Source organism: Saccharothrix ecbatanensis (assembly GCF_014205015.1).
Lineage (GTDB): Bacteria > Actinomycetota > Actinomycetes > Mycobacteriales > Pseudonocardiaceae > Actinosynnema > Actinosynnema ecbatanense.
Genome location: NZ_JACHMO010000001.1, coordinates 402,298 through 457,319 on the forward strand (window position 1 = coordinate 402,298; position 55,022 = coordinate 457,319).

Here is a 55,022-nt window from a genome sequence, read left to right on the forward strand (position 1 = left end):
CGGCATCCACTACCCGACCCCGGTCCACCTGACAGGTGCCTACACCCACCTCGGTCACGCACCGGGCGACTTCCCGGTAAGTGAGGCGGTCGCGGGCGAGATCCTCTCGCTGCCGCTGTTCCCGGAGATCACGGTGGCGCAGCAGGAACGCGTGGTGGCGGCTTTGGCGGAGGCCGTTCTGGTCGAGGCTGTGCGATGAGCGAGGTCTACGTCCACCCCAAGGGTTTGTGCGAGAGCTCCGAGGTGGGCTCGGGCACGCGCGTGTGGGCTTTCGCGCACGTGCTGCCCGGGGCGCGGATCGGCCGCGACTGCAACATCTGCGACGGCGCGTTCGTGGAGGGCAAGGCGGTCCTGGGTGATCGGGTGACGGTGAAGAACGGCACGCTGGTCTTCGATGGAGTGGTCTGCGAAGACGAGGTCTTCCTCGGCCCGAACGTCCTGTTCACCAACGACCTGCGCCCAAGAGCAGCCATCCGCCGAACCGGCGACGCTCTGCTGTCCACCACAGTGCGTCGCGGCGCAACCCTGGGCGCAGGCGCGGTCGTGGTCTGCGGCATCGAGATCGGCGAGCACGCCTTCGCCGCCGCAGGCTCGGTAATCACCAAGGACGTCCCCGCGCACGCGTTCATCGCGGGCAACCCGGCAACCCACAAGGGCTGGGTGTGCTCCTGTGGCCAACGCCTGGACGCCGGCCTAGTCTGCCGAGACTGCGACAACCGCTACGTCGAGGGCGACAAGGGCCTGACCCCAGCTCCGTGAGGGGGGCCGGCCCAACATCACCCGGACGTGTTTGGCGCCCAGGGGCACTTTCGGCAGAATGATTTCGTTGCCGGAATACAAGGAGGCGGCGCGGCGGCCCCAACGCACAGCCAGACGTATCCACTGCACAGCCAGACGCCCAGCACACTCAGACGTCCAGCGCCTCGCCCAGCGCCCCACGGTCCACAGGCGGACGGGGCCACAGACGGACGCCAACACCGCTCCCGTCCCCTGGGGCCTCGGTCCCCTCGGACCTCGGGTCACTCGTGGACGTTGCCAGGGCGACCGGACGTCCGCGTGGTGCGCGTCGGGCTCTGGGTCGCCCTAGACCGACTCGGTCTCGGTGGTCTGGCGGTACAGCAGCTCGTACAGGTGTCCGCCCTTGATGAGGACCGATGCTTCGACGGGGCGTTCGTTGTCGCTGTAGACGACACGCAGCTGCCGGATCACCGGCGTCCCGTCAGGAAGGTCCAAGGTCTCGGCTTCCTCCACCGTCGGCGGCCGTGCCGAAATCCGGTCGACGAAGGCCCGCTGAGGAAACCCGAGGTCGGCGAGCGCCTGAGGTGCGCCTCCGCGGATCTTCGCTGCCTTCGCCAGACTGCTGTCGGCGGCGATCTCGGCGGGGTAGTACGACGCGGACAACTCCACGGGCTGCCCGTCGTGGAAGAGGACTCTCGTGCGGACGATCGCGGTGGCACCGGGCGCCAGCTGCAATCCGTCGGTGATGTCGGCAGGTGGAACGACGTTGCGGACGTTGAGCAACTGGTAGCGGAACCGGCCGGGCTCAGGCGTGATGTAGGTGGAGGCGTCGATGATGAACGGCTGCCGATCACGGACGTAGACACCTTTGCCCGCACGGCTGTCGAGGAAGCCTTCGTCCTTCAACGCCCGTAGCGCGTGCTGGATGGTGGCGTTCGCCGCACCGTACTTCGCGACAAGTTGCGCGGTGGACGGCAGTTGCGCACCCGGACCCAGCTCGCCACGCATGATGAGATCACGCAGTTCCGCCGCGATCTGCTGATGCCGGGGCCGGATGTCACGTGTGCGAGGCAAAACCGACTCCTGAAGACGTCATCGGGGTGGTCATGGCGTCAGCTCGTAGCGCAGCCGTCGTCCGTCGGCGACCATCGTCATCAGGCTGGCCTCGACGGGCAGATCGCCGTCGGTGACGAGAGCGCGGGCGAGCAGCAGCACACAGGACGGGTCGGCCAGCTCCAACGCGGCCCGTTCGCGTGGTGTGGCCAAGCGCGCGCTGACGTCTTCACGGACGCGGCGAGGCGGATGGCCGAGGTCGGCCAGGAGGGCGACGGCCCCGCCGGGGATCTTGCGAGCCGCTGCCAGCGCGGTGCCCTGGGCAATGCTCGCGGGGTAGTAGGACTCGACGAGCTCGACCGGGTGGTCGTTGAACAGCATGAGGCGGCGGCGCACGACCACCGGCTCGCCCTGGCTCAGTCCGAGCATGTCGGCGACCGTCGTGGAGGCGGCGACCTCGTCAACGCCCAGCAGCTTCTGAGTCCCCGTGCCACCGTGCGCTGCCGCCTCGGAGCCCCAGACGTCGCCGCGCCGGCCGCTCACATATGGCATCGACACGCTCGTCCACGAGCCGGCGCTACTCATCGCTCGCCTTCCTTTGTGCGGCACGGTGGGGTGCTCCCAGCCGTGACTTTAGTCGTAAGGCGGCAAGGCTACCCATGGTGTCCGCACGTTGTTGCTGCTGTTCGGATATTGCAGTAAGGTTCATGCGTGAATCCCACGTGCGGACGCTGCGCGACCAGGCCACGGCGGCACTGGGTGACATGGAGCTGATCGAGGCCGCCGAGACGGTGCTGAAGGACGCCTACCACGCGGCAGCGCAGGCGCGGACAGCCGCGGCGCTGGCCCGGGAGTACGCCGACGCGGCGAAACAGGCCGGAGCCTACGACCCGGCTGCGGTGGCATACGTCGCCGCGCAGCACGCGTTCGACGCCGCGGAATGTGCCCAGGTCGCCGTGCAAACGGCGTCGGAGGCGACGGTCGCGGCCGACGAGGCTGCGGAAACTGCCCGGACGACAGCGGTTCGCGCTGCCCAGGCGGCAGGCCTGCGTCCACCCGGGACCAACTCCGGACGCCCGCTGCATTTGGTGTGAGGGGCACAGCGATGTCGTTTACCGTCAGACTCCGAGGTGACGCGTTCGCCAAGATCGTCCGTCTGGCTGGGTTTCCGTCCGTTCAGTGCTCTTGGACCTCTGGCTCGGCTCGCGTTGTCCGCTCCGCGCGGGCGACGCGGAGTAGGGCGCCGGTCATGCCGATCAACGTGAACACGAGGCCGGTGGCCACGCCGAAGCCCAGCAGGTCGAACGTGGCCGAGCCGATGCCGCCCGCCAGCACGCCTGCCAGCAGGGCGCTCGCCAGGCTCCGCACGTGCTCGTCCCGGCTGATCATCCGCACCCGGATCGCCGCGAACGCCGCCGCCAGGAACATGCCGACCAGCGCGAACAGCCCGAAGTACCCGTTCTCGATCAACGTCAGCAGGAACTGGTTGTCCAGGATCGTGTACTTCGTCGGCAGGTAAGTCCCGAAACCGCGCCCGAGCAGCGGGTTCTCGCTGATCTGTTCCCCCGCCGCCTCGTAGTCCGCCGTACGCGCCTTCACGCTCGGGTCGTCCTCGATGTTGGCGAACATCCCCCGAATGGTCCCGAAGAGGCCCGGCACGACCAGGCTCGCGCCCAGGAGGAACCCGCCGCCCACCACCAGAGTGGTGATCTTGCGCTGCTTCGGCAGGGTCAGGACCATGATCACCCCGGCCACCGCCATGCCGACGATCGCCGTCCGCGACAGCGACGTCATCGCGCCCAGACCCACCAGCGCCAGGCACACCAGCCACCGCACGTGCGGTGTGCCGTCGTCCCGGGCCTGGAACACGTAGTGCGCGCCCAGCGGCACCGCCATCGCGCACACCAGGCCGTACTCGATCGGGTGGTTCGTGGTCCCGGTCGGCCGGCGGAAGATCGACCGGGACTCCATCGCCGAGTAGCCGTTCTCCTGGGTGCGGAGCCCCGGCAGCGACACGTACCCGGCCAGGTCGATGCCGAGCCCGAACTGCACCAGACCGACGAACGCGATCACCGCCGCACAGCCCAGCACCAGCCGGAGCACCCGGTCCAGCCGCTCCTTCGTGCGGATCGCGTCGCACACGAACACCGCGACCGCGATCATCGACATGATCCGGATGATGCTGCTGTCCGCCACCGTCAACTCGTCGGTCGGCAACCACCGCCGCGTCGCCACGCCATAGGTCGCCAGCTGCGACGCCAGGTACAGCGCCACCGCCGTGCGCACGACGTTGCGCCCCTTGCTCATGCCGACCGTGTCCACCATCTGCCCGGACAACCACAGCACCCCGAGCAACAACGCCACCAACAGCGCCGGCGGCAGCGTCATGGGCACGAACGACAGCACCAGCCGTGCCGGGATGATCAGCAACGCCAGCAGGAACAGGCACACCAGGGTGGCGCCGTCCACGCCCTGACGCCCGAGGCGACCTTCCCGCACGGACGGCTCCGACGACTGCCCCGAGGACTGCCCGGACGACTGCTCGGACACGGTCAGGGTTTGTCTTCGCTGCTCGGCCACGCGGGCGCGCCGGGCACACCGGGTGCGGCGATCTTCACCGTCCGCTCGCTGGCCGTCGGCTGCGGGCGGCGGGTCGGCGGGCCGGGCGGACGGCGGGTCACGCCATTGGAAGGCGGCGGCGGAGGGGGAGGCGAGGAAGCACCCTCACGACCCTCACGCCGACGCCGCAGTTGGTTCAGCACGCTGTCACCGCCGAACGTCGCCGCCGTCGTCAACAGCATCAGCAACACGAACGCCGCCCCCGCGTAGCGGACCTTCCCACCGATCTGCGCCTCGGCCGCCGTCGCGTTCACGAGCACCTGCGACTTGATGAACGTCGACTCCGGCGCCTTCAACGCCGTCTGCTGCTTGTCCAACTCCTTCGCCGCGAAATCCATCACCGTGGTGATCATCGCCTCCGCCCCCTCCGGCGAGCCGCTGTCCGCCGTCACGAACAGGAACGGGCCGTTCGGACCGGCGGACGCCACGAAGGTGTCGGTCGAGTCCTCGTCGATGCCCAGCGAATCCTTGCGCGTCTTGGGGTCGGCCAAGAGCTGCGCCAGGATCTGCGAAGTCGTGATCAGGCTCCCGTCGAACGACAGCAACGGGTTGACCCGCACCACGTCGTCCGGCGACGTGTTCTCCGAGAACGTGCCGCCGGTGGCGGGCGAGGTGAGGAGCATGACGCCCGTGGACTGGTAGCGCGTGGGGATGGACAGGAACACGCCGAGCGCCACGGCGACGGCAGTGACCGCCGCGGGCAGGGCGATGTACCACCGCCTGCGCAACGTTCGCACGGCGCCCCAGAAGTCCATCCGCTCCCCGATCCACGTTTACCCTGCGTAGGTGCGCGCAGGGTCTTGTTACTCTGAAATCGGTCGACTCGCGCCTAGTCGTTACAGGTGGTGATGGACTTGGGCTCCCGGCGCGTGGTGCTCGCGGTCGTGGCCATCGTACTGGTCGTCGCGGCCGGAGTGGTGTATGTGGCGTCGGTCGCGCGCGAGACCTCACCCGTGCCGGTGGCTTCGGCCGACGGCGATCTCATGTTCGTTGCCCTGGCGGACGGTCGCAGCCGGGTCGAGCAGGTGCGGCTGGCCGATCCCGCCGCCCGCGGCGCCACCGGGATGACGTGCCAGCGCGTGTACCGGGCCGGCGGGACGACGGTGTGCCTGCGACTGGCCGGGCCGGGCCCGACGTACGCCGCCGAGGTGTCGAAGGACGGCGCCGTGGTCAAGACCGTGCCCCTGCCGGGCGTGCCGAGCCGGGCGAAGGTGTCGGCCTCCGGCCAGGTCGTCACGTGGACGTCGTTCGTGACCGGTGACTCCTACGCCGTGCCCGGCGGTTTCTCCACCCGCACGGGGTTCCTCGACCTGCGGACCGGTGAGGCCGTGGAGTCCCTGGAGGGCTTCACCGCGCTCGTCGACGGCCAACTCCACACCGCGCAGGACGTCAACTACTGGGGCCTCACCGTGGCCCAGGACGACCGCACGTTCTACGCGACCCTCGCCTCGGGCGGCTACACGTGGCTGGTGAAGGGCGACCTGGTGGAGCGTCGCCTGGAGTCGCTGCGCCGTGACGCCGAGTGCCCGTCCCTCTCGCCCGACGGCACGAAGGTCGCCTACAAGAAGCGCATCGGTCGCCTCGGCCCGTGGGAGCTGGCCGTCCTGGACCTGAAGACCGGCGAGGAACGACGACTGCCCGGCACGGCGGGCGTGGACGACCAGGCCACCTGGTTGGGCGACAACCGGCTGGCCTTCGCCGCCGTGCCCAGGGACGCCAAGCTCGCCTCGATCCACGTGGTGCCGGCGGACGGCTCGGCCGCCGCCGTGGTCCTGATCCCCGACGCCGCCTCGCCGTCCCCGGTCTAGAACCCCGTCCAGATCAAGTCAGGCTCGCAGCTCCCGCCGGAGCACCTTCTCCAGCTCGTGCCCCGCCGCGTCCCAAGACCGGCTGGACACGCTGGCAGCCGCCGCCGCGGCGATCGTGCCGAAGTTCGCCGAAGTGACCACATCGGACAGCGCTCGGGCAAGGTCGTGCGGCGTCGCCGGTGCGTACCGGACGTGCTCGTTGTCCAGCACGACCCGGTTGTGCACGGCGTCGTTCACCACCGGAAGGCACCCGGCGGCCAGCATCTCGTGCGGCACCAGGGACACGTTCGTCATCGACAGCGTGAGCCCGGCGTAGCACCGGTTGTAGATGTCGTTCAACCGGTCGGGGGAGACCAGCCCGTGGTCGACGTGCCGCGGCCCCAGCTTGCCGATCTTCTCGCCGTACGTGTGGATCGCGATGTCCGGGTGCCGCTCGGCGAAGATCTCCAACGCCAGCAGCCCGATCTCGATCGCCCGCCGCGGCGCCAGCCGTCGCGCGTAGAACACCACGCCGTCCCGGGCGACGCCGGGTTGCAGGTGGTACCGGTCGGCGTCGCAGCCGAAGTCGAAGAAGTCGGCCGCCATCCCAGCCTCGGCCCGCACCTTCTCCGCCAGGAAACGGCCCGCGGTGAAGCCGTGGAACCCCATCCGGTACGTGTTCTCGGCCAACGCGGACAGCCCGCCCACCGGGAAGAACCACGGCTCGTAGTCCTGCACCAGGTAGAACCGCTTGCCCGCGCACGGGTCGTTGAACGCCGGGTACGCCGTCATCCAAGCGGTGGCGAACACCGCGTGCGCGTCGGCCATGCCGTCCAGCACGTCGTGCACCGGCCCGCGGAATCCGGGGAACGCCGACCGGATCACCGGCTCGTGGTCCGCCGCACGGCTCCCGTACACGTCGTACAGGTACAGCCGGCACTTGTGCCCCAACGACTCCAGGTGCTCGATCAGCCGGAACATCGTGGTGTGCCCGCCGGACCCGGGCGACGGCGGCGTGCTCACCCAGTTCACCGTCATCCGCCCGTCGGCGGGAAGCTCGGGCACGACAACGGGCCGCTGAACGCCGATGTCGGCCGCGCGCACGTCCTCCAGCCGCACCGGGAACACCTCGGCGTCCGCCCCGAACCGCCGCGCCGCACGGCCGAGCGCACGTGCCCCGAGCTGCCGCACACCGCCCGACCGCACGATGCGGGAAACCTGGTGCGCGCGTCGCTGCAACTGCCGGACGACCTTCACGCGCTGCCCTCTGTTTGATTAATCGGCTTCGCCGACTGCCGACGCAACAGACCCAGCACCTCGTGGCGCAAGGGGAACACGACGGCCGCATAAGCCAGTGACGCCAACGCGCCACCCACCAACAGCCGCCACAAGGCGTCCTGGATGACCCACTGCACGCCCAACGCCACCGCGACCATCACGACGCCACCCAGCACGGGCCGCGCGACGGCAGCGCCCAACACGCGCGCCCGCAGCCCATAAGGACGGAAAGTCACCAGATAGGCGGGCACGACGACCAGGAGCACCACGACGCTCTGCGCCGCCGCCACGCCTTGGATCCCGCCGAAGTGCGCCCCGACGGCCAACAGCGGCACGAGAACACCCAGCCACACCAGGTGGATCACCAGGATCGCCCCCGACCGCCCCGCGCTGGCCAGGTAGTCGTACCCCAGCTCCAACGCCACCCGCAGCGCGCCGAGCAGCACCAGCAACGCCAACGCCTGCGCCGCCGGAGCCCACCGCTCGCCGTAGACCGTCCGCACCAGCGGATCCGCCAACGCCGCCAGCAGCACGCAAGCCGGCACCGTCACCAGCGCCAGCAGCCGCAACGCGCGGGCGAACGTCCGCGCGAACAGCTCCGGATCATCCCTGACCTGCGAAAACGCCGCCAGTGACACACTGCGCACCGGCTGCGAGAAAGCACCCACCGGCCAGTTCGCCAGGTTGAACGCCAGCAGGTAGAAGCCCAGCGGCACGGTGCCCAGCACGCTGCCGACAATGATGTAGTCGACGTTCATCACGCCGAACACCAGCAGGCTCGAACCCGCCAACGGCAGCCCGAACGAGAGCAACCCCCGCGCCTGGACCACATCGAACCCAGGCCGGTAACGCTTAGGCGTGTAGGCGAACATCACCACGGCGGCCACCAGGTTGGTGGCGATCCGCGACCACGCCAGGCTCCACGCGCCGAACCCCATCAGCGCCAACACCACGACGATCGCCGTGCCGACAACGAACGCCGACGTGTCCGCGACGAACTTGTGGTCCTGCCGGAACTCGCGCTGCAACAACGCGCCCGGCACCGCCGACGCCCCAGCGATCACGAGCGACAGCGACATCAGCTGGATCACGCCCGTCGCCTGCGGCGTGTCCATCGCCGACGCGAACCACGGCGCACCAAGGATGCACAACGCCGCCAGCACACACCCGGACGCGATCGACAGCGTCGTCACGGTCGGCGCGAGCTCCGAAACGGGCTTCTCCGTGCGCACCAACGCGACGCTGACGCCCATCTCGCTGACGCTCATCACGATGTTGAGCACCACCAGCGCGACCGCGAACACGCCGAACTGCTCGGGCGCGATGAGCCGGGCGAGCAGGATGCCCACACCCACCTGGCTCAGCCGCTGCACCAGGCTGTTGACGGCGCTCCACCGGATGGCCGAGGTGACCCTGCGCTCCAGACCCGCGGGTGCGGTCACTGGCCGCGCCACTTCCAGACCTGCTTGGACACCAGGCCGGCCCCGCGTTTGGCCAGGTGGCTGCCGACGAACACCTGCGTCCGGCTGCACCACCGCGGCCCCAACGCGCGCCGCCGCCGCAACGCCCGGTACTCGGCCAGTCGCTCCGTGTCGGAGCACACCCGCCGCGCGAACGCCACCAGGTCGTCCACCGGGATCTCGTCCAGCTTGTCCCGGTCGTAGGCGCGCACCGCCCGCCACAACGCGTCCTTGGCGATCGACCGGTTGGCGAGCGCCCGCAGCCGTGCGGGAAGGTCCGGGTGTTCGGCGAAGAACCGTTCGAACACGGCCTGCCGCTGGTCCAGATCGGCGAACAGCGACGAGAACTGCGTGCGCATCATGCTCTGCTGGTGCACGCGGTAGTACGCGGCGGGCTTGCCGCGCACGTACCCGATGTCGGACACCGCGGCGATGCGCATCCACATCTCCAGGTCGCCCGCGTGCGGCAGGTCCGGCCGGTAGCCGCCGACCTTCTGCTGCACGGACGTGCGCACCACAGCTTCCGGCGACGACAGCACGTTCTGCCCGGTGCGGCAGCGCGCCTCGATCCAGTCCACACCGGACCACACCGTGCGGCCCGAAGGCGGCGTCATCACGGACGGCAGGTCGTCGTGGTCGGAGTAATAAACGACACGTCCGTACACCATGCCGACGTTCGGGTGAGCCTCGAACACCTCGGCGGCACGGGCCAGCGAACCCGGCGCCAACAGGTCGTCAGCGGACAGCAGCACCGTGTAGTCGGCCTTGGCCCACTCCAGCAGGCCCTCGTTGTACGTGGCGATGTGGCCTTGGTTGACCTCGTGCCGGCGGCCCTCGACCCGCGGGTCCTGCACCAGCTCGGCCATCACCTCGGGCGTCTCGTCGCTCGACGTGTCGTCGATGATCAGCACTCGCACGTCGACGCCGGGCTGGTCGAGCACGCTCCGGACGCACGCGCGGAGGAACCGTGCGTAGTTGTAGCAGGGGATGACGACGTCGACCGTCGGTCGTGCCGCAGGATCAGTCACGCCCTACACATCGTGCAGGACCGCGGATCGTTAACGGCGAGCCCCCGATCCCGATGTACGGGACATACCGGAAGGGGCTACATGGACCACGTCGTGCTGACGCGCTTCAACCTGCCGTCCGTTGGCGCGGAAAGCGTCGTGCGGGCGCGTGACGGCTGGCTGACCGAGCGCGTCGGGCTGTTCGAGCGGTACTGCCTGCCCTCGGTGGGGGCGCAGACCACCTCGAACTTCCGGTGGCTCATCTACTTCGACCCCGAGAGCCCGCAGTGGCTCAAGGACCGCATCGAGGCGCACGGCGACGCGTACACCCCGGTGTTCCGCACGCAGGTCAGCCGTGAGGAGCTGGTCGAGGACATCTCGAAGCTGTTCCCGACCAAGGGCGACGAGCTGGTCACCACCAACCTCGACAACGACGACGGCCTGGCGGCGGACTTCATCGCCCGGCTCCAGTCGGAGCGCCCCACCGGCAGGCGGACTGCCCTCTACCTGGCGAACGGGCTGGTCAAGAGCCCGGAAGGGCTGTTCGCCCACCACGACCGGGACAACGCGTTCGCGTCGATGCGGGAGAGTTGGGACGCGCCGGTGACGTGCTGGGCGGACTGGCACAACCGGCTGCACCGGCACGCCGAGGTGGTGTCGCTCGGCGGCTCGCCCGGCTGGCTCCAGGTCGTGCACGGCGGGAACGTGAGCAACCGCACGCGCGGTCGTTTGGTCGCCCCCGCGCCGTACCGGCCGCTGTTCGGCGCCGCGCTGGACGACGTGCCGCGGCCCGCCGGCGGCGTGCTCGCCCGGGACCGGTTCGTCGGCCACCCGCTGCGGGTGGCGAGGGACGGCGCCAGGTTCCTGGCCAAGACGACGGCGCAGCGGCTGCTCGGCCCGAGCGGCTTCGAAAAGGCGAAACAGGTGCTGGCCGCGCGTGGGCGCGACCGGTCGCCGAGGTGAACAGGAGCAAGACCATGGCCCGTGCACGCGTGGTCCTCGCAGTACTGGGGCTCGTCGCCGCGACCGCGTGCACGGCCGAGGCGGTGCAGCCGGAACCGAAGCCGCGGGAGGTGGCCGTCGGGCCGTCCGTCGACTACTACAAGAAGTGGGTCAACGGCCCCAACCCCACCGGCGACCCGAACGTGTTCCCGATCACCGTCTGGATGCAGGACCCGTCCGGGATCGAGAACGGCGAGAAGCTCGGCAAGGCCTACCCGAAGATCGGCATCGACACCGGCATCGGGCTGTGGGAGGACGAGTGGTGGTACCTCCGCCAGGAAGGCCTCTACGAGACCGACTGGCACGTGTACGTGGACGGGACGCGCGTCGACACGGTCCTCGCGGACACCGCGCACGCCCGCAACTACGTGGGCTACCTGATCGCCGACGAGCCGGACATGAACAAGGTCTACGGCGACGTGTTCAACCCCGACATGCAGCCGTCGGCGATCCTGAAGGCGTCCGACGCGGTGCGCGCCAAGGACCCGTCCCGGCCGACGTACATCAACTTCAGCCCGTGGATGGGCACGCCGACCGGCGAGATCGGGTACGGCTACATCGAGAAGTCCTACGAAGAGGACATGCGGACGTACTGCTCGGCGGCGGACATCGCGTCGGCCGACTACTACGGCTGGACCCACCCCGACCGCAACCACACGGTCGGCGCGTACAGCTACGGACAGGTCATCGACACCATGCGCAAGTGGTGCGGGCCGGACAAGCCGTTGTACGGGTTCGTGGAGACCGGTCACCCGCACGACCGCGGCGAGATCATCGACCCCGACCAGCTCGAATCGGCGGTGTGGAACACGATCCTGCACGGCGCCACCGGCATCAACTACTTCGCGCACAGCTTCTACACCGACGGCACGGGCGAGTACTCCAGCGTGCTGACGCGTCCTGAGATCACCGCCCGAGTCACCGCGGTCAACGCGCGGTTGAAGTCGCTCGCGCCCGTGCTCAACGCGCCCAACGTGCTCGGCATGACGGCGAAGAGCGACAACGGGATCCCGGTGTCGGTGTTGCACAAGCAGGTCGGTGACGCGAGGTGGGTGTTGGCGCAGACCGACGGCACCAAGGAGCACCGGCTCAGCCTCGCGGCCCGGGTGACGGTGGACGTGCCGGTGTCCTCGGGCACGGCGACCGTGGTGGACGAGAACCGGACCGTGCCGATCGTGGACGGGAAGATCGTCGACGACTTCGGGCCGTACCAGGTCCACGTGTACCGCTTCTGAACGGCTAACGCCTTTGCCCTGTACTGCGATTGGCGCAGTGCGGGACCATCCAGTGACGGAGGCCGACAGTGCTCAGACAGATCCGCAAGGTGACCGCGGTGTGCGGCGCGGCAGTGGTGGGGGCGGCGCTGTTGCTCGTGCCGTCCGGAACGGCGATCGCCCAGGGCCCGGTTCGGGTGCTCGGCTACATCGCGAACAACGGTGGTGGTGTGTCGGTGCTCGACACCGCCACGAACACGGTGACGAGCACACTCGTGGACTCGAACGGCGACTCGCCGTACGGCGTCGGTGTCGCGTTCGACGGCGCGCGGGGCTACGTCACGAACGTCCGTGACGACACGCTGACGGTCATCGACACGCCGACCAACACCATCGACGCGGCGGTGCCGGTCGGTGACGGGCCGGCCGGAGTCGTCGTCTCGCCGTCCGGTGGGCACGTGTACGTGTCGAACTACCTGGCGGGCACGGTGTCCGTGGTGGACGCTGCGACGTTGACCACGACCGAGACGATCCCGGTAGGTGCGAACGCGGACGGCATCGCGATCACCCCGAACGGCAAGCGCCTGTACGTGGCGCACGACGTGGTGGGCGCGGGCACGGTGTCCGTGGTCGACACGGCGACGAACACCGAGATCGCCGACATCCCCACCGGCAACACGCCGACCGCCGTGGCGGTGACGCCGGACGGCGCGAAGCTCGTGGTGGTGAACAAGTTCTCCAACGACGTGGCCGTGGTCGACACCGCGTCCAACGCCGTGATCGGCAAGGTCGCGGTGAGCTTCATCCCGCACGGTGTGGCGATTTCACCGGATGGCGCGCGTGCCTACGTCACCAACAGCGAGGGCCACAGCCTGTCCGTGGTGGACATCGCCGCGTTGACGACGGTGGCGCAGATTCCGGTGGGCAGCAGGCCGATCAGCGTGGCGCTCACCCCGGACGGCTCGACGGCGTACGTGACGAACTTCAACAGCGGCACACTGTCTATTGTAGACACTGCGACGCTGGCCGTGGTCGGCTCGGCGCCGGTGGGTGTGAACCCGGTGGGCATCGCGATCCACAGCGTCCCGCCCGCGCCCACCAAGCTGGCCGCCGGTCACGCGCAGCTCCAGTTGCGCCTGCTGGGCTTCACCGTGCGGAGCCTGGACGCCACCTTGACCGAGTCGCACACCGGACGTCCGGTGACGGGCAAGCTGATCGCGTTCCGCACCGTCAAGGGGCATCCGCTCTGCACCGCGACCACGAACTCCGTGGGCAAGGCGCAGTGCGACGCGAACGTCCCGCTGTTGGTGGGCCTCGCAACGCTCTTGCAGGGCTACACGGCGAGCTACGCGGGCGACCTCACACACGGCCGTTCCGTGGCGCACGGTCGGATCGCTCTGCTCTGACGATTGCCCGACGATGTCGCTCTTGCGAGGGATGACGTCCGAACAAGAGTCCTAATATCATTAAGTCATGGAACCTTCGCCCCAGCCGCTGACCGAGGATGGCGTCTTCGCCGCCGCGGCGGCGGTTGAGGCGTCGGCGCGGGCGTTGCACCGGCAGCGGTTGGAGTTGTTGGCCGAGGTGCTGCGGTGCGGGTACGACCTGGACTCGTACCGGCGGTTGCTGCGCGTGGATCCGGCTGAGCTGAAGCGGTGGATGGCGCAAGTGGCGTTGTTCCTGCCGTCGACCGGGTTGACCGGGCAGCCGGTGGAGCCGGTCCACCCGGTGACGGGCGCGGCGTTGGCGGAGCACGAGCTGTCCGAGGGGCATCTCCGGGAGCTGACGCGCGCGATCTCGCTGCGGCTGCCGGAGGGCTCGGAGGAGATCCTGGTCGAGGCCGCCCGGTCGGTGGAGCCGAAGGCCATCCGGCAGCTCACCGACCGGATCCGGGACCGGGCCGAGCAGGACGCGCTCGACGAGTTGGACGAGGCCGCCGCCGAACCCGCCGATGTGTTGCACACCCGGGACTTGCCGGGTGGGCGGCTGGAGTTCTGGGGCGAGTTGTCGGCCGAGGCCGGCGCCCGGTTCACCGCGATGCTGGAGCCGCTGTCCGCGCCGCGTCCGGACGGTCCGCGGGATCTGGCGCACCGGCTGGGCGAGGCGTTCGGGGATCTGGTCGCGTTGGCCTCACGGTCCGGCGATCTGCCGTCGGAGGCCGGGGAACGGCCGCACATCAGCGTGACGCTGGACTTCGAGACGTTGCGGCGGGGTGTGGGGCACGCGGTGTTGGACGGCGGGCGGTATCTGAGCGCGGCTCAAGCCCGCCGCATCGCGTGTGACGCGAAGGTGATCCCGGCGGTGATGGGCGCCGACTCCGAGGTCATGGACCTGGGGCGGACGAAGCGGACGGTGAGCGTGGCGCAGCGCAAGGCGTTGCACGCCCGCGATCGGGGCTGCGCCTTCCCGGGGTGTCACCGGCCGCCGAAGTGGTGCGACGCGCACCATGTGCGGCACTGGTCCGAAGGCGGTGACACCGACCTCGGAAACCTGGTGCTGCTGTGCCGCAGGCACCACAGCCTGGTGCACCACTCGCGGTGGATGATCACGATGGCCGGTGGGGTGCCGGCGTTCATCCCGCCGCGCTACCTCGACCCCAATGCCGCTTAGTTAGTGGCCTTGGTGTGCGGGTTGAGGCGAGTGGATTGGTTGGCAGTACTGTTGATCAGTGCCGTCTGCTCGCCGTTTCACCGATGGGATCAGCATCGGTGTGCTGGCCCGTGTGTTCGACCGGGATCTGGTGGACGAGGTGCTCGCGGAAACGGGGCGTCGGGAGAGGCGGTCGCGTCTGCTGCCCGCGCGGGTGGTCGTCTACTACGTGCTGGCGCTGTGCCTGTTCTTCGATGACGGTTACGAAGAGGTGATGCGCAAGCTGGTCGACGGTCTGCGGTTTCTGGGCACGTGGCGGCAGGGGTGGACGGTGCCCACGACGGGGGCGATCTCCCAGGCGCGGGGGCGGTTGGGCGAGGCGCCGCTGCGGGTGCTGTTCGACCGGGTGGCGGTGCCGATGGCCCATGCCGGAACGCGGGGGGCGTGGTTTCACGGGTGGCGGGTGATGGCGGTCGACGGTGTCGTGCTGGACTTGCCCGACACGGCGGCCAACGTGGCCGAGTTCGGCAAGAAGCCGCACAAGGGCGGGCAGAGCCCGTTTCCGCAGGTGCGGATCATGGGGCTGGGCGAGTGCGGCACGCATGCGATCGTGGCGGCGGAGTTGGATTCCTGGCGGGTGCAGGAACGCGGCTTGTGCGAGCGGTTGGTGGCGGCGTTCGAGCCGGACATGCTGGTGCTGGCCGATCGCGGTGTGTTCTCCTACGACTTGTGGCAGCGGGCGCGCCGGAGCGGGGCGCAATTGGTGTGGCGGGTCCGTGACGATGTGGACCTGCCGGTGTTGGGGTGGCTTCCCGACGGGTCCTACCGCAGTGAGCTGCTGCCCTCGAAGGTCAAGGCGGACCTGAAGCGGGGCAAGCGGTCGCGGGCGCCGGAGGGGTCGCGGTTGCCGGTGCGGGTGGTGGAGTACTCGGTGACCGACCGCGGCGGGCAGCCCGAGATGATCCGCCTGGTGGTGTCGATCATGGATCGCGAGGTGGCGCCGGCGGTGGAGTTGGCGGTGCTGTATCGGCAGCGGTGGGAGTTCGAGCTGACCCTGGACGAGATCGAGACCCATCAGATGCCGCATGGCAGGGTGCTGCGGTCGAAGTCCCCGGAGTTGGTCCGGCAGGAGATCTGGGCGTTGCTGCTGACCCACTACGCGGTGCGGGCGTTGATGTTGGAGGCCGCCGAGGGCCTCGGTCCGGACGACGGGCCCGACGTCGACGGGTTGTCCTTCGTCCGAAGTCTCAACGCTGTGCGCCGCCAGGTCACCAACCAGGCGGGTTTTTCCCCCTCACCGCCTGAAGAACGCGATCATCGAGACGCTTGAGGAGATCCGACACCGACGCGCCCGGGGCCGCCGCCACCGCTCCTACCCACGCGTGGTCAAACGCAGCAACGTCGGCAGCAAGCTGATCAAACGCGCGCACCACACAGGCACCCGCTACGACCGGCCACCTGGCATCCACCTCTTCGGCAAGATCACTAACTAAGCGGCATTGACCTCGACCCGGCGCAGCGGCCCCGGCAGAACCTGCTGCACCGACCACCCGCCGGCTCCGTCGCGGCCTGAGCGCCCGCTAGGCGTTGAGCCGCCAGGCGATCACGACCGCTGCCACCAGCGCGCCGATCGCCGCGTACACGGCCGTGCCGAAAGCGGCGAACTGGAGCAGGAAGCCGAACGCCACGGACGACACGAGCCGGGCCAACGCCTGCCCGGTCTGCACCACCGCGAGCCCGGACGCGCGTAGCGACTCCGGCACCAGCGCGCTCACCCGAGCGGACAGGACACCGTCCGTCGCGGCGTAGAAGAGGCCGTGCAGCACCAGGGCCGCGCCAACGCCCACGTACCCGGTGCCGGACACGAGCAGCAGCACGTACACGGCCAGCAGCAGCACGTGCCCGCCGAGGAACACCGGCCACCGGCCGATCCGGTCCGCGAGCCGTCCCATCGGGGTGGCCGCCAGCAGGAAGACCAGCGCCGTGCCCAACGGAAGCAACGGCAGCAGGTGCAGCGGCGCGTCGGTCGCCTTCTGCACCAGGATGAACACGAACGCGTCCGACAGCGTCGCCAACCCCAACAACGCCGCCGCCACGGCCACCCGCCGGTACCCGACGTCCCGCAGCAAGGCGAACCCCGCGCGGAGGGACGGACGTGGCCCGGCCAGAACCGGCCGGGGGTTCTCCCGCACGAACGCCACCAGCACGATCAGCCCCACCACCGCGAAGCACGCGCTGACCACGAACACCGGACCGGCGACCGTGCCGACCACGTACAGCAACAGGAACGTCACCAGCGGCCCGAGCAGCGCGCCCACCGTGTCCATGGTCCGGTGCAAGCCGAACGCCGCGCCCAGCCGGTCCGGCGGCGTCGCCAAGGAGATCAACGCGTCACGTGGCGCGGTCCGCAGGCCCTTGCCCGCGCGGTCCACGGCGAGGGTCGCGCCGATGCCGAACGCGGACGCCCCCACCACCGGGAAGATGAGCTTGGTCACCGCCGACAGCCCGTAACCGACCGCGGCGACCGCCTTGTGCCGGCGCGTCCGGTCGGAGACGTGCCCGCCGACGAGTCGGAGCACCGCCGTGGCGCCCGTGTACAGACCGTCCAGCACGCCGAACTGGGCGTAACCCATGTTGAGCGTGAACAGCAGGTAGAACGGCATGAACGCGGTGATCATCTCGGCCGAGACGTCGGTCAGCAGGCTCACCGCGCCCAGCGCGACCACGGTGCCGGGAACCCTGCCCTTGACCCGCTCACCGGGCCGGACGGACGCGACGTACATGCTCCCGATATCGGTCACGTGGGGTAACCGTTACCGCTGCCGGGCAAGGTCGTAACGGGGACGATCCCGAACCCGATGACGCGGGTATGCCGGACATCTCGCAGGCCCGCGTCCGCGTGGGCGCCCTCGACGTGTGGGCCGTCAGCGAATCCGGCGTCGCCGACCACGTCACCGAAGCGTGGCGGCGGTCGGAGGGCGGCGCGATCGTCACGGCCAATGTGGACATCGTGCGCGCCGCGACCCGTCGTCCCGAACTGGCCGCGCTGGTCGCCGAGTCCGAGATGGTGGTGGCCGACGGGATGCCCGTGGTGTGGGCGGGGCGGCTCGCGGGCGTTCGGGTGCCGGAACGGGTCACCGGCGCGTCGCTGGTGTTCACGCTGGCCGAGGCCGCCGCGCGCGAGGACCGTTCGATCTACCTGCTCGGCGGTGAGCCCGGCGTGCCGGAGAAGGCCGCCGACGTGCTGAGCTCCAAGTACCCGGGGCTGCGGGTGGCGGGCACGGATTCGCCGCCGTTCGGGTTCGACACGTCCCCGGACGACACCGCGGCGGCTGTTGCCAAGGCGGTGGAGGCCAAACCGGACCTGGTGCTGGTCGGCCTCGGCTTCCCGAAGCAGGAACGCCTGATTCGGCTGCTGAGAGCGGAACTGCCGCAGGCCTGGTTCCTCGGTTGTGGCGCGGGCATCCCGATGGCCGCGGGCGAGTTCCGGCGCGCGCCGGGAGTGGTGCAGAACCTGGGCGCGGAGTGGCTGCACCGACTCGCGCTCGAACCGCGCCGGTTGGCCAAGCGCTACCTGCGCGACGACCTGCCGTTCGCGTTCCGCCTGCTCGGGAGCGCGCTGCGCACCCGGTTCGGCAATCGGACCGGGGAGTAGAAGTGCCGCTAGCCGTGGTCGTCGTGACCTATCACAGCGCCGAGGTCGTCGAGGACTGCCTGAAGTCGGTGGCCGTCGCGCTGCGGTCCAGTCCGGACAGTCGGATCGTGGTGGTGGACAACGCTTCCGCCGACGACACGCTCGACATCGTCGCCCGGGTCGCGCCGGACGCCCAGATCGTGGCGCGCGCCACGAACGACGGTTTCGCGGCGGGGGTCAACGCGGGGTTCGCCGCCGCGCCGGACTGCGACGTGCTGGTGCTCAACCCGGACGTCCGGCTCCACCCGGAGGCGATCACGTTGCTGCGCGCGGCGTTGGTGATGCCCGGCACGGGTATCGCGGTGCCGCGCCTGGCCGGTCTCGACGGCGCGCCGCAGCCGTCGTTGCGGCGTGCGCCGAACCCGTTGCGCGCGTTGGGCGAAGCGCTGATCGGCGGCACGCGGGCCGGTCGGTTCGAGGCGTTGGGCGAGTTGGTGGTCGACCCCGTCCGGTACGAGACGGCGGGGACGGCGGCGTGGGCGACCGGCGCGGCGTGGCTGATCTCGCGTGCGGCGCGTGAGGCGACCGGCGTGCTGGAGGAGCGGTACTTCCTGTACTCGGAGGAGACCGAGTACATGCTGCGCGCGGGTAAGCGCGGGTACACCGTCCGCTACGAGCCGCGGGCGCGCGCCGTGCACTTCGGCGGCGAGCAGTCGACGTCGCCGGTGCTGTGGTCGATGGCCACCACGAACCGGGTGCGGATGGTCCGTGAGCACAAGGGTCGACCGGCCGCGTTCCTGATGTGGCTGGCCGTGCTCCTCAACGAGCTGCTGCGCGCGCCGCTCGGCGTCAAGCACCGCAAGGCCGTCGGCGACCTGGTGCGCTGGCGTCGTTGGCCCGCCCGTCCGGGGGAGGAGCCCGAGCCGGGCTGGGTGTGCTTCTCCGCGCAGGACTGGTGGTACCACAACCGGGCGCACTCGGACTTCCAGCTGATGCGGTCGATGGCGGCGCACCGCAAGGTGCTGGTGGTCAACAGCATCGGCATGCGGATGCCCACCCGCGGCAACAGCACGCACGTGGCCCGGAGGATCCTGCGCAAGCTGCGCAGCGTGGCGAAGTTCGTGCGCAAGCCGATGCCGAACTTCTACGTGATGTCGCCGCTGCCGCTGCCGTTCTACGGCTCGCCGTTCCTGCGCAAGGTCAACGCGGTGCTGGTCCGCGGCCAGGTGCGGCTGGTGGCGCGGTTCCTCGGCCTCCGCAACCCGGTGATCATGGTGACGATCCCGACCGCCTGGGACGTGGTGGCCCCGATGCGCCGGCACCGCCTGGTGTTCAACCGCTCGGACCGGCACTCCGACTTCCCCGAGGCGGACCGCGCGTCGATCGAGGCGCTGGAGAACCAGCTGCTGGCCCACGCGGACCACGTCGTGTACGTCAGCCACGCGTTGATGGACGAGGAGCTGCCCCGCACCGGCGCGCGCGCCCACTTCCTGGACCACGGCGTCGACATCGACCACTTCGTCGCGCGGCCGGCGGACCGGTGGCCGGACGACGTGCGGTCGATCCCCGGCCCCCGGATCGGCTTCTTCGGCGCCTTGGACGACTTCGTGGTGGACTTCGACCTGCTGGAACGCGTCGCCGCCGAGCTGCCGCACGCCTCGCTGGTGCTGATCGGCGACGCCACGCACCCGATGGAGCGCTTCGCCAAGTACCCGAACGTGCACTGGCTGGGCTTCCGCCCCTACAGCCTGATCCCGGCCTACGGGTCGGCGTTCGACGTGGCGATCATGCCGTGGCAGGACAACGACTGGATCAAGCGGTCCAACCCGATCAAGCTGAAGGAGTACCTGGCGCTGGGCCTACCGGTCGTCAGCACCGACTTCGCCGAGCTGGCCGGCTACACCGACCGGGTCCGCGCCGCCCGCACGCCGACCGCGTTCGTCGAGGCCCTCCGTGAGACGCTCGCCACCGGCCCGCTGCTCCCCGCCGCCACTCTCCGCACGTCCGTCGCGGCCCACTCGTGGGCAGCACGGAGCCAGGACCTGCTCGGTCTCACGAACCTCACCGTCTTGGCCGAACCGGACCGCCGACGCATCTAGGGTGGGTGGTGTGCAGCCACTGCCCCCGAACGCTCCGTCGCGGATCGGCGACTACATGCTGCTCGCCGCGCTCGGACGCGGCGCGATGGGCTCGGTCTACCTGGCCCGGTCGCGCGGCGGCCGGCCGATCGCGGTCAAGGTCGCGCGGCCCGAGCTGGCGGACAACCCGGAGTTCCGCGAGCGCTTCCGCCGCGAGGTCGAGATGGCGCGCGCGGTCGGCGGGTTCTGGACCGCCACCGTGGTCGACGCCGACCCGGACGCCGAACGCCCCTGGATGGCCACCGAGTACATCGCCGGCCTGAGCCTGCACCAGGCCGTTCTCGACCACGGTCCGCTGCCGGAACGCGCCGTGCGCCGCCTTGCCGCCGGTCTGGCCGAAGCGCTGGTGGCGATCCACGGCGCGGGCCTGGTGCACCGCGACCTCAAGCCGTCCAACGTGCTGCTGGCCGACGACGGCCCGCGCGTCATCGACTTCGGCATCGCCCGCGCCCTGGAGCACTCCGCGCTCACCGAGGCGGGCATCGTCTTCGGCACCCCCGGCTACCTGTCGCCGGAACAGGTCGTCGGCCAGAAGATCACCACCCAGAGCGACGTGTTCGCGCTCGGCTCGGTCCTGGTCTACGCCGCGACTGCCGGCGGGCCGTTCGGCGAGGGCGCCACGTCCGCGCTGGTCTACCGCGTGGTGCACCAGGAGCCGGACCTGTCCAAGGTGCCGCCGGGCCTGGTCCCGCTGATCGTGCCGTGCCTGGTCCGCGACCCGGCGCACCGCCCGACGCCCGCCCGGCTGCTGGAGCTGATCGGCCCGCCGTCGGCCGAACCGTCCTGGCTGCCCCCACGCATCCGCACCGTGGTCGAACAGCGGCACACCGAGCTGGGCAACCTGCCCGGCAAGCCGCCGACCAGGGTCATGGTGGAGGAGCCGCCGCCCAAGCCGCCGACGCTCGTCACGCCGGTGCCCGCGCCCGTCCGGATCGACCCGGACCGCAAGGAGATCCGGCCCACCGGGGTCCGGTTCAAGACCTCCCGCGCGGTGGGTGCGAGCTGGGCCGGCGCGAACCTGATGGCCGCGCTCGTCACCGCCGCCATCGCCAACCCGGACGCCGCCGCGCCGAACCCGGTGCGACTGGCCGCGTTCCTCGGGTTCCTGCTGTTCGCGTTCGCCGCGGTCCGGCTGCTGGTCGGCGTGGCCAGCGCGCCGCTCACCGTGGACGTCGGCCCGGACGGCATCACGCTGTCCAACGGCAGCGAGTCGCGCCGCCTGCCGTGGTACGCGATCTCCCGCGTCAAGGTGGAGGCGCACCACGCCCGCCCGTGGCTGGTGGTCTGGCTGGTCAGCGCCGCCAAGACGCCGGAATCACTGGGCCGCGGCAGCTTCACCACGCACAAGGGCGGCCTGCGCGTCTACCCGATCTCGCACGAGCGCTACCGCAAGCGCCGCGACCGCGACGTGGTCGAACTGCGCTCGGCCCTGGCCTGGTACGGCTCGACCGTCTACGACCCGCGCTAACGGCCGCCGAACGTCGCCTTGCCCGGCCCGTCGGCGAGGAACGACCGCACCGCGCCGCGCAGGTCCTCCGTGTCGAACAGCTCGGCCGCGATCGCCGTGACGTGCTCGTTCGCCTCGGCCACGCCGCCGTTCTCGAAGTGCGCCAACACCCGCTTGGTCGCCGCGTGCGCCCGCGTCGGCCCGGTCGCCAGCGCGAGCGTGAACTCCAGCGCCGCGTCGTCGAAACCCTCGTCCGGCAGCACCCGGTTGACCGCGCCCCAGCGCTCCAGCGTGGCCGCGTCGTAGAGGTCGCCGGTCATCACGAACTCCTTGGCCCGGCCCACGCCCGCCCGCGCGGCCAGCCGCTGCGTGCCGCCCATGGTCGGCGTCAGCCCGACGACCTTCTCCACCAGGCCGAACTTCGCCCGTTCGGCGGCCAGCACGATGTCGCACGCCATCGCCAGCTCGAACGCCCACGTCAGGCACAGCCCGTGCGCGGCGAACACGGTCGGGAACGGCAGCTCGGCCACCCGGTCCGGCAGCTCCAGCATCTGGTCGAACAGCGCCTTCGCCCGCGCGGACGTCCGCTGCTCGGCGAAGAGCCGCACGTCGACACCGCCGCTGACGACCTTGCCCTCGAAGCGGATCAGCAACGCCCGCGCGGGACGTGCCTCCAGGTCCTCGACCGCCGCCTCCAGCAGGTCCTGCAACTCGGCGGTGTAGAGGTTCAGCGGGGGAGCGTCGACGGTGAGCACGGCCGGCCCGACCGCGTCCCGCTCCACGCGGACCAGTTGCGCTGCCACGGAACGTGACTTTACACGCGTCCGTAATGCGGAAAACCATGTGTCCGAATGGCCCAGCGTGGGTGAAAATCCGCCCGTGACTTCTTGGACCGTTCAGCCGGAGCCGGTTGACAGCCCCCTCGCCGTAGCGGTGATCCGAACCTACCTGGCGGACATCATCGAGCGGTACTACGGCCGTCCGGCCACGTCGGACGAGGTGGACCAGGCGATCGCCGACGACCCGACGGATGATCTAGCCGTCTTCCTGGTGGCCCGCCGCGACGGCGTCGTGCGAGGATGCGTCGGGTTCCGGATGGTCGGTCCCGAAAGTGCGGAACTGAAGAGAATGTTCGTCGACCCGACCGTCCGCGGCACGGGCGGGGGAGCGACGTTGCTCTCTGCGGCGGAACGTGCCGCTGTCTCATTTGGGGCTACCGTGATCCGCCTGGACACCCGCTCTGACCTGGTGGAAGCCCGCGCGTTGTACGCCCGGCACGGCTACCGCGAGGTGGCTCCGTTCAATGACGACCGCTATGCGGAGCACGGGTTTGAAAAGCGGCTATAGGGGTCATTGGATTCCCATATCACGGTTGTGAGTCCGCCCACTTGACAGTGTATAAACGCCCCAGTTGAGTATGCGGCGAAAGTCGGCCGCGGAATGAAATGGGGATCAGTCCAGTGGCTTTCGCCGTTGAGTTGACATTTCGTGATGCGCGCCAGGTGCGGAGATCCATTCATCTCGCGCACCGGGAATATTGGCGTCCGCTCGCCGAGCAGGGTGTGCTAGTCGGAACCGGCCCCTGGGCCGACGGTTCCGGCGTGTTGCTCATCGTGCAAGTGCCGGACGACGCCGCTGCCCGGGACCTGGTGCGCGGTGACCCGTACGTGCGATCGCAATCGATCGCCGAGGTGCGGATCCGTCAGTGGCACGTGTTACTCGGTGTGCCCGAAGGTGAGCGTGTGCCGGGCATCGTCCGGCCGCGCGACGGGCAGACCGCGGAAGCGCGTTCGCGTGAGCCGCTGACGCCGCACGAGCACCGGATCGCGCTGATGATGTTGGAGGGCATGACGAACCGGCAGATAGCCGAGCACTTCTCGGTTTCCACCCGGGCCGTCGAACTCCACATCACCCGCATCTACCGGAAGCTCGACATCGGCAGGCGTGCGCAGCTCGCCGCGGCGATGCCGTGGGGACAGCGCTCCTACCTGTAGGTGTGCGTGCCGGTCAGGCGTGGTGCCGCGAGGATCGACGGGAACTTCCTAGCTCCTCGCGGCTTTCACGGTGAACGGCGGGTACGGATCCACGCCCCAAAAGTTCACCGACCGTGCGGTATGTCACATCGCCAGGCGTTTCGGGCTACTTCTGTCAATACTCCGTACCCATCGGTAACGTGAGTGGCAGGAGTCCCGTCGTGCGCAACCTCGTCGTCGGCTGTGCCGTGCTCGCCTTGGTCGGCGTGTCCGGCTGCGCCGCCGAGGATGAGAAGCCGGTCAAGACCGGTCCGGGCGTCACCGCGGACACCATCTCGCTCGGCGTGCTGACCGACATGACCGGCCCTTTCTCGCCCACGTCCCTCATCCGGATCAAGGGCTACGAGCTGTTCCTGGGCGAGCTCAACGCACGCGGCGGCATCTGCGGGCGCAAGGTCGAGCTGAAGCAGGCCGACCACGGCTACGACGTCGACCGGGCGCTGGAGAAGTACTTCGAGCTGGAGCCCGAGGTGCTCGGGTTCATGGACATCACCGGCGCGCCGATGACCGAGGCCATCGAGCCGGACCTGATGCAGACCCGGGCCATCGCCGCGCCCGCGTCCTGGTCGGCGACCCTGCTGGGCAACCCGCACATGGTCATCGTCGGCACGACCTACGACCTCGACGTGATCAACGGCCTGGACCACTTCAAGCGCACCGGGCTGATCAACGACGGCGACACCGTCGGGCACGTCCACCTCGACAGCGACTACGGCGTCAACGCCCTCGAAGGCAGCACGTTCGTCGCCGAGCAGTGGGGCCTGAGGCTCATCGGGAAGGCCGTGGCGGAGACCGCCGACGTGTCGGCCCAGATCGCCGAGCTCCGGGCGACCGGCGCGAAGGCCGTGGTCCTCAGCACGTCGCCGCAGCAGACGGCGATCGCCGTGGCGACCGCCGAACGGCTCGGCTGGGACGTGCCGTTCCTGGTCAGCGTGCCCGGCTACGACCCGCAGATCCTCGCGACGCCCGCGGCGGGCGCCGTGGTCCAGCGGGTGCAGGTGGTGTCGCCGATCGCGCCGTTCTGGACCGACCTGCCGGGGCCGCGCGCGGTCGCGGAGGCGTTCACCCGCAAGCACCCCGACCTGACGCCGACCGGCTCCGTGGACCACGGCTACGTGGTGGGCATGGCGTTCGCCGCGATCCTGGAGAAGGCGTGCGAGGCGCGGGAGCTGACCCGTGACGGCGTGCTGCGCGCGTTCCAGGACACCAACGAGGTGGCGACGAACGACCTCACCGGTGACCTGCGGTTCTCGTTGGTCGGGCGGCCGTCCACGACCAAGTCCTACATCTCCCGGCCGGACCCGGCGACACCCGGCGGCCTGGCCGTGGTCGCCAACCTGTTCGAATCCGATCTGGTGAAGCTCAAGGGCACCCGCGCCAAGTAGTTTCCGCGTGCCGGCCGGGGGAATCCGGGTGGGCATGATCGAGGTGCGCTTGACGGTGCCGGCGTCCGTGGAACGGGTGTTCGCGGTGCTGGCCGACGGGTGGTCCTACGCGGGCTGGGTGGTGGGCGCGGCGCACATCCGCGAGGTCGACGCCGGGTGGCCCGGCACCGGCACCCGGATCCACCACAGCGTCGGCGGGTGGCCGCTGGCCGTGCAGGACGTGACCACGGTGCTGGACGTGGACCCGCCCCGGATGCTGGAACTGGAGGCGCGCGTGTGGCCGCTCGGCGCCGCCCGCATCCGGCTGGAACTCGCCGAACGCCACGACGGCGCCGAGATCACCATGCGGGAGGAGGCCGTGAAGGGCCCGCCCGCGCTCCTCCCCCAGCAGGTCCAGTCCCTCTACCTGAGCCCGCGCAACCGCGAATCCCTGCGCCGCCTGGCCGACCTGGCCGTCCGCAAGGGCCCGCGCTAGTGGAACGTGCGTGACAGCGAGCGGATGAGGAGGCGGTAGGCGTCACCGGCCAGTCCGTTGCGGGCCAGCGCGGCACGGGCCGCGTTCGCGCCGGGTGCGCCGTGGACGCCGCCGCCGGGGTGCGCGGACGCGCTGGCGAGGAACAGGCGGTCCACCGGGGTGTCGCCACGGCCGAGGCCGGGCACCGGGCGGAAGATCAGCTGCTGGTGGATCGAGGCGGTGCCGGAGTTGATCGATCCGCCGATCAGGCTGTGGTTGTGCGCTTCCAGGTCCGCCGGGCCGTGCACGACGCGCGCCCGGACGAGGTCGCGGAAGCCCGGCGCGTGCCGCTCCACCAGTTCCTCGACCTGGTCCGCCCGCCGCTGGAGCTGGTCCGCCGTCCACCGCTCACCGCGCGGCACGTGCGTGTACCCCCACGCCGTCTCCGTGCCCGCGGGCGACCGGGTCGGGTCGGTCGTCGTCATCTGGCCCATGATCACGAACGGCGTGCTCGGCACCTGCCCGCAGGCGATCTCGGTGCTGGTGAGCGACAAGCCGTTGAAATCGCCTCCCAAGTGGACGGTCCCGGCGCCGCGCGCGCCCTCGGCGGTCCACGGGACGGGCCCGTTCAACGCCCAGTCCACCTTGATCGTCGCGTCGTCCCACTCGAACCGCCCCAGGTCCGCCACCAGGCTGGGCGGCAGGTGCTCCGCCCCGACCAGCCCCAGGTACAGCGCCGGCGCGGGCACGTCCGCCAGCACCGCCTTGCGCGCCCGCACGAACCCGCCGTCCGCGTCACGCACGCCCAGCGCACGACCACCGGCCACGATCACCTGCGTCACCGGACGCCCGCACCGCACGACGCCGCCCAGCCGCCGCACCATCGCGCCCGTCAACGCCCCCGCCCCGCCCTCCGGCACGGGGTACCCGACGTCCTGCCCGAGCATCGACAGCAGCCACCCGAACGCCGTGCTGCCCGCCTGGTCCGGCCCCAGGTCGGTGTGCATCGCGTTGCCCGCGAACAACAACGGCGCGCCCTCACCCGAGAACCGCTCGTCCCCGAACGACCGCACCGACTGGAGGAACGACCGCGCGAACCGCAGCCCGCCGCCGACGCCCAGCACCCCGGCCAACGCGACACCCGCCCGGACCGGCGGGAACGGCCGCATCAGCACGTCGAGCAGGTGCGGGCGAAGGCGCAGCCACCGGTCGAACTCGGCCCGCCACGCGTCACCGTCACCAGCGCCGAACGACTCCACCGACGCCGCCGTCCGGTCCACGTCCTGCGACAGCACCACGGCCCGGTCGTCCGGCAGCACGTGCGCCAGCACGTCCGGCGCACGCCGCCACCGCAGCCCGTGCCGCTCCAGGTCCAGCCCGGTGATCACCGGCGACGCCGCGCCCAGCGGGTAGAACGCGCTGAACAGGTCGTGGTGGAACCCCGGCTCGGTCAGCTCCGCCGTCCGCACCGCGCCGCCCGGCTCGTCCGCGGCCTCCAGCACCAGCACGTCCCACCCCGCGTCGGCGAGCAGGTTCGCCGCGACCAACCCGTTCGGACCGGACCCGATGACCACGGCGTCCACGACATCGCTCAACGCACATCTCCCTGGCTCTGATGCACCGGCCGACCGAAGCCCAGTCTGCGCCACCAACTCTTGCGCCGCGGCGCGAGCGGCCCCCACGTGCCACGCCCCTCCGCGACCGCCGCCACGAACGACGTCAACGCCTCCTGTGGATCGTGCTCGGGCTCCCACCCCAGCGCCCGCGTCCGACCGCAGTCCACAAGGGACGCCTGGCCGGCCAGCAGCAACCACCCCGGATGCGCCGGCTGCAATCCCAGCCGCCAGGTCGGCCACATCACCGCGCGCAGCACCGGCAACGGCACCGGCAGCAGGAACCCGCCGAAGGCACGGGCCACCTCCGGCGCCCGTAACGGCGGATCGGCCGCGACGTTGAACGCGCCCACCGCGTGCCGCCGGAGGATTACCAGGATCGCCCGCGCCACGTCCTGCGCGTGCACGACCTGCGCCCGCAGCCCCGGCCACAGCGGCACCGGCAGCCACCGCTTGCCCAACACCCGGGGCGGGATCAGCGGGCTCAGCGCCCACCGGCCGATCTCCGCGCCCGCGTCGGGCTGCACGACGGCGCAAGGCCGCACCACCGCCACCCCCGCGCGCCCCTCCAGCATCCGTTCCAACTCGACCTTCTGCGCGCTGTAGGCACTCCCCGCCACCCCGCCGCGAGGCCAGTCCTCGTTCACGGGCGTCGACGCGGGCGTGTAGGCGGCGACCGACGACGCCACCACGACGTGCGGAACCCCAGCCCGTTCCGCCGCACGCAGCACGTGCGCGCTGCCGGTGATGTTGGTGCGCCGCATGTCCGGGTCACCCGGCGCGGGTTGCACCGCCCACGCCAGGTGCACCACCGCGTCCGCACCCTCGAACGCCCGCCCCAACACCACTTCGGCGGCCGGCGCCCCGATATCGCACGTCACCCAACCGGGCGAATTCGGTGGCACCCGCCGCGAGACGCCCACCACCGTGTCACCCGCGTCGGCGAGCACCCGGCACAGGGCCGTCCCCAGATTGCCGCTGGCGCCCGTGACGACGACCTTCATGGGCAGCCGGGTACCCCCGGTCACTTCTTGCCAAGCCCCGCCCGACGCAGCGCCTCCGCCATCGCGCCGTTCGCCGGCGGACGTTCCTGCTGACGCGGCTTGCCCCCGCCGCCCTGGCCGCCGCGCTGCCCACCGCGTTGCGGCTGCTGCTGCTCACGCGGCGGCTTGCGGCCCGGCTCGTCCTCCAGGCGGAGCGTCAACCCGATGCGCTTGCGCGGGATGTCGACCTCCAGCACCTTCACCCGCACCACGTCGCCGGACTTCACCACGTCCCGCGGGTCCTTCACGTACGTGTTGGACAACGCCGAGATGTGCACCAGACCGTCCTGGTGCACGCCGATGTCCACGAACGCGCCGAACGCGGCCACGTTCGTCACCTGGCCCTCCAGCACCATGCCGGGCTTGAGGTCGGAGATCTTCTCCACGCCGTCCGCGAACGTCGCCGTCTTGAACGCGGGCCGCGGGTCGCGCCCCGGCTTCTCCAGCTCGCGCAGGATGTCGGTGACGGTCGGCAGGCCGAACTTGTCGTCCACGAACTCCTGGGGCCGCAGCGACTTCAGCACCGCCGTGTTGCCGATCAACTGCTCGCCGCCCGCACGCTCCTGCATCCGGCGCACCACCGGGTACGCCTCGGGGTGCACGGAGGAGGCGTCGAGCGGGTCGTCGCCGTTCGGGATGCGGAGGAAGCCCGCGCACTGCTCGAACGCCTTCGGGCCGAGCCGCGCCACCTCCTTCAACGCCTTGCGCGAGCGGAACGGGCCGTTGCCGTCACGGTGCTGCACGATGTTCTCCGCCAGCCCGGCGGTGATGCCGGAGACCCGCGTCAACAGCGGCACGGACGCCGTGTTCAGGTCCACGCCGACCGCGTTCACGCAGTCCTCGACCACCGCGTCCAGCGAGCGCGACAGCTTCGCCTCCGACAGGTCGTGCTGGTACTGGCCCACGCCGATGGACTTCGGGTCGATCTTCACCAGCTCGGCCAGCGGGTCCTGCAACCGGCGGGCGATGGACACCGCGCCGCGCAGCGACACGTCCATGCCGGGCAGCTCGGCCGACGCGAACGCCGACGCCGAGTACACCGACGCGCCCGCCTCCGACACCACGGCCTTGGTCAACTTCAGGTCGGGGTGCAGCTTGAGCAGGTCGGCGGCCAGCTTGTCGGTCTCGCGGGACGCGGTGCCGTTGCCGATCGCGATCAGGTCGACGTCGTGCTTCTTCGCCAGCAGCGCGAGCTTCGCGATCGACTCGTCCCACCGGTTCGCGGGCACGTGCGGGTAGATCACGTCCGTGTCGACGACCTTGCCGGTCGCGTCGACCACGGCCACTTTCACGCCGGTCCGGAAACCGGGGTCGAGGCCCATCGTGGCGCGCGTGCCCGCCGGGGCCGCCAGCAGCAGGTCACGCAGGTTCGTCGCGAACACCCGCACCGCCTCGTCCTCGGCGAACGCCCGCAGCCGGGACCGCAGGTCGATGCCCAGGTGCACGAGGATCCGGGTCCGCCACGCCCACCGGACCGTGTCGGCCAGCCAGCGGTCGGCCGGACGGCCCCGGTCGTCCACCCCGAACCGGGACGCGATCCGCGCCTCGTAGCCGGTCGGCTCGTCCTCGTCCGCCGGGTCGAACTGGAGGTCGAGCACCTCCTCCTTCTCCCCGCGCAGCAGCGCCAGGATCCGGTGCGAGGGCAACTTCGCGAACGGCTCGGAGAAGTCGAAGTAGTCGGAGAACTTGGCCCCGTCCTCCTCCTTGCCCTCCCGAACCTTGGACGCCACCCGGCCCTGCGTCCACATGCGTTCGCGCAGCTCACCGATGAGGTCGCCGTCCTCGCCGAACCGCTCGACGAGGATCGACCGCGCGCCCAGCAGCGCGGCGGCCACGTCCGCGACCTCCTCGGTCACGTACGCCTTCGCCACCTCCTGCGGGTCCTGCGTCGGGTCGCCCAGCAGGCCTTCCGCCAGCGGCTCCAGGCCCTGCTCGCGGGCGATCTGGGCCTTGGTCCGCCGCTTCGGCTTGTAGGGCAGGTAGAGGTCTTCCAGCCGGGCCTTGGAGTCGGCGGCGTGGATCGAGGCCTCCAGCGCCTCGTCCAGCTTGCCCTGGGACCGGATCGATTCGAGCACAGCCGCCCGACGGTCTTCCAGCTCGCGGAGGTAGCCCAGGCGCTCTTCCAGCGTGCGGAGCTGGGTGTCGTCCAGCGCGCCGGTCGCTTCCTTCCGGTATCGGGCGATGAAGGGAACGGTGGAACCACCGTCGAGCAGGTCGACGGTGGCGCTGACCTGCGCGGGCCGCACCCCGAGCTCCTCGGCGATCCTCTGGTGAATGGCTGTGGTCACAGCGAGCCATTGTGCCCTGCCCGGCCGATCACGTTCGGGCACCCCGACGCCGTTCACCGGGCTAGGGCACGAGGCTGGTGAGGACGGTGACGTCCGACTCGTCGTGCGGCAGGTACTTGGCCCTGACCACCATGCCGGGCTGCACCCGGGCGATGGACGTCGGGGGCAGCCGCTTGTCCTGCGTGACGTCGAACGTGGTGCCGTTCGGGCGGGTGACCCGCAGGGTGAGGCGCACCGCCGAACGGCCGTCCGGTAGCTGCCCGGTCGGGGTCATGGCGAGCACGATCGCGGTGGCGTCCACGCCGTGCTCGGCGATGCGCAGCTGGTGCGGCGTCACGAACCCCTTGGCCAGCTGCACCCGGTCCAGCGCGGCCTGGAGCTCGCGCGGGTCGGAGTCGGTGGCCAGCGCCACTCGGCCGTCGGGGAGGTAGCGGACCGGGAGTACCGCGTCGGGCACCATCAGCGACAGGTCGGTCAGGTCCACCACCTGCCGCGCGGTGCCTTGGAACGAGCGGCCGTCCGCGGTGTCCACCTGGAGCCGGATGTCCAGCTGCGGCTGGTCGTTCACGGACAGGCCGGTCCGCGCGACGCCGATGACCGTGCCGATGCCGATCGGCGCGCCGCGGAACTCCTTGGGCACACCGCCGGTCAGCGCGGCCAGACCGCCGCCGAAGACCTTGTTCAGCGTGAACAGGGTGGGCACGACGGCCAGCAGGATGATCGGGCCGACCATCCAGCCGTTCAGCCAGGAGGTCACGTCGTCACCGGCCAGGCCGCCGGCGACCCAGGTCGCGGTGAGGGCGAGTCCGACGCACAACCCGAGCCAGCTGGTCACCTTCATGGTCTGCATTCCTTTCGGGAGTTACTGGTGGGAGTTACTGGTGGGAGCCGAAGAAGTCGGCCAGGCCGACGGCGAGGGTGACGACCCGGCCGTCACCGCGGGCCGCGGCGAACACGTCGCCCACGGCCACCGCGGTGACGCCGTCCGGGCCGACGAGGGCGCGGTCCACCCGTGAGTCGACCGGCAACGTGGCGGTGACCTGGCCGGTGGCCAGCGACACCAGGCTGAGCGCGATGCCCTGGTCGTTCACCGAACGCTGGTGTTCGACCAGCACGTGCCCGGTGGCCACGCCGACCGCGGTCACGCCGTCGACCACCAGCTGCGCGCCGTGGAACACGGTCGTGCCCACCGGGGTCACCCGGCCGTCCGCCGTGACGCGGACCAGCACGCTGCCCGGCGTGCCGCCCGGCGCCTGCCGCAACCCGACCCGCTCGGTCGAGCCCGGGTTCATGCCCGCTTCGACACCGGTCGAGGAGGGCGGCGCGGCGGGGACGCGCTCGACGGAGAGCCGGCCTGCCCACGCGGCGGCGGTCGGCGCGTCGACCGGCGTGGCCACCACCTGGTCCAGCCCGATCGCCAACACCCCTCCGGTGGCGTTCATGGCCAGCACCCGGCGGTTCTCCGGGTCGTACGCGTAGGCGGTCCGGGCCGCGACGAACGCGCCGCCGAGCCCTTCCACGTCATCGCCCTCGGCGACCACGCTCCCGTCCGCCAACTCGACCACGAAGAGTCCGGAGTCGGTGGCCAGGTAGGCGTAGCGCTGCCCGGCGGCGAGGACCGACGCCTCCCAGATCAGCTGGTCGGACAGCTGCGTGTCCCACAGCACCTCGCCGGTGGCCGGGTCGGTGGCCGCGAGCCGCACCTGGAACATGTCCTGCGTGATCATCTGGAACATCCCGCGCACGCCGTGCCGCTCGTAGGGCGCCAGGACCACGTCCCGCCCGTCGATCTCGGCGAACGCGAAGCCCGGCTGCATCTCGATGTCCGGTTCCGGTGACATCACGTACGAGCCGCCGAAGAACAGCCCGGCGAACAGCACCAGCGGCAGCACGAAGGGCAGCGCGAACGGCAGGCGGCGGCGAGGAGGCCGGGGCGATTCGTAGGGCATCGCCGGTGAGTACTGCGGCGGTGTCTGGTACATCGGTTCCCCCTTTTCGGTCTGCGGGTGATGACCGAAGCTTCCGGCGCGGGCGTCGCCTACCGGTCCCAGGAACGGGGTTCACGAGACCGCCACCAGCGGCGATGGAGATCGAGTAGGGTCGGCCGGGTGGGCACCGCGCGAGCTGCGACGGCGACGCTTCCCCGCGGCTCGGTGGTCGCGCGGGCGTGGGCCGCGCTGGGTGACGCGGTCGCGCCGCTGAGCAACCCGGCGGGCCGGCCGCTGACCCGCACGGTCAAGCTGATCCTCGATCCGCTGGTGCTGCGGCCCGTGCTGAACCCGGAGTTCGCGGCGGGCGCGATCGCGGTCGAGCACGCCGACGCCCTGCGGTCCCGGATCGCCGACGCCGGGCCGGTGCTGGCGGCGACCGCGAGCTGGTTCGTGGTGCTGAAGAAGGAACGCCGGCGGCGGTGGATCACCGACGGGAACCCGCAGGACCTCTACTTCCAGCGGTGCTTCGAACTCGCCACCGCGCAGGGGCCTCCGGGGTCGGACGCCGACCGCGTGGCGGCTTCCGTGCTGGCCGAGGTGCACGGGCAGGGTGGGCCGACCGTCACGGGGCTCCGCGACTTCGTCACCGATCCGGCCAACGTCGGCGAGCTGACGCGGCTGATCGACGCGGCGTGGGCCGCGGTGGAGGTGGACGGTTCGGGGGCGATGGCGACCGACGGGTTCCTCGCCACGTGTGCCGTCGCACCTGATCGGGTGTTGTTCGGGGAGCTGGTGGCGGGCGCGGCCGGCTCGGCGGGCGCGGCGGACCTGGCCCGGCCGGGGGTGGCGCTGGCCCACGGGTTGACCGACCGGGATCGGCCCGTGCGGCCGGAGTTGGGGCGGAGCGCGTCGAAGCGGAACCTGCCCAAGCCGTTCGACCGGTCGATCCTGGAGCGCCTGTTCGCGCCGTTGACCATGGCGTTCGGGCGGGACGGGCTGGCGGACGTGCCGACGTTGGTGCGGCGGGAGATCAGCCGGTCGGCGGGCGCATGGCAGCTCGCGGACGAGGAGAGCCGGCTGGTGCTGCTGCTGGGGCGGGACGCGTCGGCCGACCTCGCCGGGCGTCCGTCCGGCGCCGGCCCTGGCACCGCGGCTGCCAGGTTGCGGTCGCGGTGGGAGCGCGAGGCGTACGTGCACCGGGTGCTGCGGATGCCGTCGGCCGTGCCGCCGGAGGTCCACGCGGACGTGCGCGGTGTGCGGGAGGCCTACCTGCGGCGGTTGTGGGTGCGGCTGCACGGTCGTGAGATGCGGGGCGAGGCCGTGGCAGCCGATCAGGTGTGGGACCTGCTCGACGGGGTGCTGCGGTCGGTGATCCTGGACCAGCGTGACCGGCTGCGGTCGGCACTGGAGCGGGAGGCCGTGGCATGAGGGTGTCCCGTTCGGCCGGGATCGTCGTCGGCGACTGGCCCGCGTCGCCGGAGGTGGTGGCGTTGGTGGAGGGCGCGGGCGCGCTGTTGGCGTGGGACGTCCTGCGCGATGACGTGGTGCCCGCTGCCCGGGTGCACGACCCGGAGCGGGCGTCCGAGTGGCTGTGGGAGGTCTACGGGGACGCCGCCGACGCGATCTTGGGTGACGCCGACGAGGTGGACGTGCCGGTCGCGGGCGACTGGCGGGTCCGTGACGCCTGCCGGGTCGTGGCGCAGTTGAACTGGGCCGAGGCGTGGTGGCCCGCTTCCGTGGTGGCCGGTGTGCCTGCGTTGGATCCCGCCGTGTTGGGCGCGGAGCGTGCGGTGGCGGTGTCCACTGTGGAGCATGTGCTGGACGATCCGGACGCGGTGGAGCGGGCGTTGGCGTCGGTGGTGTCGTTCGACGTGACCGATCCCGAGCTGGTCGGGTTGGCCGACCGGGTCGGTGTGCTCGCCGAGGACTACGGGGTGGTGCTCGCTCTGGCTCCGGCGGCGGTGGCCGGTCGGTCGGAGTTCGCGCTCGCCGCCGGGGGAGTGGACTGGTCGGACGAGGTCGCGGTGCTGACGGGGACGTCCACTGTGGACTGGACGTTGGTGCCGCACGGTGTGGTCGATGCCGCCGCGCCCGTCGAGTGGGCTGTGGTGCGGCGGCAGGGGGCCACGGTGCTGGAGGTGTCCGTCGCTGCTGGGCCGCGGCCGGGGCCGTTGGCGGCGAGGATGGGTGAGGTCGTGGTGGCGCTGGACGAGGTCGACGGGTTGGGTCGGATCACCGGTTCCGCACCCGTGCCGCCGACGGTGTTGTTGCTGCCGCCCGATCGGCGGGTGGTGACGGTTTATGCGCCTGGCTTCGCGGTCGCCCCGTCTGGGCCGGGCGCGGAGGCTCGACGTGCCGCGATCATCGACTACGCGCGGTCCCGGGTCGGCTCGCCCGGTGCGACGCTGACCGAGCGGACGGCGCGGTGAGCGACTGGTCGGACCTCAACGACGAGGGTGTGCGCTGCGAGAACCCCGGTCGGCGGCACCTCGGGCCGCGGTGGCCGCGGTTCGTCGAGCTGAACACCGAGGGCGCGGTGCTGGCGTCGGCCGGTGACGTGGTCGGCGCGCGGGCCGCCTGGCAGGCCGCCTACCGCGAGACCACCGGTGAAGTGGCCGATGTCGAGGCGCTGGTCTGCCGCGCGGCGGTCGCGGGGAATCTCGCCGGAGTGTCCGCCGACTACGACGAAGCGGCGCGGTGGAGCACTGAAGCGGTGGACGCGGCGCGGATCGTGCTGGAGCTCGTCGGTGACGCGTACGGCACGTCCACGGTGCTGGTGAACGGGTTGGTGTCCCGCGCCGTGTCGCATCACGCCCGCATGCGGCTGCCTGAAGCGTTGGCGGACTTGGACGAGGCCGTCGAGGCGTTGGCGTCGGTCGAAGGCGGGCAGTCGGTCGAAGCCTGGCAGTCGTTCGAGGCCTCCGTCCGGTCCACCCGTGCCCGCGTGCTCGTCACCGGCGGTTGGTATGCCGAAGCGGCAGCGGAGGCGCGGCTCGCGTTGGACCTCGCGTACGCCGCCGCGCCGTCGTTGGCCGCGAACGTCCACCTGACGTTGGCCGAGATCACCAGCTCCACCGGGGATCTGCCGGGCGCCGTCGAGCACCTGTCCCTGGCCCGCGACCTGTGCGCCGCGACCGGGGACGTCGGCGGCGAGGGCACCGCCGTGGTCAGCCTGGCGCGGTTGGCCTACCTCTCGTCCGATGCGGACCGGGCCGATGCGCTGTACGCGGAGGCTGAAGGTCTGTTGGGCGACGATCCACATCGACTCGCGGCGTGCCTGTGCGGACGGGCGGCGATCGCGGTGCTGCGGGGGAGGCCGGGCGAGGCGTTGGAGCTGCTGGACCGGGCAGCCTCGTCGTCGGGGACGGCCGCGAGTCCGCTGGAACTGGTGGCGGTGCGGCAGGTTCGGGGGGCGGCGCTCGAGGCGTCGGGGGAGTTCGCCGCGGCCGAGTCCTGTTACGCCGAGGCGGCGGCGGTGTGCGAGGCGGCCGGGTTGTGGCACGTGGTGTTGGGGATGACCTGGTGGCGTGCGGACGCGCTCGTGCGCCGGGCGGCGGCGGTCACCGGCGAGGAGCGGCGGGCGATCGGGCTGCGAGCGCTGGACTTGGCGTTGCCCGCGGCACTGGCGTCGGAGGCGGTGCGGCAGCGGTTCCCGCACGGGCCGCTGCGGGAGCGTTGGGTGGCGTTGGCCTCCGCGCCCGCGACCCGGTCGGCGTTCCTGGCCATCCGGGCGGTCGAGGACGTCGCGTTGGCGGCCGAGTACATCGACCACATCGCGGGCGCGGTGTCCCTGGACGCCGCGGGCACTCCGGTGGAACGCGGTGAGTTGGTGATGCTGCCCGAGCCGCCCGCTGAACCGTCCGTGGAAGAGCACCTCCCTTACGCCGCTTCGGGGCTCGTGAGCGGTGGGAGCCTTGCTGTGGGCGGGTTCGAGTTGCCGCCCCGGGTCCGGCTCGACCCGACGGTCCGGACCGCGCTGGACGCCTGGATCGACGTGGCCGAGGAGCGGTACGGGCTGCCGGTGCGGTCGGAACGGGCGGTGGCGTCGTGGTGACCGTGCAGCTGAAGCTGGTCGACGCGGGCGACCTGTACCTGTCGTGGCGGTGGGAGCACGAACCGGACCGGCCCCGCGTCCAACTCGTGCCGCGCGAGAAGGCGCAGGTGGTGTTGGACGAGTGGGCCGCCGCGGTGCCTTCGCCGTTGCCGGGGGAGAACGTCGACCGGGCGTTACGGCGGTCGCTGACCCACGGGCCGCTGGTCGACCACGCGCGGGAGCTGGACCTGTCGACGCGGCTGTACCGGGGGTTGTTCCCGACGCCGTTGGCGGTCGAGCTGAATTCGTGGCTGGAGCAGGGAGTCCGGCCGCACCTGCGGGTTCAACCGTCGCCGTCGACCGCGTTGGTGCCGTGGGAAGCCCTGCGCGTGGACGAGGGTGAACGGGCCGTGCACGTCCTCGACATCTCCGTGCTGCCGCCCGCGACCGTCGGCAACGCCACGGGCCGCCGCGTGACCCCGTTCGATCCACAAGGGACGGTCGTGGGCGTGCTGGACCCCAAGGTGCCGGGGTTCGCCGACGCGTCCGGTCTGGGGTCGGTTCTCGGCCGTGTCACGCCGGAACTGGCCGCGCTGGCGTTGGGTGGGGTGCGGCGCGACGACGTCGACCGCGACTACCTCGAAGGCGCACTGGCCACCGCCGCACGGTTCGTGTACGTCGGCCACGTCACCACCGGCGGTCACGGCCTGGACGCGCGGATGCACCTGTCCTGCACGGCGAACACCGAGGGCCGGGCCGCTCCGCTCGGCGCGCACCGCCCGCTGACCGCCGCCGACATCGTGCTCGGACACCGGTCCGGTCCGGTGCGGCCGTGGCGGATTCCCAACCGGGTGGCGCTCGTGGCGTGCGAGAGCGGCGGCGACCTCCGCTTCGCCGAACCGTCCGGGCTCGTGACGGCCATGGTCCACGGCGGCGCCGAGCACGTGACCGCGACGAGGTGGACGTTGCCGACCGACGAAGGGCTGTCCCGGCTCGTCCCCGGCTTCCCGTCGGCTCCCGTCCTCGCGCCGACCGTGGTGGCGATCGACACCGCCCACCGAGCCGAGCACCCGGTGACCGCGCTCAACGACTGGCAACGCGCCGCCGCGACCCGGTGGGAGGAGACGGGCGACCTCACCTGCTCCCCGCTCGTGTGGGCCGCCTTCACCACGACCTGGGCGCCAGGCCCGCGAGGTCCGGAGGTCCGGGGATGAGGGCGTTGTGGATCGGACTCGCGGTTTTCTCCGTACTGTGCGGGATCGCCACCGGATTCCTGGCGGCGGTGGCCGGGGACTGGGCGGCCTTGCCCACCCTGGCGGGAGCGGCCGGGCTGGTGGTGGCGACGGTGAAGCTGCGACCGGAGGACAGCTTCCGGGTGGCCGCGATTCTGATCGGTCTGGCGCTGCCCGTCGTGTCGATGGTGAGCGTGCCCGCGGCGTGGTTGGCCGTGACCGGTGAGCCGGCCGACTGCGTCCTGGTCGAGGAGCATGCGGGCAGGTACGACCCCAAGGGAACGCCGCACGTGTACGAGTTCGACTGCGCCGGCGAGCGGTTCTCCATCACGGAGAAGGACGACACCTACTCCACCGAGCTGGGTGATCGGGTGGAACTGGTGCTGGATCGGAATCGCATGATCGGGGCCGGCTTGCCCACCGCGCCCGCGCAGTTCGCCATCGTCGCGCTGCTCCTCACCGGCGTTGTCGGCTTGTCCTTCCTCGTGGCATTGCTCGGCCTGCCCCTCCGTCCACCGCCGAAGCCACGGTTGCCGGACCAGTTGGGGCCGCCGACGGGCGGCCTCGTTCCGTGAAGGTGGGACCGGTAGGTGACGGCGGCGCATATCGTCCTCGGCACTGCGAAGGGGTGAGGACGTGTTCGGATCAAGGGATGACGCGCTGTACGCCCGCGTCCAGGAGTTGGAAGGCCGCGTCGAGCGCCTGACGGGGTTGCTGGGGACGCTGCTGAACGACGGTGATCGGCACGCACGCCTGACCGAGTTGGCCGAACGGGCGGAAGGCGCGTTACGGGCGTTGGAGGCGCGGTCGGGGGCGGTGGGGATCGGTGAGCCGCGCTTCCAGGCGGCGCTGGACACCGTCTACCAGGCCAAGACGTTCGGGTACGTGGCGGTGTACTTCGTCGGCGGGCGGACCGCGCGGATGCGCCTGCTGATCGGTCCGCAGAACCCGCCCACCGCGAGCGCCGGCTACGCGAGCGTCAGTTCGGGCGTCAACTCCTACATCGGTGGCGTGGTGCGCCCCGGCGAGTACTGGATGGCCGCCACCCACCGGCCCGGGTTGAAGGCCGGCTTCGAGTGCGTCTTCACGCCCATCTTCTAGCCGCGAGCTTGCATCCGGTACCCCGATACAGGCTTACCGTGGACGCATGACCACAGACGCACTCGAACCCCGCCCGGACTGGGCGCCGGAGTCGTGCACCCTGCCGACGGCCGAACGCCCGCTGCGCGTGGCGGAGTTCGACGAGCTGTTCACCACGTCCCTGCGCGGCTCGGAACGCATCGCTCCGACGCACCTGCGGATCACTCTCGACCCGACGCCGGAGGTGGCGGCGCGGGCGGCGTCCCTGGCGTTCCGGGAGACCCGGTGCTGCTCCTTCTTCACGTTCGCCGTCGTGGTCGGCGCGGGGGAGTTGCGGCTGGACGTCACCGTGCCGGCGGCGCACGTGGACGTGCTCGACGCGCTGGTGCCGGCGTGAACGGCGGGTAGCACTCACCGTGGGCTGCTGACCGGGCCTGGATGTGGAACGCTGCCCGCATGCGTTGCGGGATCGTGTTGCCGTTCTTCGACGCGCCGGATGTGGCGTCGTGCGCGGAATTGGCGGAGGAGTGCGGCTGGGATGGGGTGTTCCTGGCCGAGGCGGTGTGGGGTGTCGACGCGTGGGTGGCGTTGACGGCGGCGGCCATGCGCACGTCGTCGGTGCGGCTGGGGACCATGCTGACGCCGTTGGCCCGGTTCAAGCCGTGGGACGTGGCGTCCAAGGTGGCGACGCTGGACCGGTTGTCCGGCGGGCGCGTGCAGCTGTCGGTCGGGCTGGGCGCGCTGCACCCGGGGTGGACGGCGTTCGAACGTGAGACCAGCCGGACCGAACGGGCGTTGCTGCTGGACGAAGGGCTCGCGGTGTACGACGGGTTGATGCACGGGCAGCCGTTCTCGTTCAGCGGGCAGCGTTACGAGGTGTTGGAGACGGACTTCTTCCCGCCCCCACCGCCCGTGCAGCGGCCTCGCGTGCCGGTGTGGGTGGTCGGCGCCCACGGGCGTCCGGTGTCGATGCGGCGTGCGGTGTCGTGGGACGGGTTGCTGCCCAACGTGATCGCCGACGACGGCGCGCGGGGGCCGTCGAGCCCGGAGGAGTTGGCGGCGGTGGTGGCGGAGGCGCGGGAGCTGCGCACGTCGCTCGGGCTGCCGTGGGACGGCTACGACGTGATCGCCGAGGGGATGGCGACGGACGTGCGCGAGTGGGCCGACGCGGGCGCGACCTGGTGGATCGAGTCGGACTGGGAGACCACGGTCGACGCCGTGCGCGACCGCATCACCGCCGGACCACCGTCAGGCTCCTGAAGGGATGCCGCACGGGCGCGGCGAACGGTCCGGTGAGACGATCCGGGCCGTGGTGGATCTCCCCGGACCGGTCGGATTCGTGCTCGGCGGTGGCGGCAGCCTGGGCGCGGGCCAGGTCGGCATGCTGCGCGCGCTGGCCGAGTGCGGTGTCGCGCCGGACCTCGTCGTCGGCACGTCGGTCGGCTCGGTCAACGGCTCGCTGCTCGCGCTCGACCCGGCCGGCGCCTTCGAACGCCTCGCCGCGATCTGGCAGCACATGACCAGGGCCCGCGTCTTCCCCGGCGGACTCCTCGCGCAGGCCCGGACGTTGCGGCAGCACAAGACGCACCTGTTCCCCAACACCGGGCTGGCCGAGGTGCTCGGGTTCGGCCTGGGCGGCGCGCGGGACTTCGCCGAGCTGACCCTGCCGTTCGGCGCCGTCGCGGTCGACTCGGTGACCGGCGCCGCCATCACGCTGACCTCGGGTGACCTGGTCTCGGCGGTGCTCGCCAGCAGCGCCATCCCGGGCATCTACCCGGCCGTCCGGCGCGACGGGCACGTGCTCTACGACGGCGGTGTGCTGGCGAACGTGCCCATCCGCCAGGCGCTCGCGATGGGGGCGAAGTCGCTGGTCGTGCTGGACTGCGCGTTCCCCGGCCACCTGCCGACCGTGCCCGCGACCCTCGCCGAGACGCTGCTGTTCTGGGCCACCCTGAGCACCCGCAACCAGGCCGTGCTGGAAGCCGAGCTGGCGTCAGCCGCCGTGCCGGTCGTCTACCTGCCCGGACCGCCCGTCCAGCCGGTCACCCCGCTCGACTTCGGGCACACCGCCGAGCTGATCGCCGCGTCCTACGAAGCCTGCACCGCGTTCCTCGCCCAGATCGAGATCAAGGGCCCGGGCTTGTACGGTCACCCGTCCGGGACATACTGACCGGTATGACCACACTCGACCATTGGGGCGGGACGAGCCTCTACGCCGACCTGGACGGCCCGGTGCACTACGTCGACTTCGGCGGTGACGGGCCGACGGTGGTGCTCGTGCACGGCCTCGGCGGATCGCACCTCAACTGGTGCCTGCTCGCGCCGCACCTGGTCGACCGCCACCGCGTGCTGGCCGTCGACCTGGCCGGGTTCGGCCTCACCCACCCCGAGGGCCGCTCCACGACCGTGCCCGCGAACGCCCGACTGCTCGAACGGTTCCTCGCGGAGGTCGTCGGCGAGCCGGTGGCGCTGGTCGGCAACTCGATGGGCGGGATGATCTCCATCCTGCACGCCGCCCGCAGACCGGAGACCGTCACCGCGCTGGCCCTGCTCGACCCCGCCCTGCCGCTGGCGCTCGGTGCGCGGCTGGACCCGCAGGTCGCGGCGGCGTTCGCGGCGTACACGGTGCCGGGGCTGGGGGCGTGGTTCCTGGCGAAGTCGCGTGCGGGCGTGTCGACGCGCCGGCAGGTCAAGCGGGTGCTGAACATGGTGTGCGCCAACGCGAAGACCGTGCCCGAAGAGGTGATCCTCGCGTCGATGTCACTGCTGGAGCAGCGCGCCGAGGTGCCGGGCCTGGACGAGGCGTTCCTGACCGCCGCGCGGTCCGTGGTGTGGACGGGCGCGACCAGCCGCCGGTACTACACGGCGATGAGCAGGGTCCGGGTGCCGGTCTACCTGATGGCGGGGGAGAAGGACCGCCTGGTGCCCTTGGCATCGGCCCGCGAAGCCGCCCGCCGCAACCCGTCGTGGCGGTTCGAGGTGCTGGACGGCGTCGGCCACGTGCCGCAGGTCGAGGCGCCGGAACTCGTGGCCGGCCGGATCAAGGACTGGCTGGTCTAGCGAGTCTGGCCTAGCGAGCGCGGCGACCCAGGAACTGCGTCCAAGCGCCACGGGGGAACGACAGCGTCGGCCCGGTGGGGTTCTTCGAGTCGCGCACGTCGGTCGTGTCGGGAACGAACCGAACCTCGACACAAGCCGGGTTCTCGGCGCTGTGACTCGACTTGAACCAGCCGGTGCGACGCTTCACTCGATCTCCTTCCGGATCCGCTCGATCAGACCCAGTGATCCGGTCCGGTCGAGCGCGTGGTCCATGGCCTGGCTGTGGGCAAGACTGTACTCGCGGATCCGCATCGGCTGATCGATGAGATCGGTGGTGGACACGGTTTCCTGCCACACCAACTCGGGCAGCCTGCTGCTGGCGAAGCCGAGGAGGTAGAACGTCGAGCCGCCGATCGCGTTGTGGTAGTCGGCGCTGAACGGCACGACCCGGACGTCGATCGTGTCCGGGTGCTGGTCGATCTTCGCGGCCAGGTGGTCGAGCTGGGCCGCCATCACCGTGGGACCGCCGACCATCTGGCGCAGCGCCGATTCGGTGATCACGGTGGTGAGCTTGAGCGGGTCGTCGGGGTCGTCGAGGCGCTGCTGCCGCTTCATCCGCACCTCGACGCGGCGGTTCGCTTCCGCCAGCCGGATGCTCGGCGCGCCGCCGTTCATGATCGCCATGGCGTAGTCCTCGGTCTGGAGCAGGCTGGTGATCATGCCCGCGCTGTAGGCCCGGATGCTCTCGGCGCCCGCTTCGAAACCGAAGTAGCGCAGCACTTCCGCGCTGAACATGGCGGAGTACGGGCTCCACCAGGCGCGTTTGCCCGCGGCCTCGCGGAGTTCTTGCAGTTCCTCCAGTTCGGTCGCGTCGAAGTCCAGCACGGCGGCGAGTTCGGCGAGTTTGCTCGCGTTGATCTTGAGCTTTCCGCTCTCCACGCCGGAGATGTACGACTGGCTGGTGTCGATGGCCTTGCCCGCCGACGCGGCGGTGACGTCCATCAGTTCACGGCGCTCTCGCAGGCGGAGGCCCAGCTCCCAACCTGCTACTGACGGTGACGAAGTCATGATCTATCACCCGATCGAGTTGTGCCACTTGCTAATATCAGTAGTTGTCGGCACGATCGTAGCAGAAGCCGAGAGCGGGGAGGCGGACGATGGGCCGGAGTCAGGTGCACCTGTGGGCGCAGGTCCCGAGCGACGTGTGGATCAACTACGAGGTCGAGCCGGGTGGGGGTGCGGTGGTGTTCAAGATCGGTCAGGACGTGGAGCTGTACGCCGATCCGCGGGCGTTGGCCAAGATCAGCGAGGTGGCGGCCGAGGCGGTCGCGTCGGCGGGGGAGGTCAGGTCGCGGTCGCGGTGACGAGTTCGTCGAAGCCCGCGCGGATGCCGTCGGAGAGCAGTTGGACGTCCGGCACGCTGTCGAAGTCCGCGTTGATGCCGAAGGTGATCTGGTCCAGGTAGGAGAAGATGCCGACGCTGATCCGCATGTTCCCGGAGATCGGGACGTACGGGTAGGTCTCCGTCAGTCGCCTGCCCAGCATGAAAAGCGGGAAGCGCGGACCGGGAACGTTGGTGGTGATCGTCTGCACGAGGTGCTGCGGGAGGCGCATGGCGGTGCGCGAACCGAGTTCCAGCAGGGCGGGTGCGGCGAAGTTCGCCAAGCCGGCGAGCACGTCCGCGCCTGCTGCCTGGCCGCTGCTCTTCAGTTCGTCCATCTGCTCGCGGATCGACGCGAGGCGGGCCAGCGGATCGGGTTCGCCGACGGGCAGGTTCACCAGCACCGCGCCGAACCTGTTGGTCAGCACGCCCTTTTCGGCGGACGACCGCGTCGACACCGGCACCATGCTGCGCACCACCTGGCCCTCGGCCAGCTCGTCGCGCTTGGCGAGCAGGTCGCGGAACCCGCGGGTGACGGCGGCGAGGATGATGTCGTTCACCGTGCCGCCGGTGACCGTGCGGACGGTCTTGATCTCGGCGAGGCCCGCCTTGGCCCACAGCCACCGCCGGTGCGGTCCGATCGGGCCGTTCAACGTCTTCGGGGTCGCGGTGACGAGTCGGCGGGCGGTCGTCGGCAGGCTGTCCAGCACGGTCCGGCCGAGGTCCAGCGCCGCCGAGCCGCTGCCGTTGCCGTCGCGCAGCCGCCGCGCGAACGCCGGGAACCTGGCCAACTGCTTGACGGGCGCCGACACCGCGTCCCGCATGCCGTCCAGGACCAGGTCGACCGTCGACGGGGGCGGGGTCGGCCGCCACTCCACCGGTTCGGGCAGCGGCGTGTCCGCGCGCCGGTCCAGCAGCACCTGCATCAGGTCACTGCCCGCGATGCCGTCGACCAGGCTGTGGTGGACCTTGCAGATGATCGCCCACCGGCCGCCTTCCAGGCCTTCGACCAGCCACACCTCCCACAGCGGTTTGGTCATGTCGAGGCCTTGCGCGAAGAGGCGTCCGGCGAGGTTGCGGAGCTGGTCGTCCGCGCCCGGCGCCGGGACCGCCGTGTGCCGGACGTGGTAGAGGATCTGGAAGTGCTCGTCGTCGACCCACACCGGCCAGCCGAGGTGCAGGGGGAGTGCCGTCACGCGCTGCCGGTAACGCGGCACGGTGCCGAGCTTTGCCGCGAACAAGCGCACGACGTCGCCGTACGACGGGGCCGGCCCGTCGAAGACCAGGACCGAACCGACGTGCATGGGCACGTTCTCGTCCTCGATGAAGAAGAAGCCCGCGTCCATGGCGCTCATCCGGTCCATGGGGCTGACGGTAGCGCCACAAATCGAGACTCGTCGGTACTGGCGTAATCCTGCGCGGCGAAACATCATGGTTACTCGGGATGGTTGCTCGGGGATCGCTCGACGTGGAGCGGGGGGAGGGCCATGTCTGCATCGCACTTGGTCTCGGTGACGGCGCCCGGACTGCTCTGGTACCTGACCGAGCCGACGCGTGCGGCGGTCGACATCGGCCAGTACGCCGCGACCCGTTCGGTCCTGCGCGCCGCGCCGAGCGGCGACGGGCACACGGTGCTGGTGTTACCGGGCCTGGGCACGAACGACGGTGCGACCGCGCCGCTGCGCAAGTTCCTCACCGGTCTGGGCTACGACGTGCACGGCTGGGGGCTGGGCTGGAACATCGGGCCGTCGATCGAGGCCGTGCGCGGGATGCGCGAGTTGCTTCGGGAGCTCGCAGTCGGCGGCAAGGTGAGCATCGTCGGCTGGTCGCTGGGCGGCATCTTCGCCCGCGAACTGGCCCGCGACCACCCCGGCATGGTCCGCCAGGTGATCACGCTGGGCAGCCCGTACGCGATGACCGACCTGCGGCAGACCAGGGTCAACCCGGTGTACCAGCTGCTGGCCTGGTTCTACGTGTCGGGCGCGGAGATGCCGCCGCCCGAGCACACCCGGCCGCGGTTCCCGGTGCCGTCGACGTCGGTGTACTCGAAGTCGGACGGGATCGTGGCGTGGCAGGCGTGCGTGTCGACGCCGGGTGCGCGGCGGGAGAACGTCGCGGTGGCGTGCAGCCACCTCGGCTACGGCTACAACGCCTCCGTCCTGTGGGTGATCGCGGACCGCCTGGCCCAGCGCCCGAACCGCTGGCGCCCGTTCACCCCGCCGCCGGGGATGGCCCGGATGTTCCCGGAGGACTAGCCGGCGGGGTTCGGCAGGTTCTTGCCGGGCAGCCAGCCGTTGGGGACGTCGGTGGCACGCCATGAGCGGATGTGGAGGCGGGCGGCGACGATCGGCGCGTCCATGAACACTGCGGCGTGGGGCACCTTCGCCACCAGCACGCGGCGCACTTCCGCGTCCTCCTCGCCGCTGACGATCTCCACGTCCGCCTGGGCCTGGAGGAACGGGTCCTGTGGCGAACCGGTGGACACCACCACCGCCACCACCGGGTTCTCCCGGATCGCGGTCAGCGTGCGTCCGCGCTGCTCCAGCACGAGGTTCAGCGTGAACAGGTCGGTCTCGGCGAAGAAGACGCCGTTGGCCCAGGGGCCGGCACTGCCGGCGGTGGCCAGGAACATCGACGGGTGCTTGGCCAAGGTCGATCTGACGAGCTCTTCGACTTCGGTGACGGCGGTGGTCATCTGCACTCCTCGGGGTAGAGACCCCCTCGATCGCACACGGTAAGCCCGCGCGTGTGTCCCGAGAGGACAGGTCGACCCGAATGGGTGAACTTTCGGGCCAAATGTCGCTGGCTGGTAACGCCACGCGGTCTTAGGGTGCGGGGGTGTGGGATCAGCTTGAGCACGCCTACGGGCCCGCGACCGATGTGCCCGACCTCTTGGCCCAGGTGCGCGACCCGGTCCTCGCGCCGGCCGCGATCGGCGAGCTGAACGCCAACGTCTACCACGACGGTGACGCCGTCCACTCCGCCGCGCCCGCCCTCCTGCCGGCCCTCCTCGACCTGGCCGAGGACCCGACCGTCACCGTCCGGCCCGCCATCGTGGAGACCGTGGGCGACCTCGCGCACGCCGCCCGCACCGCCGAGCCGGCGGACGTGGACGAAGCCTGGCCCGACGCGTGGACGGCGGCCGTTCCGCGCCTGCTCGGGCTCCTCGCCGACCCGGACGTGGAGGTCCGGCGAGTGGTGACCTTCCCGTTGGCGCAAGCCATCGGGCACCACGTCTGGCCGAGCCTGCGCGACCGCTTGGCCGTCGAACCCGATCAGGCGGCCCGCCTCGGCCTGGTCGTGGCGACCGGCCACCACGCGGACCCGGCCGCGCTCGACTGGCTCACCGGGCTCCTCGCCGATCCGGCGGTCCGCCTCGCGGCGGCGGTGGGGTTGCGGCGGCTGGGTGTCACGACGGACGTCCGTTCCCTGCTCGACGGCTTCACCGACGTGGAGGTGTGGGCCGACACGTGGTGCGTCGGCAGCCCGCGCCCGTCCGCCGTCGTGTGGTGGCTGAACCGGGAACTCGGCGACGACCGGGCCACCAGACGGGCGTTGGTGGCGCGACTGCTGGAGCACCCGAACGCGGACATCCGGGCCGGCGCGCTGTGGTCGTCCGCCCAGTTGCTCGACGACGAGCTGCTGCCGCTGATCGCCGACCGCCTCCCCGACGACGAGCCGGAGAACCGCCGTCTGGCCGCGCACCTGCTGGCGTCCGCCCGAGCGCCGTTCGCCGACGATCTGGCCCTCGCCGCTCGGGACGTCTACCTGCCCGCCGCCGACGCGGCCCTGTCCGCCCTGGCCCTCCTCGGCGATGAACGCGCCGTGGAACCGTTGCGGCAACGCCTGTCCGGCCCACGCCTGGGCCTGCCCGTGCGGCCACAACGCCGCCCGTGGTCGCCCACGCCGTTGGAGGACGTCCTCATCGCGATGCGCGACCACGCCGACGCCCTGCTCCCGGCAGTGCGGGCGAGGCTCGACAACGCGAGCACAGATCAGGCGGAGGGTGCGGCATTCCGCAGGGTTATCCAGGCGTGGCAGGCACAACCGGGCAAATGATCACCTGATCCACCCCTTGTGTCGACCACCGCTTCACCCCAGGGTTCAGCGCGGCCCGTTGGCTCCGACGGGCAACCCTGACGGAGGTGGAGCTTGTCCCCCGCACGCATTGCCCCTGCCCGCAAGATCGCCGCGTCCCTGCTCGCGGCCGTCGCGCTCTCGACGTTCGCCACGACCCCCGCGCACGCGGCGACCGACGCCGAACTGGCCTTCCACTGGGCCCCGGTGCACTACCAGGACACGGACTCGTCCGACTACGACGCCGACTACCTGTCCACTGTGGACTTCGACGGCGAGTGGAACACGCTGGACAACTGGGAGGCCCAGGACGACTCGCTCGCCCGCCTCACCGGCGCCGCCTACTACTCGGTGGTGGAGACCTCGACGCACTGGTTCGTGGTCTACAGCTTCTACCACCCGCGCGACTGGGAGGACTTCTCCGACCCGTTCGGCCAGTTCACCCACGAGAACGACATGGAGGGCATGCTGGCGACGATCCGCAAGGACGGCACGACGTTCGGCCGGCTCGAAGCCGTGGTGACGGTGGCGCACAGCGACTTCTACTCGTACGTCCCGGCGGGCAGCACGTTCACCGCGGGCCGGGAGAACCTCGACGGCACGCTGCGGCTCCAGGGCAGCCGGCCGACCACGCGCCAGGAAGCCAAGGGTCACGGCCTGTACGCGTGGAACGGCGCGGAGTTCCCGGGCGGCGACGGCGTGGTGTACGTGCCGAGCGCGACCGGCGAGGTGCCGTCGAGCGGCAACGACCGCTCCGTCGGCTACCGGCTCGTGGACACCTTCGCCGCCGGTGGACTGTGGGCGCAGCGCAACAGCTCCACGACGTTCGCCGGCTGGGGCACGTTCCGCGGTGACAACGGCAAGGACAACGCCGCGAACGCCGCCTGGGGCTGGGACGACGGCAACGACGGCAACGACGTGCCGCGTGGCCTGCTCGCCACCGACCCGGCCTACCTGGTCTCGGTCTACTTCGCCAACAAGGGCTCGTTCAGCCTGACCTACACCCGCAACGCCTACCGGTAGGGCCAGGAGGGTGAGGGCGGTCACTGCCTGTGGTGGCCGCCCAAGCCTTACTCTCCGGTAATGACGCTGAGCCTCGACACCGCGGGACCGGTGGCGACGTTGACCATTGATCGCCCGGCCAAGCGCAACGCCATGAGCTTCGAGATGTGGTCCGCGCTGCCGGGGCTGCTGGCCCGGGTGCAGGACGACGACGCGGTGCGCGTGCTGGTCATCCGGGGTGGTGAGAACTTCTCGGCGGGCGCGGACATCAGCGAGTTCGCGACCCTCCGCAAGGGCGCGGACGGCGCGGCCCGGTACGGCAAGGCCGTGCACAACGGCGAGCGCGCCATCGCCACCCTCGGCAAGCCCACCATCGCCGCCATCACCGGGTTCTGCATCGGCGGCGGCTGTGAGATCGCGCTGGCCTGCGACATGCGGTTGGCGGCGGCGGACGCCCGGTTCGGCATCACGCCCGCCAAGCTCGGCATCGTCTACACCTTCACGTCCACCAAGCAGCTGGTCGACGTGGTCGGCCCGGCGTGGGCGAAGCAGATCCTGTTCAGCGGCGAGATCGTGGACGCGGCCACCGCGCTGCGGGTCGGCCTGGTCAACGAGGTGCACCCGGCGGACGCGCTGGAGGGACGGGTCAAGCAGCTGGCCGACACGATCGCGGCCCGTGCGCAGGTCAGCGTGCGTGGCGCCAAGCAGATCGTGAACCGGATCACCGGCGGGCAGCACGACGAGGACGACGCGGCGCGGGCGCTGTGCATCGACGCGGCGCACAGCCCGGAGTACGCGGAGGGCGTGTCGGCGTTCCTGGAGAAGCGCGAGCCCAGGTTCTAGACGGCACGCCCAGGTTCAGAAGCCCGGCGGAGGGTACTTCGACGGCATGACCGAACCTGAAGAGCCGATCAACCCTGAAGAGCCGATCAACCCGGACCCGCCGCACTCGCCGGGCACGCCCGAGCCGCCCGACCTCGACGTGGACCCGGAGCAGTTCCTCGACGAGGGCGAGCGGCGCGGGGAGCGGGACGAACCGCCGTCCTGAACGGCGTCAGTCGCCGTCGTACTTGTCGGTGTCACCCGGCCACTTGCCGGTGAGCCGGTCGTAGCCGGTGGCGCCGCCACGGTCGATCGCGGCCTTGACCACGCCGAAGATCGCGCCCTGGACGGTCGCCGCCAGCAGCACCTCGCCCCAGCCGCGGTCCTTCTGGGTCGCGGACGGCGCCTCCTTGGTGCCGGTGATCAGCTTCCACACCTGCCCGAACAACGCGCTGGCGGCGAGACCGCCGAGCACGCCGAACAGCATTCCGAGCGGCCGGTAGAGCAGCTTGTTCATACCGTCCGCCCCCGCCGCATCATCCGCCACAGCAGCATCAGGACCGCCGCCGCGACCGCCGCGACCGCGCCGGGGTGCCGCCGGACCTGCTGCACGCCCTGTTCGACCCGCTGCTGCACGGGAGGCGGCAGCGACTCGACCGCGTGCGCGGCCTTGTGGCCCACCTCCTCCGCGGCGTGGCTGACGGCGGCGGTCGTCTTGCCCGCCGCGGCCGACACGGCCGCATTGGCCCTGGTAGCGGTCTCCTTCACCTGTTCCACTCCCTCGTGCGTCTTCTCCTTGACGCGTCCGGGCACATCTGCCTTGTGCACCAGCGCTTCGACGGTGTCACCCAGGTCGCGTCGGGTCCGTTCGACATCGGCGCGCAACGCGTCCGGGTCGTTGGGGAGGTCCTTGCCGCTCATCGGTGTGCCCTCTCGCTCACGGTGGCGATGTCCTGCTTGACGCCCGCGATGGCCTCTTCCGGCACCGCCGGGGTGCCGCGGTCGATCTGCTTGCGGCCGATCAGCGCGAGCACGCCCGCGATGACGAACACGGCCACCGCGACGATGAACGCCGCGATCCACGCCGGCATGACGGTCGCCAGCAGCAGCACCACGCCCGCGATCACCGTCATCAGGCCGAACCAGGCCAGCACGCCCGCGCCGCCGAGCAACCCGGCGCCGGCGCCGACGCGCTTGCCCTTCGTGCGCATCTCGGCCACCGCCAACCGGATCTCGTCCCGGGCCAGCCGCGTCATCTGCTCCGAGAGCCGGCTCACCAGTTCGGCGGTGGACGGTTCCCGCGCGGTGACGCGCTCGCTGACGCGGCTGGTGACGCCGTCGTCGGTGTGGGTGGTGGCGACGTGACTCATGGCCGTCTCCTCTCTCCACTTCGCCCACCGACTACCCGAAAACGCGGGGGTGTACGCACGGTGTTCGAGTGGCGGGGTGAGAGGGAGGCGGGAAAGCCCGCGGGGCGGGACCTGGTGGCCCCGCCCCGCGATACGTCTGTGATGGACCGAGGAAGTCCGGTCAGGCCTGCTGCTCGGAGGCCTGTTCGGCGACCTGCTTGCGCACGTCTTCCATGTCCACCTTGCGGGCCTGCTCGATCAGGTCCTCCAACGCGGCTTCCGGCAGTGCCCCGGGCTGGGCGTAGAGGACGACGCCGTCGCGCACGATCATCAGGGTCGGGATCGAGCGGATCTGGAACGCGGCGGCCAGCTGCTGCTCCGCCTCGGTGTCGACCTTGCCGAACACGATGTCGGTGTGCTTCTGGGCGGACTTCTCATAGGTCGGCGCGAACTGGACGCATGGTCCGCACCAGCTCGCCCAGAAGTCGACCAGGACCATCTCGGAGCCGCCGACAACCTCGTCGAAGTTCTCCGCAGTCAGCTCCACGGTGGCCATAGGTCCTCCTTGCTGTGGACATGGGGTTGCCCCCTTGTACCCGGCGCAACGATTTCCACACCCACGCAATTCCCTTCAACGGCGTGTGGACGTCATCAACGCCGCGTTGTAACTTTTCGGGTGAACATGGAGGCTCCGCATGCGCGTTCCGGCGTCGTACCTGATCCAGTTCCACGAGCCGGGCGGCTACCTGGACTTCGCCCGGTTCGGGCCGCCGTCGTTCGCGGTGGTGGACATTTCGACCCGGCTGTTGGAGGCGTCGGCGGCGGCCGGTCCGGCGACGGTGGACGACCTGATGCGGCAGGAGGCGCGGGCCAAGGCGGCGGTCGCGCGGCTGTGCCGGACGAGCGCCGATCACGTGACGTTGCTGCCGAACACCAGCACCGGCTTGTTCCAGGTCGCGCTGGGTCTGAGCGGTGAGGTGCTGGTGTCGGCGGGGGAGTTCCCGGCGAACACCTACCCGTGGGCGCGGTCGCCGGGTGTCGACGTGTCGTGGCTGCCGCCCGGTCCGGTGACGGCCGACGTGGTGCGCGCGGCGTTGACGCCTGACACGGTCGCGCTCACGGTGAGCGCGGTGGACTTCCGCACCGGGTACCGGGCGGACCTGGCGGCGTTGCGCGAGGTGGTCGGCGACCGGCTGCTGATCGTGGACGGCATCCAGGGCTTCGGGGTGGTGGACGAGCCGTGGGAGGCGGCCGACGTGCTCGTGGTCGGCGGCCAGAAGTGGCTGCGGGCGGGCTGGTCGACCGGGTTCATGACCCTGTCGGACCGGGCGCTGGACCGGCTGGACCCGGTGCTGTCGGGCTGGACCGGCGCAGTCGACCGCGGCCTGTTCGACGATGCCGTGCACGCGGTGGCGGAGGGCGCGGTGGGCTGGTCGATCACCAACCTGAGCCCGATCGCGTCGGGCGCGTTGGCGGCGGCGTTGGAGCTGGTCGAACTGGCCGGGGTGGGGAACATCAACGCCCGGATCGGCGCACGACTGGACGAGTTGGCCGACGTCGTCCACGCGGCGGGCGGTGAGGTGGTCTCGGCGGTGGATCGCCGCGCGGGCATCCTGGCGTTCACCCTGCCGGACCGTCAGCCGTCGGCGATCGGCGCGTCGCTGGCGGAGGCGGGCGTGACGGCGACCGTGCGGCCCGAACACGTCCGCCTGTCACCGCACGCCTCCACCACGCCGGAGACCGTCGCCCGCTTCGCCGCCGCGTTGCGGGACAAGACCCCGGACGTCCGACCGGTGACGTCCGAGGTCTCCGAAACCCTGCCCGGTGACGTCAACGGCCTCCGACGTCTCCTGGTCGAACGCGCCGTGACATCCGTAGGAGTGCCGGTGGAACTGATGAAGAAGTCCCACAAGACCCGCGTGGTGCGGCTCCTGGACGACGCCGGCCTGTTCCGCGTCCGGGATTCCGTCGACTACCTGGCGGGCGTGCTCGGCGTGACCAGGTTCACGATCTACAACTACCTCAACGAGACCAGGGGCTGATCGCCTTCGTGCACGGCCGCGTAGGCGGCGTCACGGGCGGCGTTGGCCTCGTCGTCCGTGAGCGTCCGGGTCAGGTCGCGGAGGACCAGGCGAAGCAGCACGTTCTTCTGCTCCGGCCGCGCGCCGAGCCGCCCCACGGCCGCCGCCGGCAGGTCGCGCACCGGTGTCTCGCTCACCACCACGACCTCCTCCACCAGGTCGCCGATCACGGCCCGCACGACGTCACCGATCGTCTCGGCGTCGGCGTCCGGATTGACCGCCACCGAGATGTCCCGGGTGATCGGCGGGTGCTTGGACACCGGCCGGTACGGCGTCAGGTCGAGCATCTGGGCGGACACGCGCGGGTCGTCGGAGGACAGCAGGCGGATGTCCGGGATGCCCTTGCGCAGCATCAGGAGTCGGTCCAGGCCAACGCCCAGGGCTAGGCCGTGCACGTCGTCCGGCAGCCATGCCCGGCGCAGCACGTGCCGGGCGGCGAGACCGCACTCGGCGACCTCCAGCCACTCGCCGTCCACCAGCACGTCCACCTGACGGCCGGCCGACGTGTACGGGTGAGTGGCGGGGGTGGTGCGGTAGCGCAGGCCGGGCACTGCGGCGGTGATCACGGTGTCGATCAACTCGTCCAGGTCGGCCCGGTGGTGGGAGATCCGCCACACGTCGAGCTGGTGCGGCGTGCCCGAGTGCACCCGGTCGACGGCGTCACGGCGGTACACCATGCCGACGCACGCCAGCGTGACGTCCTCCCAGCCGTCGTCGGCGCCGAGCAGTCGGAGCGCGGGCGGCACCATCGCGGTCGTGTGACTGCGCAGCATCCGGTTTTCGCTGGTGTAGCGCGTGTAGCGGGCGTCTCTGGTGATGGCGTCGGGCGGGTAGCCCAGCGCGGTGTAGTTGTCGTCGATCGACACTTCGGGGCGGTCGCGCAGCACGCGCGGCTCACCCGGCAGGGCGGCGGTGATCCGGTCGACCAGGAGTTGCATGGCGTGCGGCCCGTAGGTGGGGTCGCTGAGGTCACGAGGCATCGCGGGTTGGTCCCTTCGAACGGTGGTGGACGTCGGCTGAGGAGTCCCCCGAGCCGGTCCGCCACCGGGACCGCGTGAACTAGCGCACGCCGCAGGCCCCAGCGACCGGGTCTCCCGGCCGGGGGCGGCTAAATCGGCGCGTCACGTTTTCCACCCTAGCCCGCGCGTGCCGCATGATGCACGCATGTTGTCGACCAAGGGCGAGGACTTCCGCGCGTTCTGGACCGAGCGCCACCTGTGCACGCTGACCACGATCCGGCCGGACGGCACGCCGCACGTCGTGCCGGTGGGCGTCACGCTGGACGTCGACACCGCCACCGCCCGGGTGATCAGCTCGCGCGGCTCGCACAAGGTCCGCCAGATCCTCGCCGCCGGCGCCGCTCCCGCCGCCGTGTGCCAAGTGGACGGACGCCGGTGGTCGACGTTGGAGGGTGTGGCCGTGGTGCGGCAGGAGCCGGAGGCCGTGGAGGACGCCGTGCGCCGTTACGCCGCCCGCTACCGCCAGCCCCGCGTCAACCCGGAGCGCGTGGTGATCGAGATCGCGATCACCCGCGTGCTGGGGACGGTCTGAGCCGTGGTGGTCACCGTGATCGGGATCGGGGCCGATGGCTGGGAAGGCCTGCCGCACGCGTCACGTCACGAGATCGCGTCGTGCGAAGTGTTGATGGGCAGCGCACGGCAACTGGACTTGGTCCCTGGTGCGTTCGAACGCGTGCCGTGGCCGTCACCGCTGGTACCGGCGTTGCCCGGACTGCTGGAGCGGTACGAGGGCCGGCGGGTGGGAGTGCTGGCCAGCGGTGATCCGATGTTCCACGGCATCGGCACGACCCTGGTCCGGCTGCTGGGCGCCTCGCGGGTCCGCGTCGTGCCGCACCCGTCGTCGGTGTCGCTCGCGTGTGCCCGGCTGGGCTGGGCGTTGGACGACGTGGACGTGGTCAGCCTGGTCGGGAAGCCCGCCGCGCTGCTCGTTCCGCACCTGCACCCCGGACGGCGTGTGCTGGTGCTGGGCGGCAACCCGCGTGAAGTGGCGGCTCTCGCGCCGGACGCCCGGCTGACCGTGCTGGAGCAGTTGGGCGGGCCTGGGGAGCGGGTGCACCACTCGCTGGACGACGCCGACCCGCTGCACGTGCTGGCGGTCGAGTGCGGCGCGGACGGTGCTTCGCTGACGCCAGGGAGGCCGGACGACCTGTACGAGCACGACGGGCAGTTGACCAAGCGGGAGGTGCGGGCGGT

General features: G+C 71.1%; 58 protein-coding genes (2 of these 58 only partly in view). 35 read left to right on the forward strand and 23 right to left on the reverse strand.

The genetic code is table 11. From position 1 onward, the window contains the following. Together F4560_RS01810 and F4560_RS01815 are read left to right on the forward strand one after the other, a co-directional pair. Positions 1-199 carry the final stretch of a DegT/DnrJ/EryC1/StrS family aminotransferase gene (locus tag F4560_RS01810; RefSeq protein ID WP_184915299.1) on the forward strand. 911 nt of this gene lie to the left of the window's left edge, so the window shows 199 of its 1,110 coding nt (coding positions 912-1,110); the start codon falls outside the window, past its left edge; it ends in the stop codon at positions 197-199. Next, complete coding sequence (locus tag F4560_RS01815; protein ID WP_184915302.1) at positions 196-759, forward strand: acyltransferase; 564 nt, start codon at positions 196-198, stop codon at positions 757-759. The genes F4560_RS01810 and F4560_RS01815 overlap by 4 nt, the downstream gene beginning before the upstream one ends. Before the next feature lie 324 nt (positions 760-1,083). Here the strand turns inward: F4560_RS01815 and F4560_RS01820 are convergent, their stop codons facing one another. Together F4560_RS01820 and F4560_RS01825 are read right to left on the reverse strand one after the other, a co-directional pair. Then, entirely contained in the window at positions 1,084-1,812 is a 729-nt protein-coding gene (locus tag F4560_RS01820; protein WP_184915304.1) for a GntR family transcriptional regulator, read from the reverse strand. A gap of 30 nt (positions 1,813-1,842) precedes the next feature. Then, positions 1,843-2,376, reverse strand: coding sequence for a GntR family transcriptional regulator (locus F4560_RS01825; protein WP_184915307.1), 534 nt, complete (start codon positions 2,374-2,376; stop codon positions 1,843-1,845). Positions 2,377-2,498: 122 nt separating this feature from the next. Here F4560_RS01825 and F4560_RS01830 point away from each other — a divergent pair, with 122 nt between their 5' ends. After that, complete coding sequence (locus tag F4560_RS01830) at positions 2,499-2,885, forward strand: hypothetical protein (RefSeq protein WP_184915311.1); 387 nt, start codon at positions 2,499-2,501, stop codon at positions 2,883-2,885. Between the two features lie 82 nt (positions 2,886-2,967). Here F4560_RS01830 and F4560_RS45920 read toward each other — a convergent pair whose 3' ends face one another. Together F4560_RS45920 and F4560_RS01840 are read right to left on the reverse strand one after the other, a co-directional pair. Next, the gene (locus tag F4560_RS45920; RefSeq protein ID WP_184915314.1) at positions 2,968-4,341 is read right to left on the reverse strand and encodes an O-antigen ligase family protein; all 1,374 of its coding nucleotides are present in this window, start codon (positions 4,339-4,341) and stop codon (positions 2,968-2,970) included. A 2-nt stretch (positions 4,342-4,343) separates the two neighbouring features. Next, positions 4,344-5,165, reverse strand: coding sequence for a hypothetical protein (locus F4560_RS01840; RefSeq protein WP_184915317.1), 822 nt, complete (start codon positions 5,163-5,165; stop codon positions 4,344-4,346). 93 nt (positions 5,166-5,258) lie between these two features. Here F4560_RS01840 and F4560_RS01845 point away from each other — a divergent pair, with 93 nt between their 5' ends. Continuing rightward, positions 5,259-6,218, forward strand: a complete 960-nt coding sequence (locus F4560_RS01845; RefSeq protein ID WP_184915320.1) for a TolB family protein — start codon at positions 5,259-5,261, stop codon at positions 6,216-6,218. Between the two features lie 18 nt (positions 6,219-6,236). Here the strand turns inward: F4560_RS01845 and F4560_RS01850 are convergent, their stop codons facing one another. The 3 genes from F4560_RS01850 to F4560_RS01860 are packed head-to-tail and all read right to left on the reverse strand — an operon-like array spanning position 6,237 to position 9,963. Continuing rightward, positions 6,237-7,454: a rhamnosyltransferase WsaF family glycosyltransferase gene (locus tag F4560_RS01850; protein WP_312868120.1), complete on the reverse strand. Its 1,218-nt coding sequence runs from the start codon at positions 7,452-7,454 to the stop codon at positions 6,237-6,239. Further along, on the reverse strand, positions 7,451-8,929 hold the full coding sequence (locus F4560_RS01855) for a lipopolysaccharide biosynthesis protein (RefSeq protein ID WP_312868122.1): 1,479 nt from the start codon (positions 8,927-8,929) through the stop codon (positions 7,451-7,453). Before F4560_RS01855 ends, F4560_RS01850 begins: the two co-directional genes overlap by 4 nt. Further along, positions 8,914-9,963, reverse strand: a complete 1,050-nt coding sequence (locus F4560_RS01860) for a glycosyltransferase (protein WP_184915322.1) — start codon at positions 9,961-9,963, stop codon at positions 8,914-8,916. Before F4560_RS01860 ends, F4560_RS01855 begins: the two co-directional genes overlap by 16 nt. Before the next feature lie 81 nt (positions 9,964-10,044). Here F4560_RS01860 and F4560_RS01865 point away from each other — a divergent pair, with 81 nt between their 5' ends. The 5 genes from F4560_RS01865 to F4560_RS01885 all read left to right on the forward strand — a co-directional run bounded on the left by F4560_RS01865 (position 10,045) and on the right by F4560_RS01885 (position 16,077). Further along, entirely contained in the window at positions 10,045-10,905 is an 861-nt protein-coding gene (locus F4560_RS01865; RefSeq protein WP_184915325.1) for a glycosyltransferase, read from the forward strand. A gap of 14 nt (positions 10,906-10,919) precedes the next feature. Further along, on the forward strand, positions 10,920-12,179 hold the full coding sequence (locus tag F4560_RS01870; protein WP_184915328.1) for a hypothetical protein: 1,260 nt from the start codon (positions 10,920-10,922) through the stop codon (positions 12,177-12,179). 68 nt (positions 12,180-12,247) lie between these two features. Then, positions 12,248-13,564 carry a cytochrome D1 domain-containing protein gene (locus F4560_RS01875; protein WP_184915331.1) on the forward strand — a complete coding sequence of 439 codons (1,317 nt, stop codon included), beginning with the start codon at positions 12,248-12,250 and terminating at the stop codon, positions 13,562-13,564. A gap of 67 nt (positions 13,565-13,631) precedes the next feature. After that, positions 13,632-14,768, forward strand: a complete 1,137-nt coding sequence (locus F4560_RS01880) for an HNH endonuclease signature motif containing protein (protein WP_184915334.1) — start codon at positions 13,632-13,634, stop codon at positions 14,766-14,768. Positions 14,769-14,826: 58 nt separating this feature from the next. Beyond that, entirely contained in the window at positions 14,827-16,077 is a 1,251-nt protein-coding gene (locus tag F4560_RS01885) for an IS4 family transposase (protein WP_184915337.1), read from the forward strand. Positions 16,078-16,327: 250 nt separating this feature from the next. Here the strand turns inward: F4560_RS01885 and F4560_RS01890 are convergent, their stop codons facing one another. Further along, a complete protein-coding gene (locus tag F4560_RS01890) occupies positions 16,328-17,530 on the reverse strand; it encodes an MFS transporter (RefSeq protein WP_184928833.1) in 1,203 nt (400 codons plus the stop codon). Between the two features lie 86 nt (positions 17,531-17,616). Between F4560_RS01890 and F4560_RS01895 the strand changes: the two genes are divergently transcribed. From F4560_RS01895 to F4560_RS01905, 3 genes are read left to right on the forward strand one after another with little or no spacing between them, the layout of a single operon-like run. Continuing rightward, the gene (locus F4560_RS01895) at positions 17,617-18,402 is read left to right on the forward strand and encodes a WecB/TagA/CpsF family glycosyltransferase (protein ID WP_184915341.1); all 786 of its coding nucleotides are present in this window, start codon (positions 17,617-17,619) and stop codon (positions 18,400-18,402) included. Between the two features lie 2 nt (positions 18,403-18,404). Continuing rightward, positions 18,405-20,480, forward strand: coding sequence for a glycosyltransferase (locus tag F4560_RS45925; protein ID WP_184915344.1), 2,076 nt, complete (start codon positions 18,405-18,407; stop codon positions 20,478-20,480). A gap of 10 nt (positions 20,481-20,490) precedes the next feature. Beyond that, positions 20,491-21,987, forward strand: a complete 1,497-nt coding sequence (locus F4560_RS01905; RefSeq protein ID WP_184915347.1) for a serine/threonine-protein kinase — start codon at positions 20,491-20,493, stop codon at positions 21,985-21,987. Here F4560_RS01905 and F4560_RS01910 read toward each other — a convergent pair. Continuing rightward, positions 21,984-22,769, reverse strand: coding sequence for an enoyl-CoA hydratase/isomerase family protein (locus F4560_RS01910; protein ID WP_184915350.1), 786 nt, complete (start codon positions 22,767-22,769; stop codon positions 21,984-21,986). The genes F4560_RS01905 and F4560_RS01910 overlap by 4 nt on opposite strands. 76 nt (positions 22,770-22,845) lie before the next feature. Here F4560_RS01910 and F4560_RS01915 point away from each other — a divergent pair, with 76 nt between their 5' ends. The 4 genes from F4560_RS01915 to F4560_RS01930 all read left to right on the forward strand — a co-directional run bounded on the left by F4560_RS01915 (position 22,846) and on the right by F4560_RS01930 (position 25,859). Then, positions 22,846-23,313 carry a GNAT family N-acetyltransferase gene (locus F4560_RS01915; protein WP_312868130.1) on the forward strand — a complete coding sequence of 156 codons (468 nt, stop codon included), beginning with the start codon at positions 22,846-22,848 and terminating at the stop codon, positions 23,311-23,313. A 113-nt stretch (positions 23,314-23,426) separates the two neighbouring features. Continuing rightward, positions 23,427-23,960 (forward strand): LuxR C-terminal-related transcriptional regulator, encoded by a 534-nt coding sequence (locus F4560_RS01920; RefSeq protein ID WP_312868132.1) that lies wholly within the window; start codon positions 23,427-23,429, stop codon positions 23,958-23,960. Between the two features lie 200 nt (positions 23,961-24,160). Continuing rightward, positions 24,161-25,384, forward strand: a complete 1,224-nt coding sequence (locus F4560_RS01925) for an ABC transporter substrate-binding protein (protein WP_184915359.1) — start codon at positions 24,161-24,163, stop codon at positions 25,382-25,384. 34 nt (positions 25,385-25,418) lie between these two features. Further along, the gene (locus F4560_RS01930; protein ID WP_184928834.1) at positions 25,419-25,859 is read left to right on the forward strand and encodes an SRPBCC family protein; all 441 of its coding nucleotides are present in this window, start codon (positions 25,419-25,421) and stop codon (positions 25,857-25,859) included. Here the strand turns inward: F4560_RS01930 and F4560_RS01935 are convergent. The 5 genes from F4560_RS01935 to F4560_RS01955 all read right to left on the reverse strand — a co-directional run bounded on the left by F4560_RS01935 (position 25,856) and on the right by F4560_RS01955 (position 32,764). Then, a complete protein-coding gene (locus F4560_RS01935; protein ID WP_184915361.1) occupies positions 25,856-27,433 on the reverse strand; it encodes a phytoene desaturase family protein in 1,578 nt (525 codons plus the stop codon). The two genes, F4560_RS01930 and F4560_RS01935, sit on opposite strands and share 4 nt — an antisense overlap. Further along, positions 27,430-28,455 (reverse strand): NAD-dependent epimerase/dehydratase family protein, encoded by a 1,026-nt coding sequence (locus F4560_RS01940; protein ID WP_184915364.1) that lies wholly within the window; start codon positions 28,453-28,455, stop codon positions 27,430-27,432. The genes F4560_RS01935 and F4560_RS01940 overlap by 4 nt, the downstream gene beginning before the upstream one ends. Positions 28,456-28,475: 20 nt before the next feature. Then, a complete protein-coding gene (locus F4560_RS01945) occupies positions 28,476-30,782 on the reverse strand; it encodes a Tex family protein (RefSeq protein WP_184915367.1) in 2,307 nt (768 codons plus the stop codon). A gap of 61 nt (positions 30,783-30,843) precedes the next feature. Then, positions 30,844-31,623 carry a hypothetical protein gene (locus F4560_RS01950; RefSeq protein WP_184915370.1) on the reverse strand — a complete coding sequence of 260 codons (780 nt, stop codon included), beginning with the start codon at positions 31,621-31,623 and terminating at the stop codon, positions 30,844-30,846. 34 nt (positions 31,624-31,657) lie between these two features. Beyond that, positions 31,658-32,764, reverse strand: a complete 1,107-nt coding sequence (locus F4560_RS01955; RefSeq protein WP_184915373.1) for a PA2928 family protein — start codon at positions 32,762-32,764, stop codon at positions 31,658-31,660. Positions 32,765-32,890: 126 nt separating this feature from the next. Between F4560_RS01955 and F4560_RS01960 the strand changes: the two genes are divergently transcribed. The 10 genes from F4560_RS01960 to F4560_RS02005 all read left to right on the forward strand — a co-directional run bounded on the left by F4560_RS01960 (position 32,891) and on the right by F4560_RS02005 (position 42,118). Further along, entirely contained in the window at positions 32,891-34,141 is a 1,251-nt protein-coding gene (locus tag F4560_RS01960) for a hypothetical protein (RefSeq protein WP_184915375.1), read from the forward strand. After that, positions 34,138-35,142, forward strand: coding sequence for a hypothetical protein (locus F4560_RS01965; RefSeq protein WP_184915378.1), 1,005 nt, complete (start codon positions 34,138-34,140; stop codon positions 35,140-35,142). The genes F4560_RS01960 and F4560_RS01965 overlap by 4 nt, the downstream gene beginning before the upstream one ends. Then, positions 35,139-36,767 (forward strand): tetratricopeptide repeat protein, encoded by a 1,629-nt coding sequence (locus F4560_RS01970; protein WP_184915381.1) that lies wholly within the window; start codon positions 35,139-35,141, stop codon positions 36,765-36,767. The genes F4560_RS01965 and F4560_RS01970 overlap by 4 nt, the downstream gene beginning before the upstream one ends. Next, on the forward strand, positions 36,761-37,960 hold the full coding sequence (locus F4560_RS01975) for a CHAT domain-containing protein (protein ID WP_184915384.1): 1,200 nt from the start codon (positions 36,761-36,763) through the stop codon (positions 37,958-37,960). Before F4560_RS01970 ends, F4560_RS01975 begins: the two co-directional genes overlap by 7 nt. Continuing rightward, positions 37,957-38,553, forward strand: coding sequence for a hypothetical protein (locus tag F4560_RS01980; RefSeq protein WP_184915388.1), 597 nt, complete (start codon positions 37,957-37,959; stop codon positions 38,551-38,553). The genes F4560_RS01975 and F4560_RS01980 overlap by 4 nt, the downstream gene beginning before the upstream one ends. Positions 38,554-38,614: 61 nt before the next feature. Then, positions 38,615-39,079: a hypothetical protein gene (locus tag F4560_RS01985; protein ID WP_184915391.1), complete on the forward strand. Its 465-nt coding sequence runs from the start codon at positions 38,615-38,617 to the stop codon at positions 39,077-39,079. A gap of 46 nt (positions 39,080-39,125) precedes the next feature. Beyond that, positions 39,126-39,455: a hypothetical protein gene (locus F4560_RS01990; RefSeq protein ID WP_184915393.1), complete on the forward strand. Its 330-nt coding sequence runs from the start codon at positions 39,126-39,128 to the stop codon at positions 39,453-39,455. 59 nt (positions 39,456-39,514) lie between these two features. Next, positions 39,515-40,318: an LLM class flavin-dependent oxidoreductase gene (locus F4560_RS01995; protein ID WP_184915396.1), complete on the forward strand. Its 804-nt coding sequence runs from the start codon at positions 39,515-39,517 to the stop codon at positions 40,316-40,318. Between the two features lie 4 nt (positions 40,319-40,322). Then, positions 40,323-41,228, forward strand: coding sequence for a patatin-like phospholipase family protein (locus F4560_RS02000; RefSeq protein ID WP_184915399.1), 906 nt, complete (start codon positions 40,323-40,325; stop codon positions 41,226-41,228). Between the two features lie 5 nt (positions 41,229-41,233). Then, positions 41,234-42,118 carry an alpha/beta fold hydrolase gene (locus F4560_RS02005; protein WP_184915402.1) on the forward strand — a complete coding sequence of 295 codons (885 nt, stop codon included), beginning with the start codon at positions 41,234-41,236 and terminating at the stop codon, positions 42,116-42,118. 10 nt (positions 42,119-42,128) lie between these two features. On the opposite strand, the gene F4560_RS02010 is transcribed toward F4560_RS02005, so the two are convergent. Together F4560_RS02010 and F4560_RS02015 are read right to left on the reverse strand one after the other, a co-directional pair. Next, positions 42,129-42,305, reverse strand: coding sequence for a DUF397 domain-containing protein (locus F4560_RS02010; RefSeq protein WP_184915405.1), 177 nt, complete (start codon positions 42,303-42,305; stop codon positions 42,129-42,131). Continuing rightward, entirely contained in the window at positions 42,302-43,165 is an 864-nt protein-coding gene (locus tag F4560_RS02015; RefSeq protein ID WP_221483301.1) for a helix-turn-helix domain-containing protein, read from the reverse strand. The genes F4560_RS02010 and F4560_RS02015 overlap by 4 nt, the downstream gene beginning before the upstream one ends. A gap of 89 nt (positions 43,166-43,254) precedes the next feature. Between F4560_RS02015 and F4560_RS02020 the strand changes: the two genes are divergently transcribed. Continuing rightward, a complete protein-coding gene (locus tag F4560_RS02020) occupies positions 43,255-43,461 on the forward strand; it encodes a hypothetical protein (RefSeq protein ID WP_184915408.1) in 207 nt (68 codons plus the stop codon). On the opposite strand, the gene F4560_RS02025 is transcribed toward F4560_RS02020, so the two are convergent. Beyond that, complete coding sequence (locus F4560_RS02025; RefSeq protein WP_184915411.1) at positions 43,442-44,842, reverse strand: WS/DGAT/MGAT family O-acyltransferase; 1,401 nt, start codon at positions 44,840-44,842, stop codon at positions 43,442-43,444. The genes F4560_RS02020 and F4560_RS02025 overlap by 20 nt on opposite strands. Positions 44,843-44,965: 123 nt before the next feature. Between F4560_RS02025 and F4560_RS02030 the strand changes: the two genes are divergently transcribed. After that, a complete protein-coding gene (locus F4560_RS02030) occupies positions 44,966-45,733 on the forward strand; it encodes an esterase/lipase family protein (protein ID WP_184915414.1) in 768 nt (255 codons plus the stop codon). Here F4560_RS02030 and F4560_RS02035 read toward each other — a convergent pair. Beyond that, positions 45,730-46,173, reverse strand: coding sequence for a pyridoxamine 5'-phosphate oxidase family protein (locus F4560_RS02035; protein ID WP_184915418.1), 444 nt, complete (start codon positions 46,171-46,173; stop codon positions 45,730-45,732). The genes F4560_RS02030 and F4560_RS02035 overlap by 4 nt on opposite strands. A 143-nt stretch (positions 46,174-46,316) precedes the next feature. Between F4560_RS02035 and F4560_RS02040 the strand changes: the two genes are divergently transcribed. The 4 genes from F4560_RS02040 to F4560_RS02055 all read left to right on the forward strand — a co-directional run bounded on the left by F4560_RS02040 (position 46,317) and on the right by F4560_RS02055 (position 49,605). Then, positions 46,317-47,537 (forward strand): HEAT repeat domain-containing protein, encoded by a 1,221-nt coding sequence (locus F4560_RS02040; RefSeq protein WP_184915421.1) that lies wholly within the window; start codon positions 46,317-46,319, stop codon positions 47,535-47,537. A 93-nt stretch (positions 47,538-47,630) separates the two neighbouring features. Next, positions 47,631-48,578 carry a hypothetical protein gene (locus F4560_RS02045; protein ID WP_221483302.1) on the forward strand — a complete coding sequence of 316 codons (948 nt, stop codon included), beginning with the start codon at positions 47,631-47,633 and terminating at the stop codon, positions 48,576-48,578. A gap of 60 nt (positions 48,579-48,638) precedes the next feature. Next, on the forward strand, positions 48,639-49,400 hold the full coding sequence (locus F4560_RS02050; protein WP_184915424.1) for an enoyl-CoA hydratase/isomerase family protein: 762 nt from the start codon (positions 48,639-48,641) through the stop codon (positions 49,398-49,400). Positions 49,401-49,446: 46 nt separating this feature from the next. Then, positions 49,447-49,605, forward strand: a complete 159-nt coding sequence (locus tag F4560_RS02055) for a hypothetical protein (RefSeq protein ID WP_184915427.1) — start codon at positions 49,447-49,449, stop codon at positions 49,603-49,605. Between the two features lie 6 nt (positions 49,606-49,611). Here the strand turns inward: F4560_RS02055 and F4560_RS02060 are convergent, their stop codons facing one another. The 4 genes from F4560_RS02060 to trxA form a co-directional block, all read right to left on the reverse strand. Next, complete coding sequence (locus tag F4560_RS02060; RefSeq protein ID WP_184915430.1) at positions 49,612-49,896, reverse strand: DUF4235 domain-containing protein; 285 nt, start codon at positions 49,894-49,896, stop codon at positions 49,612-49,614. Continuing rightward, positions 49,893-50,300, reverse strand: coding sequence for a DUF3618 domain-containing protein (locus F4560_RS02065; protein WP_184915433.1), 408 nt, complete (start codon positions 50,298-50,300; stop codon positions 49,893-49,895). The genes F4560_RS02060 and F4560_RS02065 overlap by 4 nt, the downstream gene beginning before the upstream one ends. Next, the gene (locus F4560_RS02070; protein WP_184915436.1) at positions 50,297-50,749 is read right to left on the reverse strand and encodes a phage holin family protein; all 453 of its coding nucleotides are present in this window, start codon (positions 50,747-50,749) and stop codon (positions 50,297-50,299) included. Before F4560_RS02070 ends, F4560_RS02065 begins: the two co-directional genes overlap by 4 nt. A 160-nt stretch (positions 50,750-50,909) precedes the next feature. After that, the gene (gene trxA, locus F4560_RS02075; RefSeq protein WP_184915439.1) at positions 50,910-51,284 is read right to left on the reverse strand and encodes a thioredoxin; all 375 of its coding nucleotides are present in this window, start codon (positions 51,282-51,284) and stop codon (positions 50,910-50,912) included. Between the two features lie 139 nt (positions 51,285-51,423). On the opposite strand from trxA, the gene F4560_RS02080 reads away from it, so the two are divergent. Continuing rightward, a complete protein-coding gene (locus F4560_RS02080) occupies positions 51,424-52,770 on the forward strand; it encodes an aminotransferase class V-fold PLP-dependent enzyme (RefSeq protein ID WP_184915442.1) in 1,347 nt (448 codons plus the stop codon). On the opposite strand, the gene srmL is transcribed toward F4560_RS02080, so the two are convergent. Further along, a complete protein-coding gene (srmL, locus tag F4560_RS02085; protein ID WP_184915445.1) occupies positions 52,746-53,789 on the reverse strand; it encodes a PheS-related mystery ligase SrmL in 1,044 nt (347 codons plus the stop codon). The two genes, F4560_RS02080 and srmL, sit on opposite strands and share 25 nt — an antisense overlap. Before the next feature lie 184 nt (positions 53,790-53,973). Between srmL and F4560_RS02090 the strand changes: the two genes are divergently transcribed. Further along, complete coding sequence (locus tag F4560_RS02090; protein ID WP_184915448.1) at positions 53,974-54,360, forward strand: pyridoxamine 5'-phosphate oxidase family protein; 387 nt, start codon at positions 53,974-53,976, stop codon at positions 54,358-54,360. A gap of 6 nt (positions 54,361-54,366) precedes the next feature. Next, positions 54,367-55,022, forward strand: the 5' portion of a protein-coding gene (gene cbiE / locus F4560_RS02095) for a precorrin-6y C5,15-methyltransferase (decarboxylating) subunit CbiE (RefSeq protein WP_184928837.1). The gene runs 505 nt beyond the window's last position; only the first 656 of its 1,161 coding nucleotides appear in the window; the start codon lies at positions 54,367-54,369; the stop codon falls past the right edge of the window.

Excerpts from the sequence above, each read along its gene's own strand:
- F4560_RS02090 (WP_184915448.1), top strand. The coding sequence starts at position 53,974 with ATGTTGTCGACCAAGGGCGAGGACTTCCGCGCGTTCTGGACCGAGCGC.
- F4560_RS01990 (WP_184915393.1), top strand. The coding sequence starts at position 39,126 with ATGACCACAGACGCACTCGAACCCCGCCCGGACTGGGCGCCGGAGTCG.
- F4560_RS01830 (WP_184915311.1), top strand. The coding sequence starts at position 2,499 with ATGCGTGAATCCCACGTGCGGACGCTGCGCGACCAGGCCACGGCGGCA.
- F4560_RS01965 (WP_184915378.1), top strand. The coding sequence starts at position 34,138 with ATGAGGGTGTCCCGTTCGGCCGGGATCGTCGTCGGCGACTGGCCCGCG.
- F4560_RS01840 (WP_184915317.1), bottom strand. The coding sequence starts at position 5,165 with ATGGACTTCTGGGGCGCCGTGCGAACGTTGCGCAGGCGGTGGTACATC.
- F4560_RS01950 (WP_184915370.1), bottom strand. The coding sequence starts at position 31,623 with ATGAAGGTGACCAGCTGGCTCGGGTTGTGCGTCGGACTCGCCCTCACC.
- F4560_RS02005 (WP_184915402.1), top strand. The coding sequence starts at position 41,234 with ATGACCACACTCGACCATTGGGGCGGGACGAGCCTCTACGCCGACCTG.
- F4560_RS01890 (WP_184928833.1), bottom strand. The coding sequence starts at position 17,530 with ATGTACGTCGCGTCCGTCCGGCCCGGTGAGCGGGTCAAGGGCAGGGTT.
- F4560_RS02020 (WP_184915408.1), top strand. The coding sequence starts at position 43,255 with ATGGGCCGGAGTCAGGTGCACCTGTGGGCGCAGGTCCCGAGCGACGTG.
- F4560_RS02065 (WP_184915433.1), bottom strand. The coding sequence starts at position 50,300 with ATGAGCGGCAAGGACCTCCCCAACGACCCGGACGCGTTGCGCGCCGAT.
- F4560_RS01955 (WP_184915373.1), bottom strand. The coding sequence starts at position 32,764 with ATGTACCAGACACCGCCGCAGTACTCACCGGCGATGCCCTACGAATCG.
- F4560_RS02060 (WP_184915430.1), bottom strand. The coding sequence starts at position 49,896 with ATGAACAAGCTGCTCTACCGGCCGCTCGGAATGCTGTTCGGCGTGCTC.
- F4560_RS02035 (WP_184915418.1), bottom strand. The coding sequence starts at position 46,173 with ATGACCACCGCCGTCACCGAAGTCGAAGAGCTCGTCAGATCGACCTTG.
- F4560_RS02000 (WP_184915399.1), top strand. The coding sequence starts at position 40,323 with ATGCCGCACGGGCGCGGCGAACGGTCCGGTGAGACGATCCGGGCCGTG.
- F4560_RS02050 (WP_184915424.1), top strand. The coding sequence starts at position 48,639 with ATGACGCTGAGCCTCGACACCGCGGGACCGGTGGCGACGTTGACCATT.
- F4560_RS01895 (WP_184915341.1), top strand. The coding sequence starts at position 17,617 with ATGCCGGACATCTCGCAGGCCCGCGTCCGCGTGGGCGCCCTCGACGTG.
- F4560_RS01880 (WP_184915334.1), top strand. The coding sequence starts at position 13,632 with ATGGAACCTTCGCCCCAGCCGCTGACCGAGGATGGCGTCTTCGCCGCC.
- F4560_RS01980 (WP_184915388.1), top strand. The coding sequence starts at position 37,957 with ATGAGGGCGTTGTGGATCGGACTCGCGGTTTTCTCCGTACTGTGCGGG.
- F4560_RS01815 (WP_184915302.1), top strand. The coding sequence starts at position 196 with ATGAGCGAGGTCTACGTCCACCCCAAGGGTTTGTGCGAGAGCTCCGAG.
- F4560_RS01995 (WP_184915396.1), top strand. The coding sequence starts at position 39,515 with ATGCGTTGCGGGATCGTGTTGCCGTTCTTCGACGCGCCGGATGTGGCG.
- trxA (WP_184915439.1), bottom strand. The coding sequence starts at position 51,284 with ATGGCCACCGTGGAGCTGACTGCGGAGAACTTCGACGAGGTTGTCGGC.
- F4560_RS01940 (WP_184915364.1), bottom strand. The coding sequence starts at position 28,455 with ATGAAGGTCGTCGTCACGGGCGCCAGCGGCAATCTGGGGACGGCCCTG.
- F4560_RS02030 (WP_184915414.1), top strand. The coding sequence starts at position 44,966 with ATGTCTGCATCGCACTTGGTCTCGGTGACGGCGCCCGGACTGCTCTGG.
- F4560_RS02080 (WP_184915442.1), top strand. The coding sequence starts at position 51,424 with ATGCGCGTTCCGGCGTCGTACCTGATCCAGTTCCACGAGCCGGGCGGC.
- F4560_RS01870 (WP_184915328.1), top strand. The coding sequence starts at position 10,920 with ATGGCCCGTGCACGCGTGGTCCTCGCAGTACTGGGGCTCGTCGCCGCG.
- F4560_RS01845 (WP_184915320.1), top strand. The coding sequence starts at position 5,259 with ATGGACTTGGGCTCCCGGCGCGTGGTGCTCGCGGTCGTGGCCATCGTA.
- F4560_RS01825 (WP_184915307.1), bottom strand. The coding sequence starts at position 2,376 with ATGAGTAGCGCCGGCTCGTGGACGAGCGTGTCGATGCCATATGTGAGC.
- srmL (WP_184915445.1), bottom strand. The coding sequence starts at position 53,789 with ATGCCTCGTGACCTCAGCGACCCCACCTACGGGCCGCACGCCATGCAA.
- F4560_RS02025 (WP_184915411.1), bottom strand. The coding sequence starts at position 44,842 with ATGGACCGGATGAGCGCCATGGACGCGGGCTTCTTCTTCATCGAGGAC.
- F4560_RS01865 (WP_184915325.1), top strand. The coding sequence starts at position 10,045 with ATGGACCACGTCGTGCTGACGCGCTTCAACCTGCCGTCCGTTGGCGCG.
- F4560_RS02070 (WP_184915436.1), bottom strand. The coding sequence starts at position 50,749 with ATGAGTCACGTCGCCACCACCCACACCGACGACGGCGTCACCAGCCGC.
- F4560_RS02015 (WP_221483301.1), bottom strand. The coding sequence starts at position 43,165 with ATGACTTCGTCACCGTCAGTAGCAGGTTGGGAGCTGGGCCTCCGCCTG.
- F4560_RS01930 (WP_184928834.1), top strand. The coding sequence starts at position 25,419 with ATGATCGAGGTGCGCTTGACGGTGCCGGCGTCCGTGGAACGGGTGTTC.
- F4560_RS02055 (WP_184915427.1), top strand. The coding sequence starts at position 49,447 with ATGACCGAACCTGAAGAGCCGATCAACCCTGAAGAGCCGATCAACCCG.